Source organism: Leptospira ognonensis (genome assembly GCF_004770745.1).
GTDB classification, from domain to species: domain Bacteria; phylum Spirochaetota; class Leptospiria; order Leptospirales; family Leptospiraceae; genus Leptospira_A; species Leptospira_A ognonensis.
Map to the genome: position 1 here is coordinate 1 of NZ_RQGD01000002.1, position 57,671 is coordinate 57,671.

A 57,671-nucleotide genomic window follows, 5' to 3' on the forward strand; every position below is an offset into this window, starting at 1 on the left:
AAGTTTCTCAAATTCTTGTAACAGTTTATCTTTAGGATAAGATTTTGTGCCGGAAAATTCCCAGCTATCTTCGAGAAGACGATCATTTCTTTGAGTTATTTAAAAAAAGATGAAAAGAGAGTCATAGAGCTACTCACATCGTTTTGGACCGAATCGCAATTGGATGAAGATGTGATTTTGACCATGCGGGGACGACTAGCCGACGAAATTAAAAGAAGAAACGATAATCCCACAAGCCTTGGAATGCGAAAGATAAAAGAACGCGTTCTAAAAGATACGATTTTGGCAAAAGTTTCATCACTTGATGGATTAAACGCCGTCACTACGCCCGAGCTAAAACAATTCCAAGATGAAATTTTCGCAGAGAAGAAACGGATTTTATTGTTAACAGGAGATGCTGAAATTTCTAATTGGAAAAAATATTTATCCAATCTAAAGATTGGATCCGCAGAAATGCAAATCCCAGAAGAGCTCAGCTCGGAGCTTGTAAACAAAAACATTTCTGAATATAAATCGAAACATCTTCTTGTGGAAAAGGACGTCTCACAAGCATTTGTTGTGATGATGGGTAGTCTGCCTAAACATAATGATGCAGACTTTTATGCCATACAAGTATTAAATTATATCATAGGTGGCGGTGGATTTAACTCTTATTATATGCGAGAAATTAGAAATAATCGAGGACTTGCATATTCTGCTGGGAGTGCTGCTGACTTTCAGAAAGGATATGGCATTCTACATTTTTATGCTATGACCAAAACAGAATCTGTTCCTGAAGTCTTGAAGTTAATGCAAGAATTGATCCAAATTGATTTTATTTCCAAATTGAAGGAGGAAGAGCTAACGCGTGCGAAGGTAGCCATTACAAATCAATTTGTATTTCTATTTGCTGATAGTAAGAAGGTTTTGCAAAACGAGTTGAGGTTTCGCGATCACGAAATGCCAAAAGAATACCTATTACATTTCAGAGAGAATATAGAAAAAGTGTCTTTGGACGATTTGAAACGAGTGGGTAAAAAATATTTCGACCCTGCTAACCTTTCGGTTTTGGTTGTTGGCCCAAAGGCACTTGATTCCTCCTTAGGTAAACAATTCAAACTCATTCAGCCAGAAGATAGTGCGCTTTAATGGCCAATGCCTTATTTGAACATAAAAATTGGAAGTTTGATGGGATTTCGGAGGGGGGCATACGTACCTCGATTGCCTTTCCAGCTCTTGACCTTATGTTCGATTTTGGTAGTGTCAATCCTGACAAAATACATATCGGTCAAATCCTTCTAACCCATGCACATCTAGACCACTCGGCGGGTATTCCATATTATGTTTCACAACGTTCTCTGAGAAAATTACCAAAGCCCAAAATTTATGTACCAAAAAGTTTAGAGGATAATCTCAATCAAGTTCTAAAATTATATTCTCTGATGGAAGATTTTCCTTATGAGTGTGAGGTGATCGGAGTAGACCACCACGAGACAATTCCATTGAAACCTGGATTCTTTTTTAAAGCCATACCTTCCTTTCACAGAATTCCTTCGCAAGGTTATACAATTTTTGAGACAAAAAGAAAATTAAAATTAGAATATGCAAACTTGGACCAAGCATCCATTCGATCAATGAAAGACAAGGGTGAGGACCCGACAGAAGAGATCAAGAATCCAATTGTCTCTTTTTCTGGGGACACGAAAATTGAATTTTTATTGGAACATGAGGAAGTTCGTAAAAGCCAAATCCTTTTCATGGAATGTACGTATTATTGTGAAAAGCGTGGTGTTGAGAGGGCTAGAGAGTGGGGTCACACTCACCTAGATGAAATTGCCGCACATGCTTCCTCTTTTGAAAATGAAGCTCTAGTTCTCATCCACCCATCAAAGCGTTATAGCTACCGGGAGTTACAGGAATGGATTGCTAAAAAATTGCCAGCCAGTCTCTTAGAAAGAACTCATTTGTTTATTCCTAAAAAGTAAATCCGAATGAAAGAACGTACATCCGTATTTGCTGGAACGATAGAGAGTTACATCGATGACGAACTCGTTTATAGACCACATCCTTTATTTTTGGAGATGGAAGCCTTTGCGAAAGAAAAGTTTATTCCCATTGTCACAGCGGCAACGGGAGCGGTTTTGAAATCGCTGTTTAAAAGCTGGCAAGTAAATAAAATTTGGGAACTGGGTACAGGTATAGGCTATTCGACTTTATGGATTGCTCTAGGTTCACCTAACTCTGAAATCATTACAGTCGATCGTAATGAAAATCAAGCCTCCATTTTGGACCGATATGCATTAGAAATCCTGGGTGAGAAGAAAATTCCCATTAGGCGGATCTCTTCCTGGATTTTGGATTATATGTATGCAAACGTTTCTGAATGGGTGGATGCAGATGTCTTTTTCATTGATTGCGACAAGGTTACCTATCCTGAACTTTGGGATCTGATTTCGCATCATGCCAAACCCGGTGCGCGCATTTTATACGATAATGTACTATGGCACGGACGACTTATGGATCCGACCTTCCAAAAACCTTCCGATTTGGCTGTTCGTTCTCTTTGGGATCGCGTGAAAAAATCAGGCTTTGAGTATACTCTCTTTCCTGTAGGAGATGGCATCCTGCTCGCAGAAAAGAGATAAAAAATAGTAGTCAGACAGGCTTGTCTTCCAGCTAATAGGAAGATATTTTAGGAGACTTCCCAGCATCATGAAACATATTTTTTTACTATTTTTTCTTATAGCAAACTTTGTCGCTCTTACCGCTCAAAATGCTCCCGCATCTTCTCCAGATAGAGGAAAAGAATCCTATGAAGAGATTGAAAAGCTCGATCAAGGCTCAAATTTAGAAAGAAAACAATACAAAGAAATTTCCGAAAAAAATAGAGAACGCATTGTGAATGGTCTGAAACTACTTACCATTATCTCAGCTAACTTTGGTGAGGAAGTCCCTGAGTCGAAGACAGCCCAGGAAACTCTTCGGAAAGATTACCAAATCGCTCTGAGATACTACTATCGAAATGCATACATTCTCTCGGGGAAAAGTGTTCAAAAAGTTGAAAAAGACTTAACTGAGATGCTTTCAAAATTTGCAAAGGTCTACGATGCAAAAGTACAAACTTTACTTTCTGATTGTGCTGATGCGATTACAGAAACAGAACAGACTCAGCTCATAGGGGATTCTCAGGAGAGCGGAAAACCTCCTCAGGGCAATTTCGTCGATATCTCAGAAGCTGCTCATAAATTGAAAATTGCGTACTTTCAGTTAAATTTGGCGCTTGAAATGGTTCGAGACAATCGACCCTATGAAGCTTTGATTCATTATCGAATCTCTAAAGATTATGGTATCAAAATACTTATGGATTTAAAAGGCACAGAGGCAGATAAAAAAGCCATCAGTGATAAGTTTGCTAAAGATCTTGCCGACAATCGAAATCTCATCAGCGGACAAGCCGCTCCCGCGAAATAAACGAAAACAACTCAAGGAATATATTCCTTGGGTTTTCTAAATGATCCATCGCCTATTTACTATTTTTGTATTTCTATTAAATACAGTTTTATTCTCTCATCCTACCTACACGGTTGTCGTGGATCCAGGGCATGGTGGTGTCGCCAAAGAACCGATGAGCGTTTATGGAGATAAATACGATACCATCACGCAATCGTATTTGGAAAAATACAAACAAGGTACTGAACATGGGTCTCACACAGAACGAGAAATAGTTCTTGGTCTTGCAAGAGAGGTTCAAAAGGTTCTAAAACTAACGGAAACGGAAGAGGGATTTGAAAAGTTTACGGAATATCTGAAAAAATTTTCATCGAGCAAATCGTTTCCTCGGATCGTGTTGAATGGTCACCTAACACGAAACTCAAGTTTTGAATTGGATCCACAATCGGAAGACGTGAACGCACCATACCGCCTTTATGATTTTCCAAATCCCAAAACTTCGGAAAGAACGAAAGGTCGCCTTTCCTATATCAATTCTTTAAAACCGCATTTGGTTTTATCCCTTCACTTAAATCCTGCTGGGAAAGGGCAAGTGGGAGGAATGGCAGCCGTACTGACTCCAGGGTATGCCACATTTAAAATTTTAAAAGATATCTCGGATGGTAAAAAGAAACCCAAAGCGTTTTTAAACTCTCCATGGTCCGACTGGCTAGTGTTTGCTGGAGGCTGGTCAAAGCTAGAAAATGCGATGACGGATGCTTGGATTTATTTCCATGGGTATTGGGCTGATAAATCTGGAAAAAAGGCTGATCTCTCAAAATTTGAAGGATACCGCCAAAACATGGTTACATGGCGTTATGCGGACAAACGAGGATGGGAAAATTTACTGAAAGCAAACTCCCAAGGCCCGTATTCAAAATCTCATGCTGGCTTCCGTGCGGAAGGCAGTTTTTGGGAAAGGGAACAAAGTAAAAAAGAAATTTGGCGGAGAGAAGGCGGTAGGGAAGGATTTGGCGGAGACAATCACTATGTTACCTCGGAGCTTATGCGTTTTGTACAATATGGAGTTCGCGAACAGCTGCAGAACAAGAAAGGAGAGTATCCAGAAATGGGACCCATCCAAAAGCCATATATCTCAACCTATAGCTTACCGACCTATACAAATGCAATTTGTGCGTTCATCGAAATCGGCTACATCAATAGAAAACGAGATATCAAGATTTTAACAGAACATAAAAAAGAGACGGCTATTTCTCTCGCAGTTGGTATTTATTCATTGTTTGTTGGCCTCGAAATGAAAAAGCCAAAAATGATGCCAGTGATCCCAAAAGGAAAACCTGTAAATTGGGAACGGTATGGTAAATATTTTGAAGAAGCAGAATCACCATGACAGTAGAGAAAAAAATTGTAAATCATCCTCTTTTTCCGAAAGTAATCGCAGCCTACCAGCAATCACTCATTAAACGATATTCTAGTGAATCGCTTCTAGCCTATCCTCAGTTTCAGAGCATTCCCAGAGAAACTATTGAGCTACTCATTCAATTCTTTCTTGGTGCTTTGTACCCTGAATTTGAAAACAGGATAAAATTGGATGCTGCCTTTCGTGCATTGGCGGGATTTGTTTACCATCCGTCCAAATTATGGGGCATTCTTGGAAATTTAGCGGCTTCTCTTTTTCGATTTGGAAAACACTTTCCCGCAGCATTGAAAGCAGGACTTGCCGCCTTGCATGCCTATGTTACTGCTCATAAATTTGAAGAAATTTTAATTCGGGAAACTGACGCCGAAGCACTGCTTGGTGATCCATTTCAGACGGAAGATGGTTTTATAAAAATACTGGCACGCATTCCACAGAAAGATGCGGATGCGTTCCGTGAAGACATCGGAAGGCTGTTTCGGATCTTTACCGACCAGGTGCTCGTGGACAAGATCATTCTCATCATGGAAGACGTATTAAAAAAGATGCAGGCAAAGGGATTCATTTATACCCAGGACGATCACCGTGCGATTGAACTTGGAATCAGTATATTGAAACAGGGAAGGTTTATTTTTGATGCCCTTTCTATGAGTGAGATGAATCTCATCATAGAGGCGATTGACACAGTAGAGAAGGATTTTTTTCTAAAAGCAAAGGAAACAACAAGACTGAACTAAATTCACTTTGGTACCGATGGCCGGAATCGAACCGGCATGATGTTACCACCGGTGGATTTTGAATCCACTGCGTCTACCAATTCCACCACATCGGCAAATCAGTTTAGTCTTCTGCTTCTATATATTTACCTTTTCCGCGAGCCACTATTTTGCCGATCTCATTTTCGATCTCAGCACGATTCTCGATGATTTTTTTGTTTTTCTTCACAAACCATCCTCGTAAATGGAGAGGTTCGTTCACTTTGGCAGGTTGCAAAAATCGAATGGTGAGCTCACCAGTAGTTGTTTCAAAATTCATGGCTTCATTGATTTTCATCATGATTTCATCAAGGATCGTTGAAATGATGCCTGGATGGATTTGATCCGGTAAGCCTTGGTATTTGTCAGGGCAAGTGTAATCACCGAATGCCGTTTTTGTGTCTTCATCGAAGGTGATTTTCAACTGCAAACCGTCTCCATTGTCTGGACTGGAGGCAAAGCTGAGATTTTTCTTGGCAACGGATTTCATGCCACCATAACAAGAAAAAAAACTCTACCTGTCAAGCATAAAACGGGCTAATGGTCATTTTGCCGTGTTTTGGGGCTAGAAACCCCTTGTTTTTGCCATTCACAAGAATATATCTCAATTCTTAGGTCAAAATCCTCGAAAATAGAAAAGGTATCCATTTCAAATGATCACAACCCTTATGATGTTACTTGGCTTGTCTGGTGCGGGGGCGGGCCTATACAATGTGATCAAATCTCCTTCGGATGGAGGCGGATCCGAGGAAGACCCGAGACCTAGTTCTAGGAAAAGGCGCGGACGTGGAGGAGATACAAATCCAAGTCCTCCCGATAAAAAACAGTCGAAAAACAAGGATGCTGGCAAGCCAAGTCCTCCTCCCGAATGGGGTGGGCGTGGGGAAGAGTTGCCATTTAACACGCCTAAGCCTGAAGGCGGGAGAATGCCCAGAGGGGATGCACGTCCCTTGCCAGAAGGATTTCCTAACTTAGAGGACTGGACCAAAGAGGAAGAGGAGGATCCTTCGGATAGAAAGTCATCTCGAAAGCGAAATCGGAAGCCAGAGTCGGAGCCTGCTTCTCTCGCTGAGATTCCGTTAGGTGATTTCGGAGAAGACGCAGAAGAATCAGAAAGTTCACAGGCTGGTTCAGGGAAGACTAGGGGGGGCACGCCCGACTTATCGTTTAGTGCAGATGATATCATTTCAAAAAACTCAAAGTATTCTTTTCATCGAAGACCGCTCTTAAATGCGGAGGCTTTGCTCGAAAAAAATAATTTTGAAGAAGCAATGGAAATCTTTCAGCGGACGGGAGATCGGATCCCCGATGCGGATATTAAAAATAAAATCCAACAGAATATTTCCGACATTGAGAACTTCATTGAAGACGTAGGCGACGGGGGTCTTCCGGAGCGAGTGAGTTCGAAGCCTACAGAACCAAATACCCGGCCAAACACAGGCATGCTTCCGACGGATGGAGATAGCGGGTACCAAGATTTTGTCAGTGCCATGAAGCAAGTGGCGGAAGTTTTTGCTGAATCGATTTCAAAGGCAATCCAGTATGCACAAGCGGCAGGCGCGAGCCAGACAAATCCTCCTTCCACGGAAGCGAAGCCGTTTCCAGATACGGCTCCGGAAACTCCTTCAAAATTGCCCACTCTCGAAGGTCAGAGTCGAATGCCAGAAACACTTCCGCCTCCGGGAAATGTTGGTGCTGATTTTTTACACCCAGTTATTTATCAATTCTTAAAAGACTCACCGCCACTACCAGGTTATGCGGGAATTGATCCGAAAGAAGAAAAACAAAACTACGAAAGTTTAATTAAATCCTTAAACCAAGGCTTACTTTCTCCGCCGCAGACGGGTGTACCTTTTCCTCAAGCCGGTGCCAATCTGCCAGGCATTGTGGGTCCTTTTTATTTACCAAATCCAGACCAGCTAAAAGGAGATCTGTCTTCGTTATCCGAAGCGCTCCATGAAGCAACTGATAGTGCGAAAAGTTTAGCTGACATTGCAAGCGAGCTAGAAAAAGCGAAGGGTGAGATCAAAGAAAAAGAGATCTCGGATTTAGATTTACCAGAAGATACTTTCTTCTCTGATGAATGGCAAAACTTTCGTGGCCTTCCTCTCGTTGACCGCCGGCTCGGTGGAGAGAGACGAAAGAATGCCGACAGAAGGGAAAATAAAGCAGGTCGAAAAGACAGAAGGTCTGGCACTGATCGAAGAAAAGTAGATAGGTTTAAAGAGAGGGAAAACTATCTTAAAGACAAGGCACTTGAAAAATTAGAGGAATCCGCCAAACGAGCACAAACGTTAGCCCCACCATCGCTCAATGACCTCTTAAAGCCTTACTTTCCGCCGATGCCGGAGAGACTGAATCTTCCTGAAGGAAGGGACAAAAGAGAAAAGCCTGAAGAAGAAAAGCCTGAAGAGTGGATCGAAGGCGATCCAGAGTGGTTTGATAAGACGACCGATGCCCTGAGAAAAGAGTTGAGTCTACCTGAGCCTGTTGATCCTCACGCGCCGAGGATGGACATGCCGCTCATTGGTCTGCCAGATGCCATTGATCCAGCTAGAGCGAAGTCAGAAACCATCATTGAGACGGATGACCCGATCCAAGTGGAGCTTATGGCTAGGGCTCAGGAAGATTCTCTCAAGATTGGGCTGCCTGACCCGGAAGAGGCATTTCGTGATCGTGTCGTTAAAAAAGAGGAGGACTTAACTGAGCTTGACGAGGAGCCAGAGCTCGACACAGAGCCTCCTGAAATTGAAATCGTAGATGGCGAGTTAGGCGAAATATCAGAAGCTAAAGACACTCCTGATGAGATGGCTAAAAAGATGGAGGAGGAGCCAGAAAAGATCATTCATGGCGTTCTCGAATTAAAGCCTCCCGAAGCTGATGATGCTCCATTTTTAACGCTTACTTACGATTTCGGAAAGATCCCGCATGCATTTCGTTTGTCCAAGAATTATTCCATTATGGAATATTCTTACTATAAATACAAACCAATGTTAATGAAAGCACAAGAGTTTGCCCGTCGAAAGATGCTTAAAAATGCCCTCAACTATTACCGCGTGATTAAATCGCAAAACATTCCTCCAGAACTTCGGAAGATGATCAATCGAAACATCCGAGACATTACAGAATTTATGGAAAAATTTCTTATGGCAAAAGGTGGCTAAATGAGATCCTTTATTCGTAATATTGATTTGACTGAATTAAAAATGAATTTTTGGATTCAAAAGTAATGTCAGAAGCTGAGATTAAAGTAGTAAATTACCCTAAAGGGGCAGCCATCGTTGTTCAACATGCGATCAATCCTGGCTTATTTTATATCGTTCGTAGTGGAAAAGTTGCTGTGGACTCGGAACATATCCAAGTCGATCATGAACTAACAAATTATAATCCCGGGGACAGCTTCGGACTTGTGTCCGCTCTCACAGAACATCATTTTCTTGTTACTTTGTTTGCGCAAACTGATGTCGAATTATTACAAATTCCGATTCGGATGTTAGGATCTTTTCTAAAAGGTAACAAAGATCTTGCGATGAAAATTCTAAGGCTTTATTCCCATGAATTGCGTGCTCTGCAAAGAAATCTATCGAGAGCCAACCAACCTGCTGATCGAGTCTATTTACCTGAAAAATTAATTCTTAATGCAAAAACCTATATGGCCTGGCAAAAGCCAGCTTTGGCAGCACATTCCCTACATCGTTATTTAGAGTGGGCAGATTCTCACCAAACAGCCATTGCGCGGGAAGAAGCGGAAAGTTTATTGCAGCAACTAAATTCATCAGCGAAACCGTATGAGTGGACGAGCCAAAAGGCCAGTCTTGAAGCCGGCGAAATTCTATTCGTTGAAAGTGAAATGAATCAGGATATTTTTGTCGTGCTAGAAGGAACGGTTAAATTGTTTAGCATTGTTCGTGGATTTGAATACGTCATCGATGTCCTCGGAGTCGGTGAAATATTTGGCGAGATGGGATTGATTGATAATGCACCTCGTATGGCATCTGCTGTAACGGAAACTCCCTCCGTCATTTTACGTGTGACCCCAGAAAATATTTTCGAATCCGTCGGTGAATCCTTGATGCAAAAGGTATTTGAAAGCATTGCTCGTCGAATTTGGTTTTCTCACCAAAGGTTGATCATTTTGAGAATGCAATTACCAGAAAAAAGATTGTACGCCTTTCTTTATAATTCCATTCGAGACCAGGACATTCGCAAAGGAACAAATCTGCAGGCAAGTTATGCGAGTGTTTATAGTTTTCCCATTGCCTTTGAAGAATTGTGTAGCATGTGTGGAATCATCAAAGTTAAGAAAGAGACAATTCAAGATTTTCTTAGCGATTCCAATATCATTATTTCCAAAGATCGGATCACGGTAAAAAGCAGAAAGCGCATTGAAGAAAAGCTCGGGCATTACAAAACAAAACAAGGACAGATCATCGCCAAACTCATTTGATATGCCGATGGAAAATTCTATCGCTCATAAAAAACATCACGGTTTGAAAGGGATTGGGTAGGGCAATTCGCTCTCGTTATCACATTCTTTTAATTTTTTGAAATTTTTCATGCAAGAGAGCAGAAAGTAGTCTGTCACCTCCCGTCCATCTTCTGAGGAAGCCGGAATTTGCAGGAGAAAAGGCAAAGTATTCACACAATTTGATTTATCTGCAATGCTTGTATCAATCCTCCCTTCAAACGAAGGAAAATCTTTTTGGTTTTTGCAATGGTCTCTACCGGATGTGCCAGGACCCACATCGCAATGCAGGAAAACAAAAAAAAGGGCTGAGATTAGGAAGGAAATTCGAAGCATTTTTGGGATGTGATAAATAAATATTTGCTCCGACCACAAACTTTTTCAAACATTTAAAAACATCTGGACAAAAACACAGTCTAAATTTAGAATAATTCTAAGGAGTTGACCATGCCGCAAGTTACATCACAAGCGCCTGATTTTAAGGCCATCGCAGTCGTAGGAGAGTCTTTTAAAGAAATCAAGCTTTCCGATTATAAAGGGAAATGGGTGGTATTATTTTTCTACCCTCTTGATTTTACCTTCGTTTGCCCTACAGAAATCATTGAATATGACGCTAAGTTAGAAGATTTCCGAAAGATCGGAGCAGAGATTCTGGGAGTTTCAATTGATAGTGAATTTTCTCACCTTGCTTGGAAAAAGACAGCACGGAAAGAAGGTGGGATTGGTGACATCAAGTACCCTCTCATCGCAGATAAGACAAAAGAAATTGCGAAGTCCTTCGGTGTGCTCGTAGAGTCTGGTCCAGATGCAGGAGTTGCTCTTCGCGGAACCTTCCTCATCGATCCAAGCGGTGTGATCCGCCAAGCTACCGTCAATGACCTCCCTGTCGGTAGGAACATCGATGAAGCCTTGAGACTCATCAAAGCGTTCCAATTTGTTGAGAAAAACGGAGAAGTTTGCCCTGCGAATTGGGATGAAGGAAAGAAAACGATGAAAGCAGATCCTACTGGATCCAAAGCATATTTTTCTTCCGTAAATTAAGACCCTAAGGAAAATGAATCCATGACAACAGCCATCCAAGTCGACCCGCAAGAAAGAGATTTTTATAAAGCGGATGCATTTCCGAAGGGACTGACTCGGAAGGTTGTTGAATCGATTTCTCATATCAAAAATGAACCAAGTTGGTTAACAGAGTTTAGGCTCGAAGCGTTTCGTGTTTATGAAGAAAAGGTCATGCCAACTTGGGGGTTCATCCCTCAGTTTCATATCAATTTAGATGATTATGTTCACTATGTTGGAACGAATCAGAAAAAAAAGAAATCTTGGGATGAAGTAGATCCCGAAATTTTACGTAGTTTTGAAAAACTTGGCATTCCTGAGCATGAACGCAGATACCTTGCGGGCATGGAAACCATGAACGATTCGGAAACGATCTATGCCAATGTGAAAAAAGAACTTACTGATTTAGGAATCATCTTTTGTGATATCGACTCCGCGATCCGAGATTATCCAGATTTAGTCCGTGAGTATCTCGGAACTGTTGTTACGATCGGCGATAATAAATTTTCAGCACTCAACTCTTGCGTGTTTAGTGGTGGTTCCTTTGCTTATATCCCTAAGGGAGTCAAATCTCCGATGCCCCTGCAAGCCTATTTTAAGGTAACGGCCGCTAGTTCAGGGCAATACGAACGAACGCTTCTCATCGCAGACGAAGGTTCTCATTTAGAATACAGCGAAGGTTGCACCTCAGTCCAAGATAAAGGAACGAATTTTCACACGGCTGTAGTCGAGCTTGTTGCCAAAAAGAATTCCAAAATATTTTATACAACCATTCAGAATTGGAAAAAGAATATGTACAATTGGACCGTAAAACGGGGGATATGTGGCGAACGTGCGCACATTACCTGGACTGATTGTAATATTGGTGCCAATACGATCAAGTATCCTGGTATTATACTAGAAGGAGACCACTCTACGGGGGATGTACTCTCGCTTGCCTTTGCCGGGAGCGGACAGGTTCAGGATACGGGTGCCCGCATCATCCATCAGGGAAAATACACACGGTCGAATGTCCTTGCCAAAGGGGTTGCACTCGATGGAGGCATCAATTCCTACCGAGGTCTTGTGAAATTTGAACCCTCTAGCAAAGGATCTTACAGTCACATCAAATGTGACGGTCTGATGATGGATAGCAAATCTCAATCCCATGCCTATCCGTATAATGACGTCTCTGGGGAAGAAGGAACTCTCAATTATGAGGCGACAGTATCCAAGATTGACGAAGACCAATTGTTTTATTTGCAATCTCGAGGTCTCAGTGAGGATGAGGCAAAATTACTCATCATCAATGGATTCTGTGAAGGTGTCACCAAACATCTTGATGTTGAATATTCCGTGGAAATGACCAAGCTCATACGGATGATTCTAGAAGACGGGCACGTCATTGCAGAAAAGAACATTCCAGGGAAAGAGAAAGTTTAAATTACACGTAGTCTGATTAGATTTCTTTTTTTCATTGATTTTCAATGGAACAAGGCTAACTTTGAATTGTTATCTTTGAAAAAAAATGAAACCATTCTTTACCATACTTGCGTTTTTTTCCCTACTCAATCTTTACCACTGTGACCTCATTGGTAGTAAAATTGTCAAACTTCTGACTAAAAAGTTCGAAACAGAAGACAAGGTTTTTAAATCCAATCCTGTCTTCATTGGTTCTGACGAGAAAAGAGAAAAGATTCTGATTTCACTCAGCGAGGTAACAACTGCGAGTGAACCTACTGACATCCAATTCCCGCCCAATGAACCCCGGTTTATGTTCATTGCAGAAAAAAAAGGCGATCTCATCCTCTTTGACCGAAAGGACCAAAAGAAAAGAATCGTCATTTCCATTCCTGTAACTTCTGGCAGTGAACTCGGACTCTTAGGACTTGCCTTCCATCCAAATTATCCTACTGAACCTCTCGTATACTTGAATTATACAAATGAGGTGAATGGTAACGAGTCCTCGATCATTTCCGAATGGAAAGTGAGTTCGCCCTCCGACTTTGCAAATTTTAAAATAGGGAATGAGAGGATTCTGTTACAAGTAGGTCAGCCTTATCCAAATCATAACGCGGGCCAGTTGGCATTTGGAAAAGATAAAATGTTATACATAGGTTTCGGAGATGGCGGACTTCGAGGTGATCCCAAAAAAAACGGACAAAATAAGAAAACCATTCTGGGAAGTGTACTTCGCATTGATCCGAAGGCAGACGTAATAAATAACAAACCTTACACGATTCCTTCTGATAATCCGTTTATTAATGATTCGACTTACTTACCTGAAATGTTCGCAATTGGACTCAGAAACCCTTGGAGGTATTCCTTTGCTCCTGATGGTCGTTTGCTTATGGCTGATGTGGGACAAGATAAATATGAAGAAGTCGATATCATCGAGGCCGGAAAGAATTACGGATGGAACATCACAGAAGGCAATCATTGTTATGATGGAAAATGCGATCTTAGCTTATACGCACCACCGATATATGAATATGGTAGAGAAGAGGGGCAGTCGATCACCGGAGGTTATGTTTATCTGGGAAGCGAGATTCCTTCCTTAAAAAACAAATACGTGTTTGGTGACTTTATCTCCGGTCGGATATGGGCTTTTGACTTACCCAATGGATCAGAACAGGTGACTAACGTTTTTACTCTTGGGAAATGGAATGTTTTGATTTCTACATTTGGAAGAGATAGTCAAGGAGATGTATTCCTGGGTGATTACCAATCGGGAAAGATTTTTAAACTCATCACAAAGGCAAAATAATCTCCCATGGAAAAAACGCTTTTTCAGAGACTTCCTTTCTATCTCAAATTTCATTTGCTTTTGGCAGGGCTCGGAATGGTCGGGCTCTCGCTCTATCGCATGGTTTTTTATCTGATGTATTCCTATCGCATCCAAAGTGCGGATAGCTATACTATTTTTAAAGCCTTTCTGTATGGGCTTAGATTTGATTTTTCCGTTATTTGTATCTTTATTGGCGCGAGCCTACTTTATTCGAGCATACATTTTTTAAACATCAAAAAAAGCTTTAGATTTATATGGAGGGTAGTCCCCGTATTTCTGCTTGTCATTTTGATTCTGCTACTAGGAGCAGATTTAGTATATTATGAAAATGGTAATAAGCATTTGGGATATGAAGCCTTTGCTTATTTAGGTTTTGAAATGTTACCGCTCATCGGATCTGCTTTCTCCCAAAGCCCTTTTTTGTTTTTGGCTGCGGTATGTGCTATTTCTGTCTTAGTGTATGGAATCTACCGCATACAAATCAAATTCCCTTATGTGCATACGCCCTTTAACTATAAGATTGCAATCTTACAGTTTTTAATTCTTCTCACAATATTAGTTCTTGGGATACGAGGTGGCCTGCAGACGAGTCCTTTGAGGACCAGTGATGCCATCATTTCAGATGAAACCATCGTCAATGACCTTATTCTGAATCCAGGATTTACCGCAATTACTGATCTAAAAATGACAGAAGTAAACAAACGTCATTTTATGGAACTTGCAGACTCCACTCGGATCGTGCGAGAAGCCATCGCTTATCCTGGAGCTGAGTTTGTAAGTGAAACCTATCCAATCCTTCGTAAGACGACGGTAGTTTCCTCAAAACCATTACCAAATATTGTCATCATAGTCTTAGAAGGTTGGACGGGAAAGTTTATCGATCTCATTGGAAATCCCTACGTAAATAAAAAGGAAGTCACACCTTACTTCAATCAGTTGATACGTAAGGGTATTTTTTTCACCAATTTTTTTGCGAGTGGGGGAAGGACAACCAATGGGCTTATGGCTCTCATCGGTGGTATTCCTGATCGCCCAGGACTAACGGCCGTTCGTACGCCGCAGATCTTAAATCGATTCTCAGGATTAGGTACTGTTGCCAAGACGCAAGGCTATGAGACCTTATTCGTAACAGGGACCGATTTGAGCTTTAATAATAAGGGCAGTATCATGTTCCACTGGGGCTTTGATACATTGGTTGGAAAACTCCAATTGGAAAAAAATCCAGAATACAAAACCGGTCCTTGGAGTTTTTGGGATGAGGCCTCACTTGATGCCCTCCACGAAAGCCTTGCAAATAGGAAAAATACATCCCCTATGATGGCAGTCATTCACACTGGCACCACACATTATCCTTATGTTGTTCCAGATGAAAAATACAGGATCTTTGATAAATCAGTGGAAGATAGTGAATACCTAAATGTTCTTCACTATGCCGATCATGCAGTGCATGAATACTTAGAGAAGGCAAAAAAGGCACCTTACTTTAATGATACGATTTTTGTTTTTGTCTCTGACCATTCGCACCATCGATTTCTGAATTATTATGAAGACAGAAATGTACCATTACTTCTCTATGCTCCTGGAAAAATCAAACCAGAGATTAGAACGGATATTACTTCGCAGTTAGATGTGTTGCCAACGGTTCTCGGATTTATGGAGAGGGAAGTCTATTTTAGTGCTATGGGACGGGATCTCCGAAAACAAAAAGGAGACTCTGCGTATTTTGCCTATGGAAACATATTCGGTTGGATCCAGGGAGATATGTTGTACTTCCAATCCGTCGCAGGTGGGATCGGTGAAACAAAGACCATAAAAGCCCCGTTTGTTGATACTCATATTTGTAAAATAGATTACCCAAAATGCAAATCTCATAGTGATCACACAAAGGCATTCTTGAATTTAAGTCAGGATTTACTCAAAGCAAACAAGCTCTTCCCATCTGAGAAGGAGCTTGTTGATTTAATGAAAGTATCTAAGTAACCGTAATTCTAATCGTGATCGAGGCTGAGATCAAAAAAAGTCTTTCTTCTAAATACGATCCATAAGAGCGAAAGGATGGAAAGGAGGATCAAGGGGATTGTGAAATAGGAAATGAGCTGAACGTTGGAGTAGAGTAAAACTCCAACAAACATTCCTGATAGGAGCATGTTTCGAATCACTTCCGTTCTTCTAGACCATTTTTTCATTTCCATAATGCGATTGATCGAAACCAAACTAAAGATCAGAAAAAATCCAGAAATGATCAAGGGCCAACCTTCGGTCACGTCGAGTTTTGCTACTTTCCAAATGATCAGTCCCACGAATGCAAGAACGAGTGCTTGTAAACTTACATAAACCATGACACCGAAAGGTGTGTTCGGATTGTATTTTTCTGTATAAGCTGGTTCTTTTAAGACGTCATCAGGAGTTCTTAAATATTCTGGTTTCCAACCTGGTTCTTTATAGAGCATTCTCAGCGCGTCACCAATTGTTCTACATGCTTTCATGTTTTGGAAGATGTCTCTGTAGACATGGATGTTTGCTGTAATTGGATTGAAAGTGCGCACTGGTTTTGTAAGCCCGTACAAAGGTTCCTCTGTTTCCTCGGCAAAACTTCCGAACAGTTTGTCCCAAATGATAAAGATCCCTGCATGATTCTTATCTAAGTATTTGCTTTGAGTTCCATGATGCACCCTGTGGTTTGATGGAGTTACCATAAAAAGTTCCAAGAATCCTAATTTTCCGACAAATCGAGTATGAACCAGGAATTGATACACTTTGAGAATGCGATGGCAGAAAAAAAACATCGGCCAGGAAATACCGATCACTGCCAGAGGTAAGAAGTATAGGTATTCAAAAATTCGTTGGAAGGCATTCCCACGAAATGCGACAGAAAAATTCATCTCTTCGGCAGAGTGATGTGTCACGTGGCATGCCCAAAAGATTTGCATTGTGTGTGCATGTCTGTGAAACCAATAGTATATGAAATCAACTAATACAAGTGATACGGCCCATGCAATCGATGCATGCACATTGATTTGAAACGGTGAGAAAGTCAAAGGACTTTCTAAGGGAAACAGATTGATCCCGAGTCTCGTGATGGAGAAATGACGCTCCACAAGATCATACAGGTAAAGTGCGCCCACCAAGATTCCCACACCCGCAACGGCAAAAATGATGCCCGTGCTGACATCGGCGATGAGAGCATTTAGCCGGTAGTAGTGCTTGTTTTTGATATAAGAGAAAAATGCTTCGATGCCAATGAGCGCAATCATCGCCCCGAATGCATATTGCATAAACGTATCACCATTTTGCGTGAAAACATCTGTACCCATGTTGAAATTACCTCTCCGTTCCCGTTCTTTTTATTAAAAGAACAGTGTCCCGCTTGCTTCTCTAATAGTAGACGGTCCCAATTCCCATTTGCAAGGGGCTGGGCCTAGAGAAAAGGCAAAAATGTGAAACATTTTGAAAGATATTATGGTGTGCTGGCAATGCCTTTCCCATTTATGGTGGGAAAGTAAGGAATTTGGGACCATTTCGCCTTTCCGGAGTCGGAAATCCAATTTGCTCCAAAGCCATCTTTAGCGTATGAAAGAAGAACATCCCGTCCTAAAAGGCAAAACTCTATCCGAATTGCAGGCTCTTTGTACCTCCCTCGGGATCGAAGCGTACCGAGCCAAACAAATATATGCTGGCATCTATAAATCAAGATACACGTCCCTCGACCAATTCACAACACTCTCAAAAGAAATACGGGAACTCCTAAAAGAGAAAACTGTATTTCCTGAAATTAAACTTGGAAGAGAGCTTATCTCCAAAGATGGAACTCGGAAATTTACCTTTGATGTGGAACCAGGAAAGGAAATCGAGACCGTTTGGATCCCAAGTGCCGATGGGGAAAGAAAGACGATTTGTATTTCCTCGCAAGTTGGTTGCACTCTCAATTGTTCATTCTGCGCGACAGGTCTTCTTGAATACAAAGGAAACTTACAAACCTGGCAGATTGTCGACCAAGTCTTGCAGGTAGAAAAAATAGTGCAGGACCGGGCCACTAACATCGTTTTTATGGGTATGGGCGAGCCATTGCATAATTATTTTTCCGTCATGAAGGCGGCCCATATCTTTCACGATATGGATGGCATGGGTCTTGGTGCAAAGAGGATCACCATTTCGACAGCAGGCGTTGTCACAGGAATCAATCGGTTTATCGACAACAAAGAGCCATATAATTTCGCCATTTCTCTCAATCACCCCAACCCCAATGCGCGTTCCTCGGTAATGGATATCAACAAAAAACATCCGTTAGAGAAATTATTAGAATCTGCAAGAAGGTTCACCCAGGAATTAGATCGAATGATTACTTTTGAGTATGTAATGATACCAGATGTAAACATGGGAAAAGAGAATGCGGAAAGGCTAGTAAGAATTGCGAGATCCGTTAATAAATGCAAGATTAATGTCATTCCATTGAATACAGATTTTACGGGATGGCGTCGGCCGACAGAAGAGGAAGTAGGTGAATTTGTCTCTTATTTGAGAGCGAAGGCTGGAGTTCCGATTCTCAATAGACAGAGTCCAGGAAGAGATATCAATGGTGCATGTGGAATGTTAGCTTTAAAAGGTGTAAGAAATGAGGGAAGTAACAAGAATTAGTCTAATCTGTCTTCTGGCAGCTGTTTTTGCAAATTGCCAGGACATTGTAGAAAAAAAATGCAATCTCGCATGTGATCAATTTGTTTCCTGTACGGAAAAAACACTAAAATTGACTCTATCAAATGAAGCCAAGAGATCTGGTCACATTTCTTGTATGGATGGTTGCACCACACATAATAGTGACATTCTGAAATGTTTTGACGAGGAGCCAACATCCTGTTCAGGTTTTGGAAATTGCGTTTTACAAATTGGTACCCTCGAATGAAAACACTCGCCCCAACAGAAAAACTTTTTTTTCGATTATTACTACTGATATCTTCTCTGCATTTACTTTTCACTTTGCCTCTCGATGTTATCGACATAGACTCGGCGCAATACGCAGAAATCGCAAGGCAGATGGCAAATTCTGGAGATTTTTTTACTTTAATTGATAATGGGCGAAGGTATCTAGACAAACCAATTCTTACTTTCTGGACGATTGCTTCTTCCTTTCAATTATTTGGACTGACGAACATAGCTTTTCGTTTGCCAGCCTTACTTCTCAGTTTCCTTTCTGTTTATTCCATCTTTCGCATCACCATGTTAATATGGGAAAACGAACGCCAGGCTTATCTTGCAGCCATTGTTTATTTGATTACACCTGGTTTTTATGCAATGGTGGTTGATCCCAAAATAGACGTTTACTTAGTATCCTACCTTGTTTTTACCTATCACTTCTATTATCTCGGTCGTAAAAAAAATCCAAATTATTACTATTTAATGTATTTGATGATGTCACTCGGATTCATTACTAAGGGTCCAATCAGCGTCGTCATTCCTGCACTCTCGATTGGGGGTGATATTTTATTTAGAAGAGATTGGAAATTGCTTCTCTCGATGAAGTTGTTTCCCGGTCTTCTTGTTTTGGCCTCCCTTCCTGCATTTTGGTGCGCCTTACTTTACCGAGATTTTAATTCCTATGGACCGGCTTTCTTTATCTGGATTCAATCATTTGGCCGGTTTTATAAAGAAATGTACAACATCAAATTTGATCCGTTTTACTTTTATAAAAGTTTTACCTGGGCCTTCATGAGCGGTGTGATACCTATGATCCTATACATTGGTTTCAGAGTCGTTAGATACTATCGAAATGTTGGCTGGAAAGAGATCCTTAGGAAAATTAGAGTCAATGAATATTCTAACGTTGATTTTGTGGTTCCGTTTTGGGTTTTTCTTTTTCTATTTTTGATTTCTTTTTCCCGTTATCCGCTTCCGCAATATATCTATTGGATTTTGCCCGGTGCTGCCATTTACTTTGGTCGCATAGCAGAGGAAAGTCTCTTTTCATCGGTAACCAAAAGAATGCGACCTTCGTTTATGATTGCGGGTATCATCTATTTGGTTGGTTACTGCCTCCTGCCACTTTTTGTCTCAGAGGTAGGGATTTTGTATCCCGTCTTCTTTTTGATCGGTCTCGTCTTTATTTTTTTAATGGCCCAATTTATACCGATCGAGCTTCTCGTGACAGTAACTGGAGCAGCTTTGTTTTACAGTGCCATCAGTTTGGTTTATTATCCCCTGCTTACGACATACCAGCCTTCCAAGGAAATGGGTGCGAAAATCAAGGAGCTTGAGCCAAATGAGCCAGTATTGTATACGTTTCGGTTATCTAATTCAAAACGATCCTTTGCCTTCTATGCGAATCGCAACTTTAGAAATATCTATGATATGGAAACTTTAGAAGCTCTTTGGAAGGACCATCCAGAGAGGCTAGTGGTTGTCCCAACCGAGCACCTTGGCCTAATCCAAGAAGCAACAGGCAAGGCTTACAGTATCGAAGTGGTTATGGAGAGAGAATCCTATAAAGTTGCCACTCCGACAGTTGCTTTTCTAAAAAAAGAGACACGGCCTCTCGTAACGAAGAAAATTTCTTTGATTTGGCTCAAAAAACGATCAGGTAAAATCCCAAATCCTACGAAGTAATAACTAGGCTAATTGTGTAAGTCTGGTTTTTAGGGCCCTTGGATGTAACGTCGGGGCCGATTTTTTTAGGTAATCCATAAGATAAATCTAATATACTAATGTGATTTCTTTCTGGTTTTAGTTTTTTAATTGAGAATAAGACTCAATAAAGACGAAAACATGATTTCTATGATTTTATGTCACGTATCATGTTTTTTCCTGCCAAAAACTCTTACATACTTGCTTTTTTTGGTATTTTATCCTTTCTTGTCAGAAGACAGGATAAACGGGTTCAGGAATTCCAGGAATGAACATAAAAATACTCAAGATCTCTGTGCCTATCGTTGCTGTGGCAGCGCTAGCATATCTGATTTTTTCACCCAGCCGTTATGTGGGCTATTCACCAGATCAGCCCATCCCTTTTAACCATAAGATTCACGCAGGCGATAACAAGATAGATTGTAAGTATTGCCATACTGGTGTTGAGAATTCCGCACACGCGACAATTCCTCCTACCTCTACCTGTATGAATTGTCATAGTAAGGTGGCGAACGTAGCTGGCAACCAAGAGCATGTTAAATGGTTACAACAACAATTTGAAACCAACACCCCAGTCCCATGGGTAAGGATTCACGATCAGCCAGATTTTGTATACTTCAACCATTCGCGGCACGTACAGCGCGGCGTAGACTGTTCCACATGCCATGGCAATATGGCAGAGATGGTAAAAGTAAAACAATCCAAGTCGTTAAACATGGGTTTCTGTGTGGATTGCCACCGGGAAAACAACGCACCAAACGATTGTTCGACATGTCATAGGTAAATCGGGAGAATCTAAATTATATGATGAAAGACGACAACTTCCAAAAAGAAAAAAAGGCTCATTGGCAGTCTTACGAGTTGCGCGGAACTTCACGCGAAGAGCAACTCACGAAACAAGAATTTTATACTTCGCCGGATCCTTTGATTGCAAAAATCAAGAAGGGCGATTTTGACAGAAAATCCTTCTTAAAATTTATGGGTGCTTCGGCTGTTATGACGACCATTGGTTGCATTCCAAAGCCTGCTGAAAAAATCGTCCCCTATGTAAATTTAACTTTTAAAAATGAGAAAGATGAAGTTGAGCAATACGACTTTGTCAAACACGGACATTCGTATCACTATGCATCTGTATGCGGTGGTTGTTCTGTTGGTTGTGGGGTAGTTGTCAAGGCTCGTGATGGGAGGCCATTAAAACTTGAAGGAAATGAAAACCATCCTCTCTCGAAAGGTGCGCTTTGTGCATCAGGACAAGCTTCTATTTTTGATCTTTATGATTCAGACAGAGCGAAAGAACCACAGCAAATCATCGAAGGAAAGCCAAAGGCGAGTGACTGGTTCGTATTAGACAAAGATGTCAAAGAATCCCTGCAAGCAAACAAAGGCAAGACGGTCATTGTTACGAAACCGCTTACTTCTCCTTCTTCAAAAGAGTTAGTAAACGAATTTTTAAAGTCAGTTGGTGGAGGGCGTCACTTAGAAATTGCATTCGGAACTTCTGATGATGCGATCACGATTGCACAAGAGAAATCTTACGGAAAAGCTGTCCTACCAAATTATCATTTTGATAAGGCGAAGGTGATTCTTTCGATCGATAGTGATTTTTTAACAAATGTTAGTTTCCATGGTGATTTTTCCAAAAGAAGAAATCTTTCTGGAAAATCAGCAACTGTGAATACTTTCATCGCTGCAGAAACCCATCCATCCATGACAGGAACGAATGCTGACCAAAGAGTCCCGATTCGTCCTGGAGACCAAAGAAAATTTGCCCTCGTGATTGCGAGAGCGCTTTCTGATTTAGGTGTTGGTGGAGCGACGGGTGTGAGCGGTCTTGATCTTGACCGGTCGATCGCCGAACTTGGTATCTCTAAAGACGTAGTTTTACGTACAGCAAAAGCTCTAGCATCCGCTAAAGGTGAATCCTTGGTAATTTCTGGTGGCTCAAGTGCCGAGACAGAAGATGCGATCGACTTACAGATAGCAGTGAATATGCTTAATAGTATGCTCGGTAACGACGGTAAGACGATTGATGCCGGTAACTTTCGGAAAGAAGGGCGATCCGATTATGCATTGAACCTAGCAAATCTCTCGAAGTCTCTGAAAGAGAGATCCGTTGGCGTGCTTGTACTTTACGGCGTGAATCCAGTCTACGAAGCGCCAAACGGTAGTGAGTGGAAAAAACTCCTGCACGAGGCGGCTCGAGTGGTTTCCGTTTCTGACCGGGCGGATGAAACAGCCCTTGCTTCCAATTGGCTGGCACCTTCTTCCCATTTCCTTGAATCTTGGGGAGATTCCGAAGCCGTTGCAGGTATTGTCAGCATCCAACAGCCAACCATTCGTCCACTGTTTAGTTCACGTGCTTTTGAGGACAGTCTCATCTCTTGGGCTGGTGGAACATTAGCAGGTGCTAAATCGTATTACGATTATTTAAAAAGTAAATATTCCAAAAAGACAAATTGGGAAGACCTTCTCAGAACAGGAGTCCTTGTTTCGGGGAATTCGAAAGCAGACAAAGGTGCCCGAGGGTTCAAAGGTTCCATCGCGCCTCTTGCTCCGACTAAGTCTGGACTGTCTCTCTCGCTCTATACAAACGTCGGCGTTGCCAATGGGGAAAGAGCGAACAACTCCCAACTCCAAGAACTTCCAGATCCAGTTTCCAAAGTGACCTGGGACAATTATGTGGCCATCAGTCCACAATTCTCACGTTCGTCGGGCATCAAATTAAATGACGTTGTGACCGTAAAAGTCGGAAAAGAATCTTTTGATCTTCCCGCACTTGTCCAACCAGGTCTTCATGCAGAAGCCGTTGGCATTGCGTTAGGTTACGGAAGGACGGCCGTGGGTGGAGTAGGAAACAGTGTCGGCAAAAATGCAAACGTTCTAGCGGCAGTAGCCAACGGAAACATTGTTTATTCAGGCCTTCCGATCACGCTCACGCCAACAGGTAAAAAATACAAACTCGCGACAACCCAAGATCACCATATGATGACTCCAGGTGTGATGATGGGGAAAGAGTGGAAAGAAAGACCACTCATCATTTCAGCGAAACTGCAAGAGTTTGCCAAAAACCCAAGCGCCAATATCCCGGAACCCGAGATTCCAAAAATCTTAATCGATGGGAAACTAACACGTGCTCAAGGCGCGAATGCTCCTTCTGACCAGCCAGGAAGTCAATTTGCCTACCCAGGTTACAAATGGGGGATGGCAGTTGATCTAACACAATGTTCGGGTTGCGGAGCCTGTGTGGTCGCTTGTAATATTGAAAACAATGTTCCTATGGTAGGTCGTGACGAAGTTAGAATGGGTCGAGAGATGCATTGGCTGCGTATTGACAGATATTATATTGGTGATCCTGAAAAACCAGAATCACTTGAGATCGCTCACCAACCGCTTATGTGCCAGCATTGTGATAATGCTCCTTGTGAAACTGTTTGTCCGGTTGCTGCAACCATTCACAGCACGGAAGGAACCAATGATATGGTTTACAATCGTTGCGTGGGAACTCGGTATTGCTCGAACAACTGTCCGTACAAAGTAAGAAGGTTCAATTGGTTAGAGCATTGGAACGAGCACAATCTACTTGGCGAAAGCACTTACACATTTAAGGCGACACCTCCAAGAAACCTTGGACTGAACCCAGAAGTGACCGTTAGATCTAGAGGGGTTATGGAAAAATGTAACTTCTGTGCGTCTAGAGTGGCGGAAGCAAAAATCAACGCTAAAAATGAGGGTAGGACTTTGAAAGATGGAGAAGCAGTCTCTGCTTGCCAACAGACTTGTCCTTCAGGTGCGATTGTTTTTGGAAACGTAAATGATCCAGAATCGAAAGTAGCGAAACTTCTAAAAGATCCAAGATCCTACAAACTCTTGGAATACCTCAACATCGGACCTGCAGTTAGTTACTTAACTCGGGTTAGAAACAACGTTTAACTAGGGAGAAAGCTTATATGTCTTTAGCACAAGCAGTCCGTGATAAACTAGATATCCCCGACCTGGTAACAGGCGGGCGGAATCTAAAAGATATCACTGTAGATATCGCGAAACCAAATGAGGATTTTCCCACAAAACTTTGGTGGAATACGTTTTCCCTGGTTTTAACCATTACGCTCATTGACGTTTGCGTCATTGGGTATTTATTTTATGAAGGTCTTTATCTCCTCGGGATCAATAACCCGGTAGGATGGGGATTTTTCGTCGTAAACTTCGTCTTCTGGATTGGTATTGGTCACGCGGGAACTCTGATTTCTGCCGTCTTATTCCTGTTCCGCCAAGGCTGGAGAACCGGTATCAACCGTGCCGCTGAAGCCATGACCATCTTTGCCGTGCTAGTTGCTGCATCGAACCTTATCTTACACGTAGGTCGTCCTTGGCTTGGATTTTGGCTTTTCCCGTATCCAAACGAAAGGGGACCTCTTTGGGTGAATTTTCGTTCCCCACTCATTTGGGATACATTTGCGGTTTCGACTTACCTTTCCATATCCATGGTCTTCTGGTATTTGGGACTCATCCCTGACCTTGCCACACTGAGAGACAGAGCGACAGAAACATGGAGAAAAAATCTCTATAATGTTCTCTCCTTTGGTTGGGTTGGTTCTGCTAGATCTTGGTCTCATTTAGAGATTGTAGCCATGATCCTTGCGGCACTCTCAACTCCGCTCGTTCTTTCGGTGCACACGATCGTATCCTTTGACTTTGCTGTTTCCATCCTTCCTGGCTGGCACACAACGATTTTCCCTCCTTACTTCGTTGCGGGAGCGATTTTTTCGGGCTTTGCGATGGTGGTCACACTTATGGTGATTGCTCGGGAAGTCTTTAACCTCCAGAACTACATCACCATGAAACACTTGGACAACATGAACAAAATCATGATGACAACCGGTCTCATTGTGGGTCTTGCCTATGGAACTGAGTTTTTCATCGCTTGGTATTCTGGAAATGAATATGAAGGTTTTGCTTTCGTAAACCGTGCCTTCGGGCCTTACGGCTGGGCGTACTTCATCATGATTTCTTGTAACGTTTTAAGTCCCCAAGTATTTTGGTTCAGAAAATTACGTTACAATATTCCTGTGATGTTTGTCGCCTCCCTTGTTGTCAACGTGGGTATGTGGTTTGAGCGTTTTGTGATCATGATGACCCTCAACCGAGACTTTTTACCCTCTAGCTGGGCTATGTATACTCCTACGATGTTCGACTATGCTATGCTCATTGGAACGTTTGGAATTTTCTTCACCTTGTTTTTACTATGGGTCAGGATCATGCCTATGATTGCGATCGCTGAAGTGAAAACTGTAATGCCTGCGAAAGAAGGAGCACATCACTAATATGTATCTTCCTAAACTCGAACAATTTCATAAATACAAAGAAACAGACGAGGGCGTTTTTGGAGTGTTTGAAACTCCCGAAGCAATTCTCTCTGCTGCTGAAAAAACAAAACAAAAAGACTACGAAGGTTTTGATTGTTTGCTTCCATATCCTGTTCATGGGATTGACGAAGTGATGGGAACTCCTAGATCAGGACTCCCTTGGATCACGTTCTTCGCTGGCCTTTTTGGCTGTGTCATCGGAACATCTTTTCAATACCTAACACATGCTTATGACTGGCCTATGAACATCGCAGGAAAGTCTCTCAACGCTTGGTTTGCCTATGTGCCGATCATTTTTGAGATCACTGTGTTCTGTGCGGGAATTTATACAGTTGCAGCTCTTGCTTACCTTTGTGCCATTCCGAAAGCGAGTCGTAGAATCTTACATAAAGATTTTACTTCGCACAGGTTTGGACTCTGGATTCCGAAATCAGCAAAAGGTTATAATGAGTCAGAAGTGGTTTCGTTCATTAAGAGCCTCGGTGGCGCTGAAGTAACCGTTGTTAAACCGGAGAATAAATAATGAATCAACATTCTTTACGATTGTTACTCGCATTGCCATTCCTTTCTTTGGCAAATTGCGATTATAAAACTCCTGTTTGGGAATACTTTCCCAATATGTATGATTCTCCTGCTCGAGAGTCACAAGAAGCAGATTCTTTTGCGAGCAATGGATCCGCAAGTCGTATCCCTCCGAAAGGTTCCATTCCCGTGGGTTACTATCCGTATCCTTATACGAACATTTTGACTCAAGATGCACTGCCAGGTGCGGACAAAGGATTAAAAAATCCGATTGCGAAGGCGAGTCTAGGTGATTTGATGATTGGCGAAAAGCGTTACCAAACCTATTGTTCTCCCTGCCATGGTGTTCGTGGTGCGGGTAATGGAACAGTTGTCGGTCCTGCACCGCGTTTTGCACAAAGCCCTCCAGCCTTAGTTGGATCTCTCGTAAATAGCAAAACGTATACAGATGGTCAAATCTATCACATCATTACGATGGGGCGCGGTGGAATGGGAAGTTATGCTTACCAAATCGAACCCCAGGATCGCTGGCGAGTCATTGCATACATCAGAAAATTGCAAGAATTCGACGCGAAGAACCAAAAACTTAGCCAGGCTAACTAGGAAATACTATGAGCGCGACCAAAGCAGCAAAGTTAGATCTTAATCTTCTCCAATTTAAGCTACCAGCTAATCTGCGCAATGTTCTCATTGCCATGATCGGGGTTGGTATCGTAAGTATCCTTGTTTCCTTTTTAGGATTCGGGCATGAGACTTCCAGACATATGGATGCATCAGGGCATCAGCACCATACAAACTTAGGTTTTCACGTTCTTCTTGTGGCAACGTACTTTGTTTTGGGACTGGCGATTACTGGAATCTTTTTCACAGCCATTCAACACATCACGGGATCACAATGGTCTGTCACGGTAAGACGATTGTTTGAAACCTATGGTCTTTTTGCTCCGATCGCAGGATTACTTCTCATCGGAGTATTTTTCGGGATGCATGACCTCTATGAATGGGCAGATGCAACAGTAAGAGAAAATGACCATTTGATCCACCACAAAAGTGGTTATTTGAATCCTTCCTTTTTTGTAGGAAGGACCATTTTCTTTATCGCAGGTTGGTCTTTATTCGCTTACATCTTTCACTCCAAGTCCGTTTCTCAGGATAAAGACAAGGAAGTGATGACCACGAAAACTCTTGCGAAATTTGCCGGTGGGTTCATTTTGTTTTTTGCCTTATCTTGGAGTTTCTCCTCCTTTGATTTGCTCATGTCTCTATCCCCGCACTGGTTTTCGACTATGTTTGGAGTATATGCATTTGCAGGTGCCTTTCAAACAAGTCTTGCTTCGTATCTCCTCGTCATTTACCTTTTAAAGAAAAATGGTTATTACGGCGAGGCAGTGAATGACAACCACATCCATGACATTGGTAAATTTTTACTTGGGATCACCACGTTTTGGGCCTACGTAGGGTTTTCACAATTTATGCTGATCTGGTATGCTAACATTCCGGAAGAAACTTTCTTTTATGAGATGAGAATGACTGGTGGTTGGGGTTATACAACGCTTGCACTTCCTTTCATCAAATTTGTGATTCCGTTTTTATTATTACTCAATCGTCCGAACAAAAGAAATATTAATTTCCTTTGGAAGATGGCACTTTGGATTTTCTTTGTTCAGTTTTTCGAATTGTTCTGGTTAGTTTTTCCAGCGAGTTTCGAGAAAATATCTTTGGTCCATTTTGTCTTAGCTTTTGGAGGGACAGTGGGAACGATTGGTCTTTTTGGACTCTTTCTTTTCAAGAAATTGGAAAAACACAGCCTTGTTCCGGTAGGCGATCCAAGGTTAGACGAATGTCTACACCATCACCAATAGGTTAGGTTATACATGAAAAAATCAATAGCATTAATATTAATCGCTTCCTTCGGGATGATTGGCTGTTCCAAAAAAGCAGAAGTAACTTGGCATAAACTTTGCGATTCCAAGACCAATAAAGCTTCGACAGATTTTTATGTTCCTCTTTACGAAGCAGCAGATGCAAAATCACCAGTTGCTGAATTTGTTCCGGTAGGAACTGTCGTGATGGTATTCGAAAATAGAAACCACAACGTTTGGGCTCCAAGAGATTTCATTCGCGTGCAAACAGCCAAAAAAGAAGGATTTATGAGTCCAAAATGTTTGGTCGTGAATCAGAATCCAGAGATGAGCGTTTGGCGATACTCGAAAAATCTAGTGAAAGAATACGCGTATTTCTATAGCCCTGAGGATAAAGAGCACTATCCAAAAGGCTATGAATACAATAGCCTCAAAAGTTTACCGAAGGATAAAATTCCAATTGGTGAATTAACTAAGGGAATGGAAGAAGTTCCTTTCCTTCACAGCACGCCACTGAAACAAAACTAAACGCGAGTCGGTAGTAGGTTTTGTTTGGATCAGACCCGAGTGGAAGCGCTCGGGTTTTTTTTTTTTGTAAATACATTTTGACTTTTTTTGAAACCAAGGCTTAGTTCTAGTAAATGGGACAAAAACGAACGATCGCCACATCAGCATCTGAAGAAAGATTGGAAAAACTCCTCGAGGAAAGAATGGGAGGGATTGCCGATAAAGATATCATCGATAAACGAATTTGGGATTTGTTTGGAGAAACCTGGTGTGTCATGTTTACTGACCTTTCTGGTTTTTCTAGAGGAGTTGCAAAATTTGGAATCATCCATTTTTTGCAAACGATTTATGAATCTCAGCGCATTCTCATTCCTGTCGTCGATAAGCATGATGGCATCTTATTGAAAGATGAAGGCGATAGCTTTCTCGTTCTATTCCGAAATACAAACAAAGCCATTCACTGTGCGATCGAGATGCAAAAGACAGTGAATAAATACAATGCTGACAAGCCGGACGAGGAAGATGTTTTGCTTTGTGTGGGACTTGGTTATGGTAGGATTTTAAAAATAGGGGATACAGATGTTTATGGAGCCGAAGTAAACGCTGCATCAAAGTTAGGTGAAGACACTGCTAAGGCATGGGAAATACTTGTTACGCAGGCAGTGAAAGACAATGCCGAGGAAAACACGGATTTTGACTTTACGCCTATTGAGGACGTGCCACCTGGAAGTGATGCAGCCTATAAGCTGGTTTATTCCTTAGAAGATTCCAAGTGGGTGGTTTTATAATATAGAATTCAATTAGTAAAGAAATTCGAAAATAGATCTATATTCGCCGATTTCTTTTACGAGTGAGAGTAGTCGATGGTATCGTTTATCTTCTGACAGTGTCACGGAGTTACCGACTAATATTAGGTTTTCTTTTGCTCGCGTGAGTCCAACATTGAGTCGACGGTAGTCTTTCAAAAAACCAATTTCTCCAGTATCATTGGTCCTAACAAAGGAAAGGATGATTGTCTCCGCCTCTCTTCCTTGGAAGGAGTCTATCGTTTGGATGATCGGGGGAATGACTTTAGGAAATTTATCTCTGAAGGATGAAGTCAGTAGTTGAATCTGTTTTCGATAAGGAGAGAGGATGGCTAGATTCGCAAACGAACTTTCCTCGTTAAACAGGCTCAGGATCAAGTCGATTTCCATTTGGTTGAAGCAGGAAAGATCATCGTTTTCGTAATTTTCTTCTGCGTCTGAACCGGCAGTATCAATCCAAACCAAATTTTTTTCGAAAGGAGGGAGTAAGGTAGGATGTCCTGCTATTTTCTTTTCCGTTTTAATCCTATTTTCATAAAATTCGATATTTGAAAATTTGAGGATTTCTTCAGGCATTCGATACTGTTTATCAAGATAAAGAGTTCGATTGCCATCATCGCGAGATATGCCCTTTTCTAAAAAAGTTTCGCTCAAGATAGAATCGCTGGCATTTAGAGTCGGTGGAAGTTGTTTGGGATCTCCCACGCAGATCACTTTATCGGCAAGGAGAAGGCTCAAATAAAATGCAGGCTCGATACCTTGTGTTGCCTCATCTATGATCACATAATCGAACCGTTTGCCTTCCTTATGGAAATTCCAAGCAGGTACAAAGGTTGAGATGATGACATCTGCTTTCTCTAAAATTTGCATTCGAGCTGTTTTGGACAGGGTGTCTATGGATTTTTGTAATGCTTTCGCTTCTACATACAATTGTTTCCTTTCGTCTCGATCCTCTCTATCAAAGTTTCGTTTCCAAGACTTTGCTTTTTTGATCAGCTGCTTGTAATCCTTTCGCCACTCCAATACCTGTTTTTGTTCCTCAGAGTTTTCTATCAAACTCTCTAGCATATACTCTTGGATTTCCGGTCCTATTTTAGCGGATACTCCAAGGCGAACAGGTGTAATTTGTGATTTTACACAAGATTCGACGAGATAATCACAAGCAAAATTTGTAGGAGTGAGAGCTAGAATGGTTTTTCCTGCCTTACGTAACTCAGCTATCGCATTTACAAGTAAGGTGGTTTTACCTGTACCAGGCGGGCCAAAGATAAAAAGATAGTCTTGCGTGTTCAGAATCCTGTCTAATTGACTTAGATCTACTGAGGATTTGGGAACACTCGGTTTTTCATTCGCATGGTAACCTAGTATCCAGGCCAATAGATTTCGAGCCCGTTTTTCTTCCTTTAAGGATATTTTCTCAATGGCATCGAAGTAAATAGTGTAGGTAGATTCGGAGAACCAGGGTGATACTTGAAATGTATCGTTATCTGGTATCTCTATTTCACCTTTATATTGCAAAATGATTGTCTTGTCAGTTGATCTAAAGACCTGACAAACTAAGCTGAATTCACCTGACTCTAGTAATACGGGTGATCCATTTTTGATAAAAGAACAACCAGAGAGTGGGTTGTGGGAAGTAAAGTGAATTCTCCAAATTTCTCCTGTTATGTAAACTTCTTCTTCGAGTTGTAATCCTCGGATCCGTTCTTTCTCATTTCGCTTGGAGTTTTGGTAGTATTCTCTTTCAAGTAATCTTTCCGTTTCAAGGGCAGATGTGACTGCTGCTATTTCTTCATCGAGCCTTTCAAATGGAATTTTCATTCGTCTTCCCATTCAATGTTTTCTAAGGTTGTGAAAAAACCATTTCGGAGAAGTGGAGCAAAATCGATCATTTCATGACCTTTTAGTTGGAGAGAATCTTCATAGGAATAGGCTTGAATCAAATGTTGGCTCGCTTCCTCTATAAAACCGAGTCGGCACTTTGCGCGCGAGAGAATAATTAGGATCTCAGGAGAAACATCACCTTGGTAAATGATAAATGACTCAATTGCCTTGAGGGCATTTTCGGGATCGTCTAACTCTAAATAACATTGTGAAAGCATATCGAAATGAAAAAATTCATTTTCGGAGCTTAGGCTTCGCGATTTTTTGAAACAGGCGAGAGCAGAATTATAATCGTTTCTGTAAAAAAATAGAGAACCCAGTTCCGACCAAATATCACTGATTCTAATCCCTTTACCTTTTGTGAGAGACTCACGCGACAGTGCTTCTTTTAAAGTCTCGATAGATTCTTCGGATCGATCCATACTCTTAAGAAGTGATGCTAAGATTAAATAAAACTCGAGATAATTTGGAAATAATTGAATTCCTTTTTTTAACTGAATGCGTGCACTTTTAAATTTTTTAAGTTTTATAAGGTATTTAGAATAGAGAGTTATGCTTAGCGGGTGCTCGGAGTATTTTTCCAGAAGCTCTTGGAATTGTGATTCTGTTTCTCTGGGATTTCCGACTGAGTGTTGGCACCATGCCATTTTGGATTTGATTTTAATCCTAGAAGGGATGTCTGCGGTGTATCGTTCTGATTCTGAATATAGATTGAAAGCCCTCGTAAATTCTTTTTTTTCCTCAAAACTTTTGGCCTTTCGAATGTTTTGGAAAAAAAGGTTCATTTTTCTTTAAAATTCCTAAAGGAAATATGGTGCCGACCGATGAGTAGAATAGGGATTAAAGAATCCAAAAGGAGAGTCAATATGGTCACAATCGGTTCGAGCCTCCCTGCGATCGTAAATTTACCTAAAGAAATCTTCCAAGCAAATAACGAACTGAGTGAAAAGCTCATGAAAATTGCTGTGGAAGACAAGGTTGGGCAACCAGCCACTCAGAAACGTTTGCTAGACGTTTACTGTTAAAAGTTTTATTTTCTAGTGTCTGAATTGAATAGCGGACGTTTTCGTTCGTTAAAACCTTGGATGGCATTTCGGAAATCGCGGGAGTCGAGCATTCCCGCATTCCACACCGCAACATAATTGAGAGAATCCTCTAAGGATTTTCCAACACCAAAGTTTAAAACTTGTTTTACACCTCGAATCACGATCGTAGGATTTTCTGCAATTTCATGCGCAACCTTCAATCCTTCTTCCAGTAGCTCGGTATCCGTTTTTAAAACTTTGGTTACAAGTCCCATTCGAAGAGCTTCCTTCGCATCAATGTCTTTACCAGTTAATGCAAGCTCACGGGTATTTCCTTGCCCGATGATGGCGGGGAGTCTCTGTAAGGAACCCATATCTGCCACGATACCTACCTTTGCCTCTCTAAGCGAAAAACTTGCATCTTCGGATGCATACCGAATATCGCATGCGGAGATTAAGTCGAGTCCACCACCGATACAATGTTTTTGGATGAGAGCAATGGATGGTTTTTTTGAATCATAGACTGCGTTGATCCCTTTTTGCATGAGAAGCACAAGTTCGTATAACTTTTCTCTTCCATCAGCTAACTCACCCTGTACGATATGTTTGAATTCGCTAAAAAAATTGTCTAGATCAAGCCCAGTGGAAAAGGATTTCCCACGAGCCGCGATGACAAAGGCATGGATCGACGGGTCGGAATTGATTTCCTCAATCACAAACGGAAGATCTCTCCAAAAACTCCAGTCCATGGCATTTCTTTTTTCAGGCCGATTTAAGTAAATGATAGCAACGTTTTTTTGAATTTCGATTTCAAAGAATGGATAAGCGTTCATGTTGTTTTTGCCTCTTTCTCCCAGAGTCTGCCTTTAATAAAAAAATATGCCCCAGCAAGGATCAGAGCAATGGAGATATACTGTGATTGGGAAAATCCATGCCAATAATAGCCCGTAAGGAAGGTTGGATTTCCACTGGCATCTGGAATGTTCACAAGCTGCGGGGGTGTTGTGAATGGAATCACTGCTTTATTGACACGCAAGAATTCAATGAGAAGTCTCGCAAGACCATGAATCATAAAAAATTGTGCGGCAAGACTCCATTTCTTAAAATTTTGGAATCTGGCGTAGTATTGGAAATAGAAAAAATAGCCAAAAGCCATGATTGATTCCATGACAGGTGTATTCCAAACGGGAACTCCTGAGGGATGAGCACCATGAAAATTAAACACAAAGAATGGGATTTGAGCATCCGTTGCAAAACCATAACAACCATCACCACTGACAAAACATCCTAATCTTCCGATCGCATAACCGATGCTCATAGATGGAGCGATCGCATCGATGTAACTTCCCGTATCTAATTTGAAATATTTAAAATAGAGTGTAATGAATAAAAGTCCAAAAAGAAGACCTCCAAAGAAAACAAGACCTCCGCCACTGAAGAGAGAAGACCAAAGTCCAGGATGACCAGGAAAGCCGTCGAAGTGGGTGAGAGGGTAAGTAAATTTACCGTCATATCCTGGAACATCAATAAAGATCTGATCCCAAATTTCAAAAATAAAAAAGATCTTAGCACCGATCAAAGTCCCGAGAATCCCGAGAAAGATCAGCCAATCTGAGTGGGCTGGCTCGAGTTTTCTTCGGGTCAGTTCGCGAGGAAGAAGGTAGGAGCCTACAAGAAATGCAAGCATCATGAGAAGACTAAAAGTTGAAAGTCCTTCCCATCCGAATGGGTTAGGTATTGGAATCCGATCTAGCATACGAATAGGCTAAAAGGGGCTTAGTCTTGTGGAAAGGAGAATTTCATGGAGAAAACTTAGATAAATTGCTTGACAATTGAGGGCTAGATAGTTTAATATTAAATCATCTTAAATTAAAGGATTTTATATGTTAGAAACACTCTTATCCACAACAGACAGCCTCGTGCCGCTCATTCTGAGGCTGACACTCGGTATTGTGATTTTTCCTCATGGAGCTCAGAAACTTTTGGGTTGGTTCGGAGGTTACGGTTTTAAAGGCACCTATGGTTATTTTACAACACAAGCCGGGCTGCCTGGAGTGATTGCATTTCTTGTGATCATTGGTGAATCCTTCGGGTCGGTCGCTCTGATCCTCGGACTCTTAACAAAATTTACCGCTGTATCCATTGGCATTATTATGTTAGGTGCTGCCTTGCTTGTACACAAGCCGAATGGTTTTTTCCTTAATTGGTTTGGAGCTCAAAAAGGCGAGGGAATGGAATTTCACATTCTTGCGATCGGTCTTGCGATTGCTTTGACAATTTCTGGTGGTGGAGCATATTCTGTTGACTCCTTTCTTCTGACTCTATTGAAGTAATCTAATCTACGTTAATGGTTGGACCGAAGCTATCAAATGAGTAGCTTCGGTCTTCTTATTGAATTTGATTTGACGAAACCCTTCGGTCGCTTTTCCATTCTTTATTACATGTTTCATCGGACGATCGGTTTTTTCTTATGTTTGGTTCTACTGCCCTCCTCGGTACTTTTTTCCCAGGCAACTGTAGACCTTACGGAAATCTGCATTGGTTCAGACTGTACACCGCGACATTGGAAAATTTTAGATCGTTTTTCTGAAAACTTTGTAACTCATGAATTTGCGCCTGATGAAAAATGGAAGGATGTTTCCAATTTTCCCATCTGGCTCGGGCAATATTTTGAAAGTGAAGCTCCCTTACATGAGTATAGTCTTACCACTGTCTTTGATATCCCAGAAGCTTTGCTAGCTAGAGATGAGAGTATTGGCATTCGATTCGGAGAGATTGGTGAAGTATTTTCAATTTTTTTAAATGGTAAACTCGTAACGAGCGAAGGTGAGATTCGTGATGGTAAAATACTTAAGCATCGCACAGTGCGCGGTGTTGTATATCACCTTCCCAAAAATACATTAAAACAAAAAGCAAATCGACTGTTGATAAAAATTGCTGGTGATCCAAAATATGATCATACTGGATTTTATCTTACACGCGGATATACGATTGGAGTTTATGATGAGTTAAAGTTTGAAACCCAGGATAGAATCTCCCTTGCACTTATACTCGTTTATATCGTTGTTGGAATTTATCACTTATTCTTATTCAGAAAGCGCAAAAAAGAAAAATACAATTTATTCTTTGGAGGTGTCTCCTCTGGTGCAGGCATCTATTTTTTTACAAGATCCAATGAAATTTTCGAGCTTGGTTTAGACTCTGTATGGACTCAGAAAATTGAACTCATTGTTTTATATCTATTCTTTGCCTCATTTTTTCAGTTCTTTTCCTATTTTTATTTTAACAAGACATCTAAATTTCAGAAGTATCTTTTTTATTTTCACTTAGTAATTTCTATCCTTACCATATTTCTTCCTCTTTATTTATGCGAAATTATCCTTAGGTTTTGGCAAGGCGTGGCAATACTCCTTGCACTACCATCAATCATCTATTCGTTGATACGCGGAGTCAAAGAAAACGCGAACTATTCCCGGAATTTGATGCTTGGAACTATTTTACTGATCATGACGGCTGTCTTTGACATATTTGATTCGTTGGTCTTTAATTCTGGGTTTGCATTTTCAAAATATGCATTTTTCATTTATATCTTAGGAATTGCGACGGTCCTTGCGGATAAATTTACAGAAATCCACCGCCAAACAGAAATTCTAAATATTACATTAGAAAGAAAAGTAAAAGAGCGAACTCTGGAACTTTCTAAAAGTTTAGATAGCGTCAAAGAACTCAAAGCCCAACAAGATGGAGATTATTTTTTAACTTCCCTTTTACTCAGACCTTTGGGTTCTAATTTATATAAAAGTAAAAATGTAAAAATAGAATTTTGGATCCGTCAGAAAAAGAAATTCCAATTTAAACAATGGAATTCTGAAATCGGGGGAGATCTTTGCGTTACAAACTCACTTCTATTGAAAGGTAGGGAATATACCGTATTTGTCAATGCAGATGCAATGGGTAAATCAATCCAAGGAGCAGGAGGAGTGCTCGTGTTAGGTTCTGTTTTTGCTGCCATCATCGAGCGCACAAAAATGACGTTTGATGCCTCAAATCTATATCCAGAGAGATGGTTAAAAAATTCTTTTTTAGAATTACAAAAAGTTTTTGAAACATTTGACGGTAGTATGCTCGTATCGCTCGTTCTCGGACTCGTAGAGGATGATTCGGGTAACGTTTATTATATCAATGCAGAACATCCTAGCCTCGTTCTTTACCGAGACGGCATTGCGAGTTTCCTAGATAAAGAAATGCAGCTCCGAAAGTTAGGTATACGAATACCTGAAGGGCATTTAAGTGTTCGTATCTTCCAATTGAAACCTGGAGATGTAGTCATTTCAGGCTCAGACGGAAGGGATGATGTTTTGATTTCCGAGGCAAGTGATTCTAAAAAAATTATCAATGAAGACGAAACTAAGTTTTTAAGTTTTGTGGAAACAGGAAAGGGGAATCTAAATCTAATTGCAGATCGCATTTTAGACTATGGAGATTTAACGGATGATCTCTCCTTGCTGAGAATTGAGTATGTTCCAGAAGAAACCCAAAATGCAGAGCTACATGTTCTATGGAAGGAAGCATTTTTTGCCTTTCGTAAGCGGGATTTTACTTCGGCTTATGTACATTGCGAAACCATCGTCAAGTTGTTCCCACTCGAAAACAAGGCATTGTTTCTTGCCTCGAGAGCTAAGCAACACCTAGGTGATTTTAAAGACGCAGCTGACATGGCAGAACGTGTTCGACTTCGTGAAACAGAAAATACTGACTCCTTATTGAAACTATCTTTTATTCATATAAAGTTAAAAAATTTCCAACGAGCTGAGGATCTTTTGGAAGAAATTAGAAGGACGGATCCAAAAGGGAAACGAATGTTACAATTAACATCCTATTTAAAGTTTGCTAGAAAAACAAAATTGATTTCCGCTTCAAAAGGAAACTAATCTAAGTTAATATATTCTTCGGGATCAAGGGGTGCATCCAAACCGATCCTAACTTCATAATGCACATGTGCTCCAGTGGCTTTACCCGTTTGTCCGACTAGAGCAATCTTGTCACCACGTTTGACTCTATCGCCAGGAGTGACAAGTACCTGTGAACAGTGGCCGTACAAAGTAAAAAAACCATTTTCATGATTCACTCGCACAGACCGACCAAGACCGCCTGCCGCGGCATCCACATCTGCGATGATACCAGGCCCCGTTGCATAAATGGGAGTTCCTTCTCCCGCAGCAAAGTCGATCCCTGAATGGTATTCTCCCACAGGAAGGATACCAAAAGGATCACTTCGATACCCAAAGGTGGAAGTGACAACACCGACTCCCGGTTTGAGAGGCCTTCCCCTAGGCATGGAGTAGAAAATACTCTCCCGCATAGAGAGGTAATCGATGGCATTTTGAAAATTTGGGACAAGGTTGCCAAGCCTTACACCAAACTCCGTATAGGTGGTTACTACCTGCTTGTATAAATTCAAATTCGACTCAAGTTCGGCATCATCTTTGGCAAACTCTTCTTTGAGTAGGTAGTCTTGGGTGATCATTTCCTTCTCCGGAATTTGGTCCCAAGCGAGAAGATTTAAAGATTCTGTGGCAGATTCCAAATCCTGCACAGATTCTGTTAGGTCATTGGAAAGTAGGTCGTAGAATAAAAAGGAGATGAGCTGTGTCTCTGTTCTTTTTTCCAAAGAACGGTTGGGTTCGTACAAAAAGGAGAAATAAATGAGAAATGTCAGGGAAAGACCTACAAGAAACGTCGCCAGACTGGATAAAAAAACAAGCATTCCAATCGAGATTTCAATTTGGAGGAGGGCTTTTTCATCATTTGGGATGAGAACGAAGCTGACTTTGCTCTTACTAGCCTCCAAAAGACGTAAGAATCGCTTTTTGGAGCGTAAAAGGGAGATCAGTAGCCTTTCGTAGGCGGTTGTTACGTAAGTTTCTGCCAATGGGATCTAAATGCCAATTTTTACTTGCCCAAGCCTTTTTTTAGGGGAAAGTGGACGAATCGAATATGTTTAAATTTCTCACTTCTCTTTTCCGAAAGAAAGCCGACTCTGTCGATTCCTTTTTGATGTATCCCGAGGGAAAGAGATACTACAGAGAGACCCACTCCATACGCCGTACAAACATTGATGAAGATGCTATCAAAATCATCAATCGTTTGAACAAGTTTCGCTACAAGGCATACCTTGTGGGCGGGGGCGTGAGGGATCTCCTGATGGGTAAACGACCTAAAGATTTTGACATCGTTACCAGCGCCACACCAAACCAGATCAAAAGAGTCTTTAACAATTGCCGAATCATTGGCAAAAGATTTAAAATTGTCCATATCATTTTTAAAGGAAAGATCATCGAGGTTTCCACCTTCCGCTCACTCCCCGAGCATAGGTTAGAGAAACACAAGGCTGAAAACGATTATTTAATCAAAAGAGACAATTCCTTCGGGACAGCAAAGGAAGACGCGGCACGACGCGACTTTACTATCAATTCCTTGTTCTATGATCCAAAAAACGATTCTATCTTAGATTACGTTGGCGGATTTGATGACATTCAAAAAAAGATTGTCCGAGTGATCGGCGATCCTGACATCTCCTTCAAAGAAGATCCTGTTCGTATGCTAAGAGCTGTTAAGTTCTCTGTACTACTCGGACTCGACATTGAGAAGAAGACGAAACTGGCGATCAAAAAAAACCGATTAGAAATCGAAAAATCCTCTTCAGCGAGATTACTCGAAGAATATAATAAGATGTTCCGAACTTGGAAAACATCCATTATCTTTCAGGGCCTCGCAGAAAATCATTTGTTCGAAGTTCTTTTCAAAGATGTAATTGATCGCTTGAAAAAAAATGATCCCGAATGGCGTGAGCATTTTCTGGAGACACCACTCGGAAAACGTTTGGCGATAACAGACAAGTTACTAGCTGCCAGAGAGGAAATGACACCAGCGATTTTTTATTCGTTGATCTTTTACGATTTGGTGAGTGATGTGCTGCATTCAGAATCAGGACATCTAGCGCATAGCATCAAAGAGGCGTTAATGCCAGCTTTTGAAAGAATGGGCATCCCAAAACGGGAACAAGAAAATCTGATCAAAGTTTTTATCAGCCAACCTAGATTTCTAGTTACGGATGATGAAAGGGAAAGACAGAATACATTCTTCAAGAAGAAAGACTACTTCTATGATGCCTTTATGGTGTATAAGATTGTTTCGATTGCTGAAGAAAATGATGCTGCTGTCCAATCTGCTTTTTTCTGGGAAATTTCTCTTAGACAAAGGCCTAAGGCAGATTCTCACCAATTTGGGCAACAGCAAGCTCGGAAAAAAGAAAAGAAAAGACCTCCCAGAAAGAAACAACGAGGAAGTCGACCTCATCCGAATCGAGAAGGTAAGCCAGAGGATCAGAATTCTGCAGAATCGTCTGGTTTGGAAGCGAACACTGGGTCTCAGACGGAAGAACGCCCAAAGCGAAATGATTATCATAATCAAAATCGCGAAAGGCAGGAAAAAACGAGAGAACATAAGGACAAAGAAGATTCGACAGAAATTTGAGTTCTCTGTGACTTAAAATCGACCACGACCCTCGGCCAAATGATTGCGTTTGGCGAGGGCATTTTTCCAAATATCAGCCTAGTATTTTGCCTAACCTTAATTTCTTTTTTTGCATATTAGGATTTTAAAAATTATTAAAATCATTAATTATTAAGTACAAGTCAGTGAAAACGGGAAGAAAATGCGTTTTTTTTGACTTGTAATTCTTTTCCTTCCGCTGTCTAATTCTGCATCGACAGGAGTGAATTTGAATCACCAATTAACAACCGTTGTCATTGTTGATGACGATCCTACAAGTTCCTTACTCTACGCAAGTTCGCTCAGAAAATCGGGATATCAAATCGTAACTTGTTCTGGGCTGAGAAGTGCCATGGACTGGTTGAACAAAAATTCTAATCATGGAGCATCTTTACTGGTTACCGATTTACAACTCACCGACGGTAAAGGTTTAGATCTGATTAAACAGACAAGAAAGCTGAGTAAGAGTATGCCGATTATTGTAATCTCGGGAGATTCTGATCCCGCATCCATTATTGAAGTCATGCGCGAGAACGTTCAGGATTATATCATTAAACCTGTTACTCCTTCAATCCTACTCACAAAAGTTGAATATCATCTTTCCAAAAGTGATTCTGATTATCAGAAAAGTATTTATGAGAAAGAACGTATCATTTCATTAGAAAAATTAATCGATTGGTATAATTTTAAAAATCGAAAACTGGAAGCTGACAATTTCGATTCAAGTGCTTTACATAAAAACCTTTTCCACATACTTAGAGCTAGCTTATCGCAAGGAGCTGGCTTTGGTATCCTGCTTCAACTCATCGGGATCATCCAAGCCACAAAAAAAGATGAGTTCGGAAATCACATTTTACAAAAAGAAATCTTAGAGATTTTGGAAGATAACGCGAGTTACGCAAAAAAAGTAATTGATGCCTTCACGGAGATTGAAGACGTAATTTTTGGTCGCGTGTCTATCGTTCAAGGAACCATTAAAGAACTCATTTCAGAACTAGATAGCCTCCCGAAAGATCTGAAATCCTTTTTAGCGATAAAAAATCAGAGTTTGAGCATTGGAATTCCTAATTCGGAATACTCATATAATAAACAAATTTTATGGGAGAAAACATTCTTTAAAAAAATAATTAAGGAACTCTTGCTCAATGCAATGAAATTTTCGCCTCAAACGAGTAAGATCGTTATTCTAATCTATCTTGACCAAAAGGAAATTTCAATTTCGATCATAAACCCTATGAACGACGATAATCGAGTAGGGGAGGTCTTACCGGAAGAATACCATGACTTGATATTTGAACCTTTCTTTCGGTTAAATAAAAATATATATGAAGCATATCAAACATTAGACTTTGGGATAGGATTAAGTTTAGTAAAGGAGACAGTCGTAAAATTTGGAGGATCAATTAACGTCAGAAATTTAATTGATCATTTGGATACCGAATCAAAAGGGAAAGTAGAATTTAAGATAAAATTTCCGTTTGTTTAAAATTTCTTTACGCGATCTGAAGAAAAACGCGTGAAAAGATCAGTTTAAAAGTGTGAGTAACCAATTTTTTTCGGATGATAAATCTGATTTCCATTTAAAAATCGAACGAGAGATGATTCTTTTCGTTTTATATAGGATTTTGTGAATGAACCTATCTTTGTTATTTTTACACGGTCGATTTCTTTAGGAAGAATAGAATTGCTGAGAAATATTAATTCCAACTCTTCTCCCGATCCTAAAACTCCATCCCAACCTAATTGTTGGAATGCAATTTTTGAAATGGGTAGGGATGTCATGTCTATTTCTAATTCTCCTCCGGACGCAAAAGCTAATCTTTGAGAATCTTGAATGAGTCCATCGGTTAAATCCATGCAGGCATGGATCTGGAATTTATGCAAAGATTCAACTAATCGAGATCGTGATCTTGGTGTTAGGTGCTTCTTGATGGCTCTTTGAAACTCTTTCCCTTTTGTTTGATTTTTTAGACATTGAAGTCCCAGTTCGGAATCTCCAATATGGCCAGTCAAATATAGATAATCTCCATTGATTCCACCACTTCTTGTCCAATGAGACTTACAAGTCCCAATCACAGTTAACGTTAGGTGGGTTGTTTTGGAAAAAAATGTATCACCACCAACCAGTTTCATTTTGTGAGTTTTTAATTTCTTTCGAAAAGCGTTACTAAAGTCATTTACCCATTCATCCTTTTTGGAGAGATTGGACAGTCCCAAATTGAGAAAACAAATTTCAGGTAAACCGCCCGAAGCTGCAATGTCCGAAACATTTACCTCAATCAATTTTTCTGCTAATTGAGCGGGAGAGGACCAATCATGTAAGAAATGGGTCCCTTCTACCAGGGAATCGGTGGTGACGAGCTGGTTGGGGAGGATAAAATGACAGTCATCATCGGGTGGGATTTGACCTTTAAAAAAGGCATGGATGACTTCAGATTCCTTCAAAGTAACTCCAATAAATTTGTTTGACCCGCCGTGAAAACCGAAAATCCTGACAGAAAAGAGGAATTCTCGTACCTATGGAACTATTGTCTAAACCCCACAAGACTCCTTCACTCAAAAAAGAAGAAATTCAGAAGCAGTGGTTTGTTGTGGATGCAAGTGATAAGACACTCGGACGACTGGTTAGCCAAGTCGCAAGTCGTCTTCGTGGAAAACACAAAGCAACTTTTACTCCCAATCAAGATTGTGGAGATAATATCATCATTATAAATGCCGCGAAGGTAAATGTAACTGGTCGTAAAAGAGAACAAAAAATCTATTACCACCACTCCCGTTACCCAGGTGGTATGACGGCGATTCCTTTTCATAAATTGATCCAAGAAAACCCTGAAAGAGTTCTTATGGAAGCAGTAAAGGGTATGTTACCAAAATCAAAACTTGGTGACCAAATGTTACGTAATTGTCGTGTATTTGCTGGCGCAGAACATGATCTGGGCGCGCAAAAACCTCTCAAATTGGAGTTAAAATAATTTATATGGCACAAAAAGCGATTTGGGCAGTTGGCCGTCGTAAAACATCTGTTGCACGTGCAAGAATTTCTGCTGGCACAGGAAAAATCACAGTGAATCACAAAGATGTAAATGATTACATCAGAAATGGAGAGCATTTAGTAAGAAGAGCACTTGAGCCACTTTTTACTTTAGATTCTCGTGATAAATTTGATATCTTACTAAATGTAAGTGGTGGTGGCATTGTTGGGCAAGTAGGGGCGATTCGTCACGCTGTGGCTCGTGCGCTCGTTGCTTTCAATGAAGCAGTTAAACCAGCACTTAAAAAAGAGGGATTTCTCACACGAGACAATCGTATGGTGGAACGTAAAAAATACGGTCTACACAAAGCACGTAGAGGAACTCAGTTCTCGAAACGTTAAGATTTCTATCCTCTTTTTTTTAGTTGAAAGAGCCTCATTTATGAGGCTTTTTTTTTATCTACAGGACCGTAAGCGTATGAATCTCATTCTATTTTATATTTCTTTCGCGATAGGTTCCCTTGCAGGAAGCAGTTTTCTTTATAGCCTCGTCATCTTTAGCCAAACGCTATCGGCAATGAAGGGATTTTCGGGACTGGTTTTCTTTTTTCTATTTTTACCATTTCCCATCATATTCTTGTATACTGGGTATTTATTAGATCGTTATTCTAAAAAGTGGATTTTGCTAAGTTTTCAATCCATTCATACGGTTGTTAGTTTTTTGATTGTCCTCTTTTTAGAAGATCTAATCCTACACCCAAATTACCTTCTCATACTCGCTTTTTTAAATGGTATCGGTTTAACTACAGTTCTACCAGGAAGAATGTCTATCCTCAGAGACATTGCACATACTCATCGAGTTGTTTTTCATACGATTCTAGGTAATTTGTTAACCATTTTTTGTTTCGGAATGAGTCCGCTGCTTGTCGGCGCTATTAAAGAATCTGGGTCATTTAAAAACTTATTTTTTACATTGGGATGCATGCATCTTGTTAGTGTTAGCTCCGCTCTTTTTTTGAAGGTCGATGTTGTTAAGTCTGAGATAAAAAAATGGAATTATTCTGAAGTCCTTCATTTTTTAAGAGAGGATCGTGTCTCGCGACAGGTATTATATGTCTCTATTCTAAGTATGCTAGCGCTTGGTCCCATCCAAGTATTGCTTCCTAAATATGTAAAGGAGACACTCGCACTCGGTGAACTTGCACGAGGTACCGTTCTCGTTGCCTTTGGACCTGGGCTTTTTATCGGGGGGGTGCTCACGATTATTTTTCATCACTTAGAGAACAAAGGAAAATTCTTACTTGGTTTTCTTTTTCTCTCCTCGATTTTATTTTTGGGAATCGTGCCATTTTTTCTAGCATCTGTTACTTCCATTTTCTTATTTCTCTTCGGAGTTTCTGGGGGAGTCATTTCGAGTCTGATGCCCGCACTTTTACAGAAGAGGTCGGATGACCAGATTCGAGGAAGATTACTCTCGCTCTATACCGTTTGTTTTCAATTTACTCCCGCCGTCTCGGGGCTAGGATCAGCTTTTTTGGGGGATCTCATCGGTATCCCAAATGCTTTTTTAAGTTTGGGAATCTTTTTTGCGTTTTTATCTTTTTTCAGTTACTTTCTTTATTCTGAATTGAGGGAGAGTTGATTTCTAATTTCCTTGCTATCCAAGCCCAGAACGAAATCTCTGTAAGTGTATGAAATCTAAGTCAGTTCAGGACATTGCAAAGCTCTATACAGAGTATTTTTTGAAGGAGGGACACACGATCGTACCTTCTTCCAGCCTCATTCCTACTGGGGATCCGACGCTCCTTTTTACAACTGCGGGTATGGTCCAGTTTAAACCCTTATTTACAGGTGCCGTAGAATTACCGTATCGTAGAGCGGCTTCCATCCAAAAATGTGTTCGGACTACGGATTTGGAAGTTGTCGGGAAAACAGAAAGACATTGCACATTTTTTGAAATGCTCGGCAATTTCTCTTTTGGAGATTATTTCAAGAAAGAAGCCATTAAATTTGCGTTAGATTTTTCCTTAAATCACTTAGAAATCCCTTTGGAGAAAATCTGGGTTACGATTTACCTAGATGACGATGAAGCAAAAGAAATTTGGAAGGCAGCCGGTGTTCCAGAAGAGCGAATTGTCAGGCTTGGTAAGAAAGACAATTTCTGGGGACCTGCCGGAGACAGTGGTGCCTGCGGTCCCTGCTCGGAATTGTATTTAGACAGAGGGCCAGAAAAGGGCGGACCAAATTGTGGAAACAATCCAAATTGTAAGCCAGGTTGTGACTGTGATCGTTATTTAGAATATTGGAATTTAGTTTTTAATCAATTCAATCAGACTGTTTCAGGTGAATTATTGCCATTGAAACAGACTGGTATTGATACGGGTTCAGGTCTTGAAAGAGTGGCCATGTTACTCCAAGAAGTGGATTCCGTTTACGACACGGACGAATTAAAGAACATCATACAATCCATTGAAACCCTTTGTGGAAAAAAATATGATGAATCCACAAAGGTTTCCTTTCGTGTGATTACCGACCATTCACGCTCCGTCTTTTTTTCCATTGGGGATCGCATCTATCCCGATCGGACTGGCCGCGGCTATGTGATCCGAAGGCTCATCCGCAGAGCTTCGCTTTTTGCAAGAAAACTGGGAATCAGTGAGCCTTTTCTATATAAACTTGTGGATAAGTTAACGGAGATTTATTCCGTAAGATACCCAGAATTAAAATCTCGGGCAAAAGAGATTCGAAGCGTCATTCAGAAAGAAGAGGAGCTATTCCTAAATACACTCGAAGTGGGCCTAGAAGAATTAGAGTCTTTGGTTCAGAGATTGAAATCGGAAGGTAAAACGGATGTTAGGGGCAATGAGAGCTTCCGCTTATATTCAACTTATGGCTTTCCTATGGAGATGACTCGCGAACTTGTGATTGAGAAGGGATTTAGTTTTAACGAAAAGGAATTTGAGCAGGAACTAAATAAAGATAGAGATCTATCTCGGGCGAGTTGGAAGGGGAAAAAGCAAACTTACCTGACAGGAATCTCAGACACTCAAAACTTAAAAACAGAATTTCTTGGGTATTCGGAGTTAAAGTCGCAGGCGAGCGTTTTGTATCTATTTAAAGAAGGGAAACAGGTTTCTTCCTTAAACGTTGGGGAGGAGGGAGTCATTGTTCTTAACCGAACTCCTTTTTACGCTGAAGGTGGGGGACAACTTGGTGATATCGGATATATAAAAACGAACAATTTCCAATTCCAAGTCCAAGACACACAAAAAGAAAATGATACCTTTCTACACCTTGGACTTGTCATGCGTGGAGAAATAAAAGCGGGAATGGAAGTTTCATCTGAGGTAGACTCTGTGCGAAGGCAGAATTTAGCCAACCACCACTCGGGAACACACTTACTCAACGGAGCGTTGCGACGGACACTGGGTGATCATGTCAGCCAGAAAGGATCTGTCGTATCTCCGGAATCTTTACGATTTGATTTTTCCCACCCACAAAGTTTGACCGAAGATGAAATTCGAAAGATTGAATTTGATGTAAACGAGGCTATTTCGAAATCCATTCCTGTAAAAACAGAAGTTTTGCCGATTGAGCAGGCAAAGGTTTCTGGAGCCTTATCTATGTTTGATGAAAAATACGGAAATTTGGTTCGTGTGGTCGGGATGGGAGACCGTTCCAAAGAATTTTGTGGCGGTACACATGTTTCCAATACTGGCGAAATCGCGTATTTTGCCATCCTAAAAGAAGCAAGCCCTGGTGCTGGGAGTCGTAGGATTGAAGCCATTTGTGGTGATTCCGTAGTGGATTATTTCCAATCCGCCTTTCAGGTATTAGCTGAAAAAGTTCAAGATTATAATCTGAATGCAAAAGAAATATACGGTGATTTAAAATCTTTTGGCATCCTAGACAAAATCCCAGCTCCCGAAGAAATCCAAGAACTTTTTGAAACGAAAAAAACGGTAGCGGTCACTGAACTTCGTCAATTGAAGAAAAAATTGGAAGAGTCTTTAGAAGAAAAGTTAAGCTTACTTTATAAAGAGAAAAAAAAGAAGGAAGCCCTTTCTTTCCAATTGAATCCGGAACTTGTTGAAAGCATCTTACAATCGAAAGAAGAGTTTGGTGGGATAACCGTCGTGAAACGCCTGTTTGATGGAGTCGAAGCAAAATCTCTAAAAGACTTAGCGGATTCCATCAAATCGAAAGTAGAAACCGTCGTTTGTCTTTTCGGCTCTAAGGAAGGTGATACATCGACTCTTGTCTATATGTGCAATAAGGTGCTGAATGACAAGGGAGTACATTGTGGGAATCTATTAAAACTTTCTCTGGAGACTCTTGGGGGAAAGGGTGGCGGGCGACCTGATATGGCCCAAGGTGGCGGCAAAAATCCAGAAAAGCTGGATGAGGCCATCGCACTGGCAGTTACGGAATTAAAGCAAAAATTTGGAGGCAAATAATGGCTCAAGATCCTTCGTTCGATATCGTTTCAAAAATTGATCGTCCCGAATTGCAAAATGCAGTGGCACAAGCAATGACGGAAATCAGCACACGATTTGACTTTAAGGGTTCTAACTCAGAAATCAAATTGAAAGATGAGGAACTCATCCTTACCTCTGAAAATGAGATCAAGATCAAACAGGTTATCGATGTCCTCACTACAAAAATGGCGAAACGCGGGATCAGCCTGCGTGCCTTTGATTTTGAAGGCAAAGTCGAGACAGCAACTGGCCAAACAGTCAGACAAAAGGTAAAGATCCAAACGGGACTTGGTCCTGAACAAACAAAAAAAATCACAAACCTCATCAAGGAATCAAAATTGAAAGTCCAAGTGACCATCCAAGGGGATTCTGTACGGGTCGTAGGAAAAAAGAAAGATGATTTGCAGGATGTGATGCAGCTGGTAAAGAATGCCGATTTTCCTTTTGACGCGAATTTTACGAATTTTAAAGGATGATGGTTTCCTCCTTCTCAAGCATTCTATCTGAGTTTCGGGACTCGTTTTTTTTCTGTGCTATGTCCCGAAACGACCGATATTTTCGGTATGGATCAAAATATAGCCATACCTCGGTGGAAACTCGCCCGCCAAGATTTTAGTCCCTATTTACTCGTTTTTATCGGAGTTTTCCTGCTCCTTTCTCTCTTTTCCTTTACGGAAAGTGAGGATGGATCTGGAGCCAATTGGTTTGGGCGCATTGGTTATTATGTGTCCTTTACCCTCTTTTATCTTTTAGGAAAGTCAGCTTTTTTCCTAGCTGGATTCTCCCTCCTTCTCGGTATCATCTCTTTCAAATCTGTTGATTTTGACGCCCTGGGTAAGGCCTTATTTTTTCCTTTGTTTCTCATTGCGACAAGTGTTTCTCTCAACATCCTAGAAACGCCGATGGGTAAAATCGGTGATGGTGGTGGGGTCTTCGGTCAGTTCTTTGCTTGGATGTTAGGTTATCTTTTTGGAGATACGGGTAGGGTCATTGTCGTATTTTTCCTTTATATTTATTCCGCCATCATTTGGTTAGATGATACTTCTTGGGGATTCACCTTGGGAAAACTCAACCATGCCGCTGGTTTCATTTACCAAGCCTTTGGTGGTAAACGTGATATTTCCCATCTGAAATTACCAAATTTCCTGAACGATTGGGTCACAGAAAAAAAAGTTTGGAACGACGAAACGGGTGATCCAAATAAGAATCCGATTTCAAAAAGCTGGTTTGAGAAACGTACGGAAGGGGAGCTTCCCGCCAATTTGCCTGCAATGGAGAAAACGGATGCAAGTCCTATTTCCTATTCCACTCCTTTTGAAAAGCCGAGGAAAAAAGCGGCGGAATCTCTCCCGAAATATAAGTATAAAAACACTTCGCTATACCAAGGATTTTTTGAGGAAAAGGGAAACATCTTTCGTTTCCATACCGCGTCGGTCTCTCTGCAAATGAAATTAAGAAAAGAACCCGTCTCAGTAAACATCTATCAGGCGAAGGTTGTTGATTTTAGAGGCATGTCCACAGCGAAGGAGGCTGATACACAAAATTCTGTTAGAGAAAGTCTGCTAGATCTCTTGCCAAATGTGAATGCGGATTCAGCCTTAAAAAAATCCTCACCTATCGTCGACTTTTCAGATTTTGATTTGAATACGGATCTCGGCGGGGAATATGAAGAGGATGATGAAGATTTAATCTTGGACTTGGAAGAGGATGATGTCGTTCTAGAGGAAGACGAGCATGAAGCCGCTGATCCAGAAGATGCGGACGAGGAAGAAGAAGTCGTAGAGATTCGAGGAATTGATCACGATAACTTCGAAATCGATGTCTTGGAAGAAGACGAAGAAATAGAGACACAAGAAGATGCCGAAATTGATCCTGTAAAAACCGATTCCCTCCTTCTTTCGAAAGATGAGTCTTTAGAAATACCTGCTTCCAACGTATTTGCTATCAACAAAAGCAGAAATCGAACAGAAAAGCCTAAAGAGCAAGAGGAATACTCTCCAGGTTCCACTGTCCCTCAAGTGAAACTTAAAAAAGGGAAATACTATATCTCCCATAAATTGCTCGCAGATCATAAACCAACACTTGCGTTTAGCGCGAAAAATGAATACGAAGTAGAGACAGTCATCAAAAAAATAGAAGAGATCATCGGCCATTTTGGCGTAGAAGTCAAAGTGATTTCAAAAGAGAGAGGGCCTATTATCACTCGTTATGAGCTTCGCATTCCATATGGCGTCAAACATAATAAAATAACAACTCTTGTTGATGAAATCCGAGGGCATCTCGAGGTAACGACTGTAAGAATTGTCGCACCTATTCCTGGTAAGTCGACGATAGGAATTGAAGTTCCGAATGTGCATCGAGAGGATGTATTTTTATCCGAAATCTTAAAAGAACAATTGCTTCAAAATAAGGCAAAGGATCTAACCATTTCCATTGGAAAAGATATTTCTGGAAAGACTGTCAACATCGATCTAGCAAAACTTCCACATCTACTTGTCGCGGGAACGACAGGATCTGGTAAGTCGGTGAGTCTTAACTCAATGATCACTAGTCTTATTTGCACTCGGTCTCCCCAGGAAGTTCGGTTTATCATGATCGATCCGAAAATGGTAGAAATGACACTCTATGAAGACATCCCTCATTTACTGATGCCTGTGATTACAGACCCGAGGAAGGCCACGAAAGCACTCACTTGGGCCATCAACGAAATGGAGTCGCGCTACCAAATTGTCTCTAGGCTGAAGAGCAGAGATTTCAAGAGTTATAACGATAAGGTCGATGAATATGCGCATAAGCAAGGTTATGAGAAATTCCCTTACATTGTCATTTTCATAGACGAGCTTGCGGATTTGATGATGGTTTCTGGAAAAGACATTGAGGAGCAAATCACAAGAATTTCGCAAAAGTCCCGAGCGGTAGGAATCCATCTTGTAATGGCAACGCAAAGACCGTCGGTAGATGTAATTACGGGTCTCATCAAAGCAAATTGTCCAGCACGGGTGGCCTTTAAGGTGGCTCAAAAAACGGACTCGAGAACCATACTCGATACCAACGGGGCCGAATCCCTTCTGGGCAAGGGCGACTTTCTTTACCGGTCTCCTGTCACTTCAGACCTCCTGCGCATCCAGGCTCCTTTCATTGAGGAAAAAGAGATCGAGGCAATTGTCGAGGAGGCCAAGCGCCAAGGATCCCCTTCCTACGTTGAAATGAACTGGGAGGATGAAGGCAGTGCCGAGGCCTTTACGGATGAAGATGCCGATCTATTTGACGAGGCTTGGAATATCGTTCTGACTGAGAAGAAGGCAAGTGCGAGTTACCTGCAAAGGCGGATGCGCATTGGTTACAACAAAGCCGCAAGGCTGATGGAGCTTATGGAAGCCCGAGGTTACGTTTCTCCGCAGATTGGAGCCAAACCCCGGGAAATTCTCCGTTCAGCGTAAATCATCGACAAAGTAGGCTTTTCTGAAAAACTGGGAATCTATGAAAGCTCTTATTCGGTTTGTTTGTTTGGTTTTTGTGTTCCAAAGCACAATTTATGGCCAAACAAACCCAGTCCACAACTGGCACTCTCCCTCCGAGGTTGTGAAAAAAATTAAAAAGAAATTCTCTGAGATCAATTCTTACTCTGCGGACTTTCAAATCCGCACACTAGATAACAAAAAAGAAAAATCAATGCGTGGCAAATGTTTGTATAAGAGACCAGGCAAGATTCGTTACGATTTCTCTGAGCCAGATGGTGATGAAATTGTTTCAGACGGCAAAACTCTTTACATTTTCATTAAAAGATTAGGTGCCGTAGGCAAACAAGACTTAAGCTTAGATAAAAAGAACTCCTCGGGTGCTATATTCGGTACAAATAGTGCGGATGGACTCTCTCGGCTTTTTAGAAAGTACCATTATAAATTTGATGCCATTGAACAACCAAGACTTGTTATAGATAAAGATCCGACTAAATACTTTGTTCTTGAATTGGACCAGAGAGAGAAAATTGGCGGGTATGAGAAAATGAAACTGTTTGTCGATTCAGAATCCTATCTCATCAAGCGTGCGATTGCGACAGATGGACGTGGCAAAGAGACAACGATCGCGTTTAGTAATATTAATTTTGAAGAAGAGATACAAGATGGAGTTTTCAATTTTCACATGAGTGGAAATGCGAAGATCGTAAACAATCCGTTAGTTTCTGAGAACTAATCCCTGTTAAGAGGAAACATTTTGAATACAAAAAGAGTCGGACAAATCCTAAAAGAATCGAGAGAAGATAAAAAACTTTCGGTTAAAGATGTCGCAAAAGAAACGAACATTGCTGCAAAATATATCATCGCTCTTGAAACGGAAGATTATTCCCAGTTTCCTGCAGAGACCTTTGCTCTCGGGTTTTTAAAAAACTATGCTAGTTACTTAAAACTCGATTCGGCAATGCTATTAAATCTTTATCGAGGAGAGCAAATTGAAGAATCTCAAGCTCCACTCGAAGAATTAACAAGACCGACGATGTCGAGTTTCAGTTTGGATCGCAATAAGTTTATCACGATCATTTCGATTGCTTTGTTCGCTGTTTCAGCTTATATCATTTACTTGAGTTTCGAAGACTCGGGGCCATCCTCCGCAGAAGAGGACTCCACAGAAATTTCAAACTCCTCTGATGTTTCCTCTTCGGAAATTCCATCAGGGATCAATTTTGTTTCGCAAAGCGTACCAGAAAATGCAAGTGTTCCGTTCATCCTTACCGAAGACAGAGGTGTGTCTTTTAGTGTAAATAACCAACAGTGCAAAATGTTCATTAAGGGCGTTTCGGGCGGTAAAGCGAACTTAGGATTCAACATTTTCCCAGAAAAGAATGTATATTTTTTTCAATCAGCAGAGGGCGAAGAAACGATTCTCTCTTATCGAATCCAGGAGCTATCTAGCCTTAGGCGAGATATCCGCGTTGTAACCCAGGCAGTGACAGAAAAATCTGCAAAGGTTTTAGTCACATTAAAAGAGGAAAGGGAAGGGGTCGCGTCAAAACCAGTAGGCGATGTACCTATCCAGGTGACTCTATTTTTCTCAAAGCCAAGTTATGTAGAATTTGTCATTGATGGACAGATGGGTGAGCGAGGACTCGTTTCTGCAGGGGAAGTGAAACATCTCGAAGCACGGGACCGACTAGAGATGAAGGTCGGTGATGGCGGAGCTGTCGAAATGGTGCAGAATGGAAAAGAAAGAACTGTTCTTGGAAAGCCAGGTAAGCTCGTAAAAAAGATTTTTATCCGAAAACAAAATCCTTATGATTCCACTCAATCGATCATCGGTGAGCTAGGAGAATAGGTGCCAAAAGTGAGTACGACAGAGGATACCTTACCAAAGTCGTTTTTTATAACGACACTTGGTTGTCCTAAAAATACAGTCGATTCGATGAGCATGCACCAGTCTCTTTTGAAAGAGGGACTGCTCCCAGCTGCAGGTCCAGAGGCAAGTGATTTCCATTTAATCAATACTTGTACGTTCATTCAGGATGCCACAAAAGAAACCATTCAAACCATTTTAGATTCCATAGATTTGAAAAAAAAAAGTAAACAACGATTAGTTGTTGTTGGATGCTTTGCAGAACGCGCAGGTAAAGAAATTTCAGATGATTTACCTGAAGTCGATTTACACTTTGGAACCGGAAAATACGACAAAGCGGGCGAAATCCTGAGGAAGTCTTTCCCTCTCGATTTCAAAGAGGCCAAGGAGTTCAATGAGGATTTGCTAGAAAGACTTACACTTTCCTCCGTCATTGAAAACTATTCTAAACCATATTCTTACGTAAAAATTTCAGATGGCTGCAATCGAGGGTGCAGCTTTTGCATCATACCAAACTTACGCGGAAAATTCAAAGATTCCTCCGAGGAATCTGTTTTGGTTGAAACGAAAAAAGCAATCGCGGCCGGTGCAAAAGAAATCTGTCTCGTTTCGCAGGATACGGTCTTTTATGGAAAAGACACCGATAAATTATTGGATTTGATTCAATCCGTTGCTGAAGTGAAAGGACTAGAAATCCTTCGCCTCTTGTATTTATATCCGGATAAAAAAACAGAAAAGTTGCTCGATCTATATGGAAAAATCGGACACATTGCACCATATTTAGAATCTCCTCTGCAGCACGTTTCAAAAGATGTTTTAAAAGCCATGAACCGAACAGGAGAATACTCTTATTTTAAATCCCTTTTTGAAAAGGCGAGGGCAGTGAAGCCAGGACTCGAAATTAGAACCTCCTTTATCCTCGGATTTCCAGGTGAAACAGCCGCAGATGTAGATGAAATCATTCGATTCATCCAAGAAGTAAAACCAGAAAAGGTAAATCTTTTTCCGTATTCCCCACAAGAGGGAACCAAAGGTTTTGATCTTCCAGGGAAATTAAAAGACAAAGAAATATCCAAACGTGTTAATTTAGTTAGAGATGTTTACCTAGAAACCTTAAAAGAGATCCATCAATCCCGTATTGGCAAAGTCTATGATGCGATCGTGGACGAAGTCATTGAAGATGGATCGATGGTGAGAAGATTGCAAGATGCTCCTGAGATTGATGAGGTGGTCTTTGTGGAAGATGCGAATTTAAAGGTAGGACAAACGGGAAAAGTGAGAGTAGATAGTTTTTATGAATTAGATATGACAGGTTCCTGGATCTAAACATGGAAGACTGGAAAACAATCGCAAATTTACCAAATTTTCTCACGGTACTTAGGGTTCTAGCTCTCCCTTTTTTTGTATTCTCCCTGTTTCAAAAGGAGATTGAATTCCAAGTTTTTGCTTTTGTTCTTTTTGCGCTCGCCTCTTTAACAGATCTCATTGATGGCTATCTAGCGAGAAAATGGAACCAACAAACAGAATTTGGAAAATTTCTCGATCCCCTCGCAGATAAATTTTTAGTAATCGGCTGTTTTGTGGCCTTTTTATTCATTCATGAACCGATCGAAGTTTGGATGGTCATACTCATTGTTGGGCGGGACATGCTCATAACATTTTTACGTTATATTGCCGTGAGATCTGGCACTTCTCTTCATACGACCATGATGGGAAAGGTAAAAACTGCATTTCAGATGGGGGCTATCCTAGTAATCCTCGTTGTATTTATGTTAGTTTCGGGCAAACGGAAAAATATGATCAATGAGATGTATGCTCTAGGAAAGACGGCAGGCCTTTCAACCTTTGAGATCGCCAGAGAAAATGCAAAAAGTTTTTACTACACGATGCAAGCAGATGTAAAACCTGATACTTCCGAGCTCATCACACTTGCCGCTGCTTTTGTTCCATACTATGGTATGCTATTAACAACCATCATCACTGTGATCTCAGGCTTACGATACATATTTACGAATTATTCCCTCCTCAGTTACTCGAATCTAAAAAGGATTTTTTATGATCGAATCAAAAAATAAAGAGCTCCTGGGTCAAATTCTTGCGAAACAGGATCTTTCTACCGATGGCGCCTATCACTTTTTAAACGAAGTGATGAAGGGAAATGTTTCTGAGGTCACCTTAGCAGCATTCCTGACCGCATTGAAAATGAAAGGGGAAACGGAATCAGAACTTACTGGTTTTGTTCAGGCGATGCGAGAAAACGCAGAAAAGCCAAATGTAAATTTTGATTTCGATTTTATAGATACATGTGGGACAGGAGGAGATGGAAAGGGATCGTTTAATGTTTCCACTCTTTCTGCCTTCACCTTGGCTTCGCTAGGTGTTAAGGTTGCTAAACATGGAAATCGGTCAGTTTCATCTCTCTCAGGATCGTCTGATATATTGCAAACAATCGGTTATGATATGGATAGACCGAAAGAAATCCTGACTACCGAATTCACAGAAAAAGGTTTTGTTTTTCTTTTTGCACAAAGCTGGCATCCATCCATGAAATATGCGGGACCAGTGCGTCGGGAATTGGGTTTTCGGACATTTTTTAATTTGATCGGTCCACTTTCGAATCCCTTTCACCCAACACACCAAGTTGTGGGCGTGTATGAAAAAAGCCTTCTACCCGTTGTTACGAGTGTTCTATCCAAGCTCGGAACAAAGAAGGCCATTGCCTGCCATTCTCGGGATGGTCTCGATGAATTTTCGATTTTTGCGCCAACGGATTATGCCTATTTTGACGGAAAAGAGACCCACCACCTTGTATTTGATCCAAAAACGATCACTGGACTTTTCCCACTGAAAGAAGATGAGGTATTTTCGAAATCCAAAGAGGATTCCTTGCGACATTTTAAAGAGGTTTTAGGGGGACAAGGGACTTCAGGCACGGATTTAGTGGCTTTAAATGCTGGTGCGGCTCTTTTTGTCATGGGCAAGGCAGAAACAATCTCCGCCGGATTTGAGTTGGCAAAGTCGGCACTCATATCGAAAAAAGTTTTAGAATTTGTCAGGGAAACATTGAATTTAAGCCAAGTAGTTTCATCTTTGGATAAATAGATAGTTATGTACACATTGATAGACACCCTCATCCAATTTCCTTTTCTCGCGGAAGATGCCGCTGCTGATAGCACTCGCTCTTCTCTTCAGTCACTTTTGATCATTCCGATCATGCTTGTGGCAATGTACTTCCTTGTGATTCTTCCAAATAAAAAAGAAGATAAAAAGCGCAAAGAGATGATCGCTGGTCTGCAAAAGGGTGATAACATAGTGACAAGTAGCGGACTTCACGGAAAAATCGTAGAATTTAAAGACAATAATGAAACGGTTGTTATTAGCATCAGTGCCAATACAAACGTTACTTTTGAAACTAGTGCCATCGTTAAAAAGAAAGCTTAAGGCATGAAGAAATTAATCCCCATACTATTCCTTTTTGCTTTTTCTTTAGGACAGTTATGGGCTCAGGAAAATTTAGATTTTTTAGATAAAGTAAATGAAAAACCTAAAACGACAACACCTGTTAAGGTAAAAGAAGAGCCAGTCACGACGAATAAGAAAACGGCTGTCGCGACTGTTACATCAAAGAAGAAAAAATCTAAAAAGAAAAAAAATTTGAGCAATACTCAAATTTCTGATCCGATTTCCCCGACTACAAATATCAATTCGAACACAACTCAAATCCAAAATCCCATTTCCTCAGAACTCAAATCTCTTCCTGTTATTTCTGAACCCGTAAAGAAAGAAGAGGAAATTGTGATGAACGGTCTTTGGGTGGATGCAGAAGTGAGTGTCGAACCAGACGGTCTGCCTGGTTTTGGTTCCGATCTTTCTTTTGGAAAGACGCCAAACATAGATGATTCGAAAGGTGGAACCCAGTTAACCACTGCCAGCAAACCTTTGTTCAGTTTTTCCGAATTTTTTGATAAATACAAAAAAGCTATGATGATCCTTGGAATTATTATCCTATTTGCTTTCTATCGATTGCGAATGGCAAAGCCAAGTTCAAGTAGTAGACCGTACAGAAGATAATTTAACCCAGGAGCATTTGTTTTGCGATCGTTTAGTTTACTTTTAATCCCAGCATTTATTATAGCTGTATCCTTTACCATTCTCTATCCAAATTTTGCGGATAGAACCCTTAATCTGGCCGTTCTGCCAGAAGTATATAATTTAGCACCAGAAACCCAGGAAAAATTGACCAAGGATTTTTTTGACCGTTGGCAAAGAGATTACGGTTTGACATCCCAATGGACCATTGAACCAAACTCAGGTTTACCACCTAAAGAAATGCCTGTTTATAAAATACGCGGTCGTTTCATTACATCTGCAAAAATAAATCAAATCTCACAGGAGAACCAGGGACTAGTTTGGGAATCAAAAAACAAACTTGAGCCTACAATGATTGAAGACATGATTAAGGGTGGGAAATCCCTTTCCATCAAACTTGGTCTCGATTTGCAAGGCGGAATGCGAGTTGTCTTAAAAGGTGACTTTGATGATTACGCAAAAAAACTAAGAGATATTTATGCCAGAGAGATTGCTGATCAAAATGCAATCCTTCTCGATGCAAAAAAGAGTGAAGACGAAAAGAAAAAAGCGAACGAACGTTTAGCGGAAATAAACTCAAATTTTGAATTATCGCCAATGCGAAAACTTGTGGAGTTGGAAAAAGCGAAGATGATTATTGATAATCGTCTCACGAGTCAAAATCTAACTGAGCCACAAGTTCGGATTCAAAAAGAGCAAGATGCCATTGAAGTATCCCTCCCAGGTGTCACTAACTCAGCTGCCATTTTGGAAATATTACAAAATACAGAAACGG

At 40.9% G+C, this 57,671-nt stretch carries 51 protein-coding genes and 1 tRNA gene (1 of these 52 running past the window's edge); 42 read left to right on the top strand and 10 right to left on the bottom strand.

The window, feature by feature from the left end; all coding sequences use genetic code 11:
- Positions 1 to 90 precede the first annotated feature (90 nt).
- From EHQ58_RS00135 to EHQ58_RS00160, 6 genes are all read left to right on the top strand, one after another.
- Positions 91 to 1,128, top strand: coding sequence for a M16 family metallopeptidase (locus tag EHQ58_RS00135; RefSeq protein WP_135621313.1), 1,038 nt, complete (start codon positions 91 to 93; stop codon positions 1,126 to 1,128).
- Positions 1,128 to 1,964: an MBL fold metallo-hydrolase gene (locus tag EHQ58_RS00140; protein ID WP_135621314.1), complete on the top strand. Its 837-nt coding sequence runs from the start codon at positions 1,128 to 1,130 to the stop codon at positions 1,962 to 1,964. Before EHQ58_RS00135 ends, EHQ58_RS00140 begins: the two co-directional genes overlap by 1 nt.
- Positions 1,965 to 1,970: 6 nt before the next feature.
- A complete protein-coding gene (locus EHQ58_RS00145; protein ID WP_135621315.1) occupies positions 1,971 to 2,624 on the top strand; it encodes an O-methyltransferase in 654 nt (217 codons plus the stop codon).
- A gap of 67 nt (positions 2,625 to 2,691) precedes the next feature.
- A complete protein-coding gene (locus EHQ58_RS00150; RefSeq protein ID WP_246046988.1) occupies positions 2,692 to 3,450 on the top strand; it encodes a hypothetical protein in 759 nt (252 codons plus the stop codon).
- A gap of 40 nt (positions 3,451 to 3,490) precedes the next feature.
- On the top strand, positions 3,491 to 4,819 hold the full coding sequence (locus EHQ58_RS00155; RefSeq protein WP_135621317.1) for an N-acetylmuramoyl-L-alanine amidase CwlD: 1,329 nt from the start codon (positions 3,491 to 3,493) through the stop codon (positions 4,817 to 4,819).
- Positions 4,816 to 5,583 (top strand): hypothetical protein, encoded by a 768-nt coding sequence (locus tag EHQ58_RS00160; protein WP_135621318.1) that lies wholly within the window; start codon positions 4,816 to 4,818, stop codon positions 5,581 to 5,583. Before EHQ58_RS00155 ends, EHQ58_RS00160 begins: the two co-directional genes overlap by 4 nt.
- A gap of 8 nt (positions 5,584 to 5,591) precedes the next feature.
- Here the strand turns inward: EHQ58_RS00160 and EHQ58_RS00165 are convergent.
- Together EHQ58_RS00165 and EHQ58_RS00170 are read right to left on the bottom strand one after the other, a co-directional pair.
- Positions 5,592 to 5,678: transfer RNA gene (locus EHQ58_RS00165), tRNA-Leu, on the bottom strand.
- An 8-nt stretch (positions 5,679 to 5,686) separates the two neighbouring features.
- On the bottom strand, positions 5,687 to 6,091 hold the full coding sequence (locus EHQ58_RS00170; RefSeq protein ID WP_108975650.1) for a PaaI family thioesterase: 405 nt from the start codon (positions 6,089 to 6,091) through the stop codon (positions 5,687 to 5,689).
- Positions 6,092 to 6,254: 163 nt separating this feature from the next.
- Between EHQ58_RS00170 and EHQ58_RS00175 the strand changes: the two genes are divergently transcribed.
- Entirely contained in the window at positions 6,255 to 8,765 is a 2,511-nt protein-coding gene (locus EHQ58_RS00175) for a hypothetical protein (RefSeq protein WP_135621319.1), read from the top strand.
- A 65-nt stretch (positions 8,766 to 8,830) separates the two neighbouring features.
- On the top strand, positions 8,831 to 10,048 hold the full coding sequence (locus EHQ58_RS00180) for a Crp/Fnr family transcriptional regulator (RefSeq protein ID WP_135621320.1): 1,218 nt from the start codon (positions 8,831 to 8,833) through the stop codon (positions 10,046 to 10,048).
- A gap of 36 nt (positions 10,049 to 10,084) precedes the next feature.
- On the opposite strand, the gene EHQ58_RS00185 is transcribed toward EHQ58_RS00180, so the two are convergent.
- Complete coding sequence (locus tag EHQ58_RS00185) at positions 10,085 to 10,402, bottom strand: hypothetical protein (RefSeq protein WP_135621321.1); 318 nt, start codon at positions 10,400 to 10,402, stop codon at positions 10,085 to 10,087.
- Between the two features lie 111 nt (positions 10,403 to 10,513).
- On the opposite strand from EHQ58_RS00185, the gene EHQ58_RS00190 reads away from it, so the two are divergent.
- The 4 genes from EHQ58_RS00190 (at position 10,514) to EHQ58_RS00205 (ending at position 15,872) form a co-directional block, all read left to right on the top strand.
- Complete coding sequence (locus EHQ58_RS00190; RefSeq protein ID WP_135621322.1) at positions 10,514 to 11,107, top strand: peroxiredoxin; 594 nt, start codon at positions 10,514 to 10,516, stop codon at positions 11,105 to 11,107.
- Positions 11,108 to 11,128: 21 nt separating this feature from the next.
- The gene (sufB, locus tag EHQ58_RS00195; RefSeq protein WP_135621323.1) at positions 11,129 to 12,547 is read left to right on the top strand and encodes a Fe-S cluster assembly protein SufB; all 1,419 of its coding nucleotides are present in this window, start codon (positions 11,129 to 11,131) and stop codon (positions 12,545 to 12,547) included.
- 85 nt (positions 12,548 to 12,632) lie between these two features.
- Entirely contained in the window at positions 12,633 to 13,871 is a 1,239-nt protein-coding gene (locus EHQ58_RS00200) for a PQQ-dependent sugar dehydrogenase (RefSeq protein WP_135621324.1), read from the top strand.
- 6 nt (positions 13,872 to 13,877) lie between these two features.
- Positions 13,878 to 15,872 carry an LTA synthase family protein gene (locus tag EHQ58_RS00205; protein WP_135621325.1) on the top strand — a complete coding sequence of 665 codons (1,995 nt, stop codon included), beginning with the start codon at positions 13,878 to 13,880 and terminating at the stop codon, positions 15,870 to 15,872.
- Between the two features lie 8 nt (positions 15,873 to 15,880).
- Here the strand turns inward: EHQ58_RS00205 and EHQ58_RS00210 are convergent, their stop codons facing one another.
- Complete coding sequence (locus tag EHQ58_RS00210; protein ID WP_135621326.1) at positions 15,881 to 17,206, bottom strand: sterol desaturase family protein; 1,326 nt, start codon at positions 17,204 to 17,206, stop codon at positions 15,881 to 15,883.
- 256 nt (positions 17,207 to 17,462) lie between these two features.
- On the opposite strand from EHQ58_RS00210, the gene rlmN reads away from it, so the two are divergent.
- From rlmN to EHQ58_RS00265, 11 genes are all read left to right on the top strand, one after another.
- Positions 17,463 to 18,527 carry a dual-specificity RNA methyltransferase RlmN gene (gene rlmN, locus EHQ58_RS00215; RefSeq protein WP_135621327.1) on the top strand — a complete coding sequence of 355 codons (1,065 nt, stop codon included), beginning with the start codon at positions 17,463 to 17,465 and terminating at the stop codon, positions 18,525 to 18,527.
- On the top strand, positions 18,505 to 18,792 hold the full coding sequence (locus tag EHQ58_RS00220) for a Cys-rich protein (RefSeq protein ID WP_135621328.1): 288 nt from the start codon (positions 18,505 to 18,507) through the stop codon (positions 18,790 to 18,792). The genes rlmN and EHQ58_RS00220 overlap by 23 nt, the downstream gene beginning before the upstream one ends.
- The gene (locus EHQ58_RS00225) at positions 18,789 to 20,489 is read left to right on the top strand and encodes a glycosyltransferase family 39 protein (RefSeq protein ID WP_135621329.1); all 1,701 of its coding nucleotides are present in this window, start codon (positions 18,789 to 18,791) and stop codon (positions 20,487 to 20,489) included. Before EHQ58_RS00220 ends, EHQ58_RS00225 begins: the two co-directional genes overlap by 4 nt.
- 286 nt (positions 20,490 to 20,775) lie before the next feature.
- Entirely contained in the window at positions 20,776 to 21,291 is a 516-nt protein-coding gene (locus EHQ58_RS00230) for a cytochrome c3 family protein (protein ID WP_135621330.1), read from the top strand.
- Positions 21,292 to 21,314: 23 nt separating this feature from the next.
- Positions 21,315 to 24,437: a Fe-S-cluster-containing hydrogenase gene (locus EHQ58_RS00235; protein ID WP_210412763.1), complete on the top strand. Its 3,123-nt coding sequence runs from the start codon at positions 21,315 to 21,317 to the stop codon at positions 24,435 to 24,437.
- A gap of 17 nt (positions 24,438 to 24,454) precedes the next feature.
- Positions 24,455 to 25,828: an NrfD/PsrC family molybdoenzyme membrane anchor subunit gene (gene nrfD / locus EHQ58_RS00240; protein ID WP_135621332.1), complete on the top strand. Its 1,374-nt coding sequence runs from the start codon at positions 24,455 to 24,457 to the stop codon at positions 25,826 to 25,828.
- Between the two features lies 1 nt (position 25,829).
- A complete protein-coding gene (locus EHQ58_RS00245) occupies positions 25,830 to 26,393 on the top strand; it encodes a DUF3341 domain-containing protein (RefSeq protein WP_135621333.1) in 564 nt (187 codons plus the stop codon).
- Complete coding sequence (locus EHQ58_RS00250; protein ID WP_135621334.1) at positions 26,393 to 26,995, top strand: c-type cytochrome; 603 nt, start codon at positions 26,393 to 26,395, stop codon at positions 26,993 to 26,995. Before EHQ58_RS00245 ends, EHQ58_RS00250 begins: the two co-directional genes overlap by 1 nt.
- A gap of 8 nt (positions 26,996 to 27,003) precedes the next feature.
- Entirely contained in the window at positions 27,004 to 28,254 is a 1,251-nt protein-coding gene (locus tag EHQ58_RS00255) for a hypothetical protein (protein ID WP_135621335.1), read from the top strand.
- 12 nt (positions 28,255 to 28,266) lie between these two features.
- Positions 28,267 to 28,782 carry an Lsa16 family lipoprotein adhesin gene (locus EHQ58_RS00260; protein WP_135621336.1) on the top strand — a complete coding sequence of 172 codons (516 nt, stop codon included), beginning with the start codon at positions 28,267 to 28,269 and terminating at the stop codon, positions 28,780 to 28,782.
- A gap of 113 nt (positions 28,783 to 28,895) precedes the next feature.
- Positions 28,896 to 29,549 carry an adenylate/guanylate cyclase domain-containing protein gene (locus tag EHQ58_RS00265; protein WP_135621337.1) on the top strand — a complete coding sequence of 218 codons (654 nt, stop codon included), beginning with the start codon at positions 28,896 to 28,898 and terminating at the stop codon, positions 29,547 to 29,549.
- A gap of 12 nt (positions 29,550 to 29,561) precedes the next feature.
- On the opposite strand, the gene EHQ58_RS00270 is transcribed toward EHQ58_RS00265, so the two are convergent.
- On the bottom strand, positions 29,562 to 31,388 hold the full coding sequence (locus tag EHQ58_RS00270; RefSeq protein WP_167883489.1) for an AAA domain-containing protein: 1,827 nt from the start codon (positions 31,386 to 31,388) through the stop codon (positions 29,562 to 29,564).
- Positions 31,385 to 32,236, bottom strand: coding sequence for a tetratricopeptide repeat protein (locus tag EHQ58_RS00275; RefSeq protein ID WP_135621339.1), 852 nt, complete (start codon positions 32,234 to 32,236; stop codon positions 31,385 to 31,387). The genes EHQ58_RS00270 and EHQ58_RS00275 overlap by 4 nt, the downstream gene beginning before the upstream one ends.
- Positions 32,237 to 32,317: 81 nt before the next feature.
- On the opposite strand from EHQ58_RS00275, the gene EHQ58_RS18670 reads away from it, so the two are divergent.
- The gene (locus tag EHQ58_RS18670; protein ID WP_167883490.1) at positions 32,318 to 32,476 is read left to right on the top strand and encodes a hypothetical protein; all 159 of its coding nucleotides are present in this window, start codon (positions 32,318 to 32,320) and stop codon (positions 32,474 to 32,476) included.
- Positions 32,477 to 32,481: 5 nt separating this feature from the next.
- Here EHQ58_RS18670 and EHQ58_RS00280 read toward each other — a convergent pair whose 3' ends face one another.
- On the bottom strand, positions 32,482 to 33,309 hold the full coding sequence (locus EHQ58_RS00280; protein ID WP_135621340.1) for a crotonase/enoyl-CoA hydratase family protein: 828 nt from the start codon (positions 33,307 to 33,309) through the stop codon (positions 32,482 to 32,484).
- The gene (locus EHQ58_RS00285) at positions 33,306 to 34,232 is read right to left on the bottom strand and encodes a prolipoprotein diacylglyceryl transferase (RefSeq protein ID WP_135621341.1); all 927 of its coding nucleotides are present in this window, start codon (positions 34,230 to 34,232) and stop codon (positions 33,306 to 33,308) included. Before EHQ58_RS00285 ends, EHQ58_RS00280 begins: the two co-directional genes overlap by 4 nt.
- 127 nt (positions 34,233 to 34,359) lie before the next feature.
- Here EHQ58_RS00285 and EHQ58_RS00290 point away from each other — a divergent pair, with 127 nt between their 5' ends.
- Both EHQ58_RS00290 and EHQ58_RS00295 read left to right on the top strand, forming a co-directional pair.
- Positions 34,360 to 34,809 (top strand): DoxX family protein, encoded by a 450-nt coding sequence (locus tag EHQ58_RS00290; protein WP_135621342.1) that lies wholly within the window; start codon positions 34,360 to 34,362, stop codon positions 34,807 to 34,809.
- Between the two features lie 36 nt (positions 34,810 to 34,845).
- Positions 34,846 to 37,407 carry a SpoIIE family protein phosphatase gene (locus EHQ58_RS00295; RefSeq protein WP_135621343.1) on the top strand — a complete coding sequence of 854 codons (2,562 nt, stop codon included), beginning with the start codon at positions 34,846 to 34,848 and terminating at the stop codon, positions 37,405 to 37,407.
- On the opposite strand, the gene EHQ58_RS00300 is transcribed toward EHQ58_RS00295, so the two are convergent.
- Positions 37,404 to 38,408: a M23 family metallopeptidase gene (locus EHQ58_RS00300; protein ID WP_135621344.1), complete on the bottom strand. Its 1,005-nt coding sequence runs from the start codon at positions 38,406 to 38,408 to the stop codon at positions 37,404 to 37,406. The two genes, EHQ58_RS00295 and EHQ58_RS00300, sit on opposite strands and share 4 nt — an antisense overlap.
- Before the next feature lie 65 nt (positions 38,409 to 38,473).
- Between EHQ58_RS00300 and pcnB the strand changes: the two genes are divergently transcribed.
- A complete protein-coding gene (gene pcnB, locus EHQ58_RS00305) occupies positions 38,474 to 40,012 on the top strand; it encodes a polynucleotide adenylyltransferase PcnB (RefSeq protein WP_246046990.1) in 1,539 nt (512 codons plus the stop codon).
- Between the two features lie 247 nt (positions 40,013 to 40,259).
- Positions 40,260 to 41,516, top strand: a complete 1,257-nt coding sequence (locus tag EHQ58_RS00310; protein ID WP_135621345.1) for a hybrid sensor histidine kinase/response regulator — start codon at positions 40,260 to 40,262, stop codon at positions 41,514 to 41,516.
- A 44-nt stretch (positions 41,517 to 41,560) separates the two neighbouring features.
- On the opposite strand, the gene thiL is transcribed toward EHQ58_RS00310, so the two are convergent.
- Positions 41,561 to 42,475: a thiamine-phosphate kinase gene (gene thiL, locus EHQ58_RS00315; protein WP_135621346.1), complete on the bottom strand. Its 915-nt coding sequence runs from the start codon at positions 42,473 to 42,475 to the stop codon at positions 41,561 to 41,563.
- A 74-nt stretch (positions 42,476 to 42,549) separates the two neighbouring features.
- Here thiL and rplM point away from each other — a divergent pair, with 74 nt between their 5' ends.
- The 14 genes from rplM to secD all read left to right on the top strand — a co-directional run.
- Positions 42,550 to 43,002: a 50S ribosomal protein L13 gene (gene rplM, locus EHQ58_RS00320; RefSeq protein ID WP_135621347.1), complete on the top strand. Its 453-nt coding sequence runs from the start codon at positions 42,550 to 42,552 to the stop codon at positions 43,000 to 43,002.
- A 5-nt stretch (positions 43,003 to 43,007) separates the two neighbouring features.
- Entirely contained in the window at positions 43,008 to 43,403 is a 396-nt protein-coding gene (rpsI, locus tag EHQ58_RS00325; protein WP_135621348.1) for a 30S ribosomal protein S9, read from the top strand.
- A gap of 40 nt (positions 43,404 to 43,443) precedes the next feature.
- The gene (locus EHQ58_RS00330; RefSeq protein ID WP_342776188.1) at positions 43,444 to 44,643 is read left to right on the top strand and encodes an MFS transporter; all 1,200 of its coding nucleotides are present in this window, start codon (positions 43,444 to 43,446) and stop codon (positions 44,641 to 44,643) included.
- A gap of 49 nt (positions 44,644 to 44,692) precedes the next feature.
- Complete coding sequence (gene alaS / locus EHQ58_RS00335; protein ID WP_135621350.1) at positions 44,693 to 47,458, top strand: alanine--tRNA ligase; 2,766 nt, start codon at positions 44,693 to 44,695, stop codon at positions 47,456 to 47,458.
- Complete coding sequence (locus EHQ58_RS00340) at positions 47,458 to 47,955, top strand: YajQ family cyclic di-GMP-binding protein (RefSeq protein WP_135621351.1); 498 nt, start codon at positions 47,458 to 47,460, stop codon at positions 47,953 to 47,955. The genes alaS and EHQ58_RS00340 overlap by 1 nt, the downstream gene beginning before the upstream one ends.
- Positions 47,956 to 48,042: 87 nt before the next feature.
- Positions 48,043 to 50,919, top strand: a complete 2,877-nt coding sequence (locus EHQ58_RS00345; RefSeq protein ID WP_135621352.1) for a DNA translocase FtsK 4TM domain-containing protein — start codon at positions 48,043 to 48,045, stop codon at positions 50,917 to 50,919.
- Between the two features lie 40 nt (positions 50,920 to 50,959).
- Positions 50,960 to 51,673: a LolA family protein gene (locus tag EHQ58_RS00350; RefSeq protein WP_135621353.1), complete on the top strand. Its 714-nt coding sequence runs from the start codon at positions 50,960 to 50,962 to the stop codon at positions 51,671 to 51,673.
- A gap of 21 nt (positions 51,674 to 51,694) precedes the next feature.
- Positions 51,695 to 52,789: a helix-turn-helix domain-containing protein gene (locus EHQ58_RS00355; RefSeq protein WP_135621354.1), complete on the top strand. Its 1,095-nt coding sequence runs from the start codon at positions 51,695 to 51,697 to the stop codon at positions 52,787 to 52,789.
- Positions 52,790 to 54,133, top strand: a complete 1,344-nt coding sequence (locus EHQ58_RS00360) for a MiaB/RimO family radical SAM methylthiotransferase (protein WP_135621355.1) — start codon at positions 52,790 to 52,792, stop codon at positions 54,131 to 54,133.
- A 2-nt stretch (positions 54,134 to 54,135) separates the two neighbouring features.
- Complete coding sequence (gene pgsA / locus EHQ58_RS00365) at positions 54,136 to 54,882, top strand: CDP-diacylglycerol--glycerol-3-phosphate 3-phosphatidyltransferase (RefSeq protein WP_135621356.1); 747 nt, start codon at positions 54,136 to 54,138, stop codon at positions 54,880 to 54,882.
- Positions 54,863 to 55,909, top strand: a complete 1,047-nt coding sequence (gene trpD, locus EHQ58_RS00370; protein ID WP_135621357.1) for an anthranilate phosphoribosyltransferase — start codon at positions 54,863 to 54,865, stop codon at positions 55,907 to 55,909. Before pgsA ends, trpD begins: the two co-directional genes overlap by 20 nt.
- A 6-nt stretch (positions 55,910 to 55,915) precedes the next feature.
- The gene (yajC, locus tag EHQ58_RS00375) at positions 55,916 to 56,248 is read left to right on the top strand and encodes a preprotein translocase subunit YajC (protein ID WP_135621358.1); all 333 of its coding nucleotides are present in this window, start codon (positions 55,916 to 55,918) and stop codon (positions 56,246 to 56,248) included.
- Positions 56,249 to 56,251: 3 nt separating this feature from the next.
- Positions 56,252 to 56,878, top strand: a complete 627-nt coding sequence (locus tag EHQ58_RS00380) for an SRP-less Sec system protein (RefSeq protein WP_135621359.1) — start codon at positions 56,252 to 56,254, stop codon at positions 56,876 to 56,878.
- A gap of 21 nt (positions 56,879 to 56,899) precedes the next feature.
- On the top strand, positions 56,900 to 57,671 hold the 5' portion of the coding sequence (gene secD, locus EHQ58_RS00385) for a protein translocase subunit SecD (RefSeq protein WP_135621360.1). It continues 1,163 nt past the right edge of the window; only the first 772 of its 1,935 coding nucleotides appear in the window; it begins with the start codon at positions 56,900 to 56,902; its stop codon lies beyond the right edge, outside the window.

Bases quoted from the DNA above. Each gene is read 5' to 3' on its own strand.
- EHQ58_RS00140 (WP_135621314.1), top strand. From the start codon at position 1,128: ATGGCCAATGCCTTATTTGAACATAAAAATTGGAAGTTTGATGGGATT.
- EHQ58_RS00145 (WP_135621315.1), top strand. From the start codon at position 1,971: ATGAAAGAACGTACATCCGTATTTGCTGGAACGATAGAGAGTTACATC.
- EHQ58_RS00150 (WP_246046988.1), top strand. From the start codon at position 2,692: ATGAAACATATTTTTTTACTATTTTTTCTTATAGCAAACTTTGTCGCT.
- EHQ58_RS00155 (WP_135621317.1), top strand. From the start codon at position 3,491: ATGATCCATCGCCTATTTACTATTTTTGTATTTCTATTAAATACAGTT.
- EHQ58_RS00160 (WP_135621318.1), top strand. From the start codon at position 4,816: ATGACAGTAGAGAAAAAAATTGTAAATCATCCTCTTTTTCCGAAAGTA.
- EHQ58_RS00170 (WP_108975650.1), bottom strand. From the start codon at position 6,091: ATGAAATCCGTTGCCAAGAAAAATCTCAGCTTTGCCTCCAGTCCAGAC.
- EHQ58_RS00175 (WP_135621319.1), top strand. From the start codon at position 6,255: ATGATCACAACCCTTATGATGTTACTTGGCTTGTCTGGTGCGGGGGCG.
- EHQ58_RS00180 (WP_135621320.1), top strand. From the start codon at position 8,831: ATGTCAGAAGCTGAGATTAAAGTAGTAAATTACCCTAAAGGGGCAGCC.
- EHQ58_RS00185 (WP_135621321.1), bottom strand. From the start codon at position 10,402: ATGCTTCGAATTTCCTTCCTAATCTCAGCCCTTTTTTTTGTTTTCCTG.
- EHQ58_RS00190 (WP_135621322.1), top strand. From the start codon at position 10,514: ATGCCGCAAGTTACATCACAAGCGCCTGATTTTAAGGCCATCGCAGTC.
- sufB (WP_135621323.1), top strand. From the start codon at position 11,129: ATGACAACAGCCATCCAAGTCGACCCGCAAGAAAGAGATTTTTATAAA.
- EHQ58_RS00200 (WP_135621324.1), top strand. From the start codon at position 12,633: ATGAAACCATTCTTTACCATACTTGCGTTTTTTTCCCTACTCAATCTT.
- EHQ58_RS00205 (WP_135621325.1), top strand. From the start codon at position 13,878: ATGGAAAAAACGCTTTTTCAGAGACTTCCTTTCTATCTCAAATTTCAT.
- EHQ58_RS00210 (WP_135621326.1), bottom strand. From the start codon at position 17,206: ATGGGTACAGATGTTTTCACGCAAAATGGTGATACGTTTATGCAATAT.
- rlmN (WP_135621327.1), top strand. From the start codon at position 17,463: ATGAAAGAAGAACATCCCGTCCTAAAAGGCAAAACTCTATCCGAATTG.
- EHQ58_RS00220 (WP_135621328.1), top strand. From the start codon at position 18,505: ATGAGGGAAGTAACAAGAATTAGTCTAATCTGTCTTCTGGCAGCTGTT.
- EHQ58_RS00225 (WP_135621329.1), top strand. From the start codon at position 18,789: ATGAAAACACTCGCCCCAACAGAAAAACTTTTTTTTCGATTATTACTA.
- EHQ58_RS00230 (WP_135621330.1), top strand. From the start codon at position 20,776: ATGAACATAAAAATACTCAAGATCTCTGTGCCTATCGTTGCTGTGGCA.
- EHQ58_RS00235 (WP_210412763.1), top strand. From the start codon at position 21,315: ATGAAAGACGACAACTTCCAAAAAGAAAAAAAGGCTCATTGGCAGTCT.
- nrfD (WP_135621332.1), top strand. From the start codon at position 24,455: ATGTCTTTAGCACAAGCAGTCCGTGATAAACTAGATATCCCCGACCTG.
- EHQ58_RS00245 (WP_135621333.1), top strand. From the start codon at position 25,830: ATGTATCTTCCTAAACTCGAACAATTTCATAAATACAAAGAAACAGAC.
- EHQ58_RS00250 (WP_135621334.1), top strand. From the start codon at position 26,393: ATGAATCAACATTCTTTACGATTGTTACTCGCATTGCCATTCCTTTCT.
- EHQ58_RS00255 (WP_135621335.1), top strand. From the start codon at position 27,004: ATGAGCGCGACCAAAGCAGCAAAGTTAGATCTTAATCTTCTCCAATTT.
- EHQ58_RS00260 (WP_135621336.1), top strand. From the start codon at position 28,267: ATGAAAAAATCAATAGCATTAATATTAATCGCTTCCTTCGGGATGATT.
- EHQ58_RS00265 (WP_135621337.1), top strand. From the start codon at position 28,896: ATGGGACAAAAACGAACGATCGCCACATCAGCATCTGAAGAAAGATTG.
- EHQ58_RS00270 (WP_167883489.1), bottom strand. From the start codon at position 31,388: ATGAAAATTCCATTTGAAAGGCTCGATGAAGAAATAGCAGCAGTCACA.
- EHQ58_RS00275 (WP_135621339.1), bottom strand. From the start codon at position 32,236: ATGAACCTTTTTTTCCAAAACATTCGAAAGGCCAAAAGTTTTGAGGAA.
- EHQ58_RS18670 (WP_167883490.1), top strand. From the start codon at position 32,318: ATGGTCACAATCGGTTCGAGCCTCCCTGCGATCGTAAATTTACCTAAA.
- EHQ58_RS00280 (WP_135621340.1), bottom strand. From the start codon at position 33,309: ATGAACGCTTATCCATTCTTTGAAATCGAAATTCAAAAAAACGTTGCT.
- EHQ58_RS00285 (WP_135621341.1), bottom strand. From the start codon at position 34,232: ATGCTAGATCGGATTCCAATACCTAACCCATTCGGATGGGAAGGACTT.
- EHQ58_RS00290 (WP_135621342.1), top strand. From the start codon at position 34,360: ATGTTAGAAACACTCTTATCCACAACAGACAGCCTCGTGCCGCTCATT.
- EHQ58_RS00295 (WP_135621343.1), top strand. From the start codon at position 34,846: ATGAGTAGCTTCGGTCTTCTTATTGAATTTGATTTGACGAAACCCTTC.
- pcnB (WP_246046990.1), top strand. From the start codon at position 38,474: ATGTTTAAATTTCTCACTTCTCTTTTCCGAAAGAAAGCCGACTCTGTC.
- rplM (WP_135621347.1), top strand. From the start codon at position 42,550: ATGGAACTATTGTCTAAACCCCACAAGACTCCTTCACTCAAAAAAGAA.
- rpsI (WP_135621348.1), top strand. From the start codon at position 43,008: ATGGCACAAAAAGCGATTTGGGCAGTTGGCCGTCGTAAAACATCTGTT.
- EHQ58_RS00330 (WP_342776188.1), top strand. From the start codon at position 43,444: ATGAGGCTTTTTTTTTATCTACAGGACCGTAAGCGTATGAATCTCATT.
- alaS (WP_135621350.1), top strand. From the start codon at position 44,693: ATGAAATCTAAGTCAGTTCAGGACATTGCAAAGCTCTATACAGAGTAT.
- EHQ58_RS00340 (WP_135621351.1), top strand. From the start codon at position 47,458: ATGGCTCAAGATCCTTCGTTCGATATCGTTTCAAAAATTGATCGTCCC.
- EHQ58_RS00345 (WP_135621352.1), top strand. From the start codon at position 48,043: ATGGATCAAAATATAGCCATACCTCGGTGGAAACTCGCCCGCCAAGAT.
- EHQ58_RS00350 (WP_135621353.1), top strand. From the start codon at position 50,960: ATGAAAGCTCTTATTCGGTTTGTTTGTTTGGTTTTTGTGTTCCAAAGC.
- pgsA (WP_135621356.1), top strand. From the start codon at position 54,136: ATGGAAGACTGGAAAACAATCGCAAATTTACCAAATTTTCTCACGGTA.
- trpD (WP_135621357.1), top strand. From the start codon at position 54,863: ATGATCGAATCAAAAAATAAAGAGCTCCTGGGTCAAATTCTTGCGAAA.
- yajC (WP_135621358.1), top strand. From the start codon at position 55,916: ATGTACACATTGATAGACACCCTCATCCAATTTCCTTTTCTCGCGGAA.
- EHQ58_RS00380 (WP_135621359.1), top strand. From the start codon at position 56,252: ATGAAGAAATTAATCCCCATACTATTCCTTTTTGCTTTTTCTTTAGGA.